We start from the raw sequence: 43,171 nt of genomic DNA on the forward strand, positions 1-43,171 counted from the left end.
GCACGCTCTTCACCACCACGTCGCGCTTCGTCGCGCTCTACGCGAGCGCACCCGGCGTGCTCCCGCTCGACAAGGCGGAGCGCATCGTGGACACGCTGGAGCGCACGCTCAACGAGAGCAACCTCGCCATCTTCACGGACATCGGCGGCTCGGGGCGCCTCTACTTGGACTGGCGCGCGGGGGCCGGCGTGGTGACGCCCGAGCGCGTGCTGACGGAGTTCACGCTGGTGGACGCGGTGCCCGCCCAGTCCCGTCAGGCGTATGACTACGCGCTCGCGCACGCCTTCGACACGCCGCGCCCGTTCGAGTTCGACACCCTCTTCCCCGGCATGCACTGGAAGAGCCTGCTGGTGGCGGCCTTCGCGCTGTACGAAGAGGCCCGCCTGGCGCCCACGCCGGCCGCGCGCGACGCGCTGATCGCCATGGGCAACAACTACATCGCCTGGCGCGAGCAGCACGACATGGCCCAGCCTGTCTTCTCCCCCGCCGTCCAGCGGCCGGACGAGGTGTCGCGCGTCGAGCTGCTGCGCGCCATCACCCCGCTGCTGTCCACGGACTTCGGGACGATGACGTGGACGTACGCGGACTTCGCCTACAGCCAGCCGGACCGCGACGGCAACCCGCTCACCTCGCCGCCCACTGAGTACAACTGGGCCCACTTCTGGGACCGCTGGACAGGCATTCTCTTCGCGTTTGACGCGGCCTATCTTCAGCCCACGGCGCTCTGGGTCATGCCTGAACCCCTGGTGGACCCCACGGCGGCAGCGAACGGAGGCTGAGCGCGCATGGGCGAGTCGGGGCGGCCTGGGGGGGGCCGGAAACGGGGACGCGGGAACCGGCGCCGTGAGCCTCCTGACACACCAGGAGGCCCTGCGAGCGCCGGGTCGGACGGCTTGACGCCTCCGGATGGCCGGGAGACCCTTCCAGCCCCCATGAGACTTGCTCCGTCCTCCGAGCCCGTTCGTCCCTTGGAGCCGCACCCCGCCGTCACCACCACCGAGTTGCCTGCTCACGCCGCCGACGAGGTCAGCCTGTCCGATGAGGCCCGGTTGTGTGTGCTGCGGGAGATGATGGGCGAGGCCTTCTTCACGCTCGACGCCCACGGCCGCGTCCGCGAGCTGAACGCGCGCGCCGCTGCCCTGCTGGGTATGCCGGCCGAGCAGGTGCGCGGCCAGGAGCCCTGGCTTGCCCAGCCCGGGCTTTCGGGCACGGTGCTGCACGAGCGGCTGATGACGGCGTTGACCGCACGCGAGGGCGGCCGCTTCCTGGCCGAGCTGCCGTCGCGGACCTGGCTGGAGGTGACGGTCCGCGTGGTGGGTGAGGAGACGTGGGTGCTGGCCGCGGACATCACCCAGCGCCAGCACGCGGAGAATGAAGTGGCGCGCACCGAGGAGCGCTTCCGCCAGTTGGGCGAGCGCTTCCAGGTGGCGCTCGACTCCGCGCAGATGGCCGTGTGGGAAACGAACCTCGTCACCGGCCAGGTGTTCCGCTCCGAGGCCCATGACCGGCTCTACGGCTACGCCCAGCCGCAGGCGGAGTGGACACACGAGAAGTTCCTCGCCTCCATCCACCCGGACGACCGCGCGGAGGTGGAGGCCCAGGTGTCCTCCCTCTTCACCCGGCACGTGGACGCCTACACGTCCACCTTCCGCACCCGCTGGCCGGACGGGAGCTGGCATTGGCTCACCAGCCGGGCGTCGGTGATTCGCGATGCCTCCGGCAACGTCGCGGTGGTGCGAGGGGCCATCCTGGACATCACCGCGTTGAAGGAGACGGAGGCCGCGCTGCAGCAGGCGGTGCGCACGCGGGATGACTTCCTCTCCATGGCCAGCCACGAGCTGCGCACACCGCTGACGTCCCTGCGCCTCCAGTTGCAGCTGCTGCGGCGCCTGGGCGACTCCGCGCCTGGCGCGACGCTCGGCTCGGACAAGGTCGCGGGGAAGCTGGACAACACGGAGCGCCAGCTGCGCAGGCTGGGCGCGCTGGTGGACAACCTGCTGGACGTCAGCCGCATCCAGACGGGGAAGCTGGACTTCCAGTTCTCGGACGGGGACCTGGCCGGCGTGGTGTCGGACGTCGTCTCCCGCTTCACCGAGGAGGCGCGGCTGGCGGGCGTGCTCCTGGACTCGCAGGTGGACGCGCCGGCCCCGTGCCGCTTCGACCGGCTGCGCATGGAGCAGGTGGTGAGCAACCTGCTCACCAACGCCTTCCGCTACGGCGCGGGCAAGCCGGTGAGGGTGTCGCTGACGCACGCACCGGACACGACGCGGCTGGTGGTGCGGGACAGCGGACCGGGCATCCCCGCCGCGGACAGGGACCGCGTCTTCGAGCGCTTCACCCAGGGCGACAACGCCCAGCGGCGCGGGGGCCTGGGGCTGGGGCTCCACATCGTCCGGCAAATCATCGAGGCGCACGGCGGGCGCGTCCACGTGGAGGAGGCGCCCGGAGGCGGCGCCGCCTTCGTGGTGGACTTGCCACGGTAGGGCAGGTGCGGCATCCACTCATGGACACATGTGGGGCGCCGCCCACGCGGTGACACCCGGCCCTTCCTCCGATTTCTTACACCCTGACGCCTTTCGTGAAGGACCTGGCGCCATCAGTGAATCGGCGTTCGCCGGACACGTGCATCATGTCTCCCCGGTTCGGCGTGCAGCGGGTGTGGGTTCGTTGCCCGTCATGTCCGTTCCGTCAGGAGGCGCCCCGATGTGGATTGAGAGCATCATCATGCCGCGCGAGGACGACTCGGAACCCTACGTCCCCGCGCCACGGAGGGACCGGCGCAGCGGGCTCGCGGCGGCGTTGGAGGAGAGCCACAAGCTGCGCGACACGGTGCAGCGCTTCGTGAGCACCCACGACTTGTCGGACGGCGTGAGGTGGCTCAGCGAGCCCGGCCTCCTGCCCGTCATCACCATCCACTGCACGGACTTCGCGCTGGCGAAGCTGCGCGAAGCCGCGGACTTCGTGGTGGGCAGCGCGGCGCCCATCGACGTCTACCCCGCGCTGGTCGGCACGCAGGGACAGGTGGCCCCCGAGGCCCTGCTCACCTCGGCCATGCCTCACCTGCAGCGGCGCATGTAGGGCCGCTTCACGGCGTGGGGATGCGCCGGTAGCGCGCCGCGCAGAGCTGGTAGACGGCGTAGGCCACCAGCCCCAACGCCACCAGGCCCAGCAGCCAGGGGCCGAAGGGCTGACGCGCCAACGTGCCCAGCGCCTCGCCCAGGCCGCCCGCTTCTCCCGGGTCCGCGCTCAGCGCCGCCTGGATGAAGAACGAACCCACCAGCAGGAACACCACGCCGCGGGCCGCGACCCCGGCCTTGCAGATGCGCTCCACCTCGGTCCGCCGGCGCGCCGCCAATCCGGACAGGGACAGCTTCTCCAGCATGCGCCCCTTCCAGGCCCGGTGGAGCTGGTACCCGGCGAACCCCATCACCCCCAGCCCCACCAGGACGACCAGGACCTGGCCAAAGGGCTGGGACATCAACCTGGCGGTGAGCCCCTGATTGCCGCCGCCACCACCGCCCCCCTGGCCGCGCAGGAGGTTGAAGGCCGTGAGCGCCAGGCTAGCGTGAATCACGCCGCTGCCCGCCATGCCCACGCGCGCCGCGAGGCCCTTTCCGGAGCGGCCCTTGTCTTCCAAATCCCAGGCGGCCTGGGCGAAGCGCCACAGCGCGAAGGCCACCAGCCCCACCCCCAGCAGCACCAGCAGCACCGAGCCGAAGGGCTGGCGCGCCACCTCCTCCACGGCGCCATGGGTGTCCGTCGCCTGGCCTCCTTCACCCGCGGCCAGCATCAACGCCAGCACCCCAATCACCGCGTAGACGGCCCCGCGCGCGGCGTAGCCCACGCGGGCCGCCCACTCCACGCCGCTCCGGCTCGCGTCCTGCCCCGCCCGGGCCGCCCGCTGGAGGTCGGGCCGGCGCCATGTCCCCGTCGCCATGTGTCCTCGTTCCTTTCCGGTGCTCCTGCCACATCCGAGGGGGAACGATGCACATGGACGCGGCGGCCCCCAACGGGTGCTCGCTCGGCTGCCCGCTCAGGACGCTGGGGTGGCTTGTCTCGTCAACCGAAGCGCGCCTGGAACGCACGCAGATTGGGCCCGTCCCCGCCGCGCTCGTAGACGGCGAAGACGACCTGGTCGAAGGCGCCTGGGAGTGAAGCCAGCCCCAGGGCGAAGGCCTCCGCGACCTCCACCGGGTTGTTGCGGAACACGCCGCATCCCCAGGCGCCGAGCACCAGCGCGCGGTGCCCCTGGCTCGCGGCGACACGGAGCACCTTCAGGGCCCGCGCCTCGAGCACCTTCCGGATGCGTCCCCCCAGGTCCCGGTCACGCGACAACGCCACGCCCGCGTTGGGTGCGGGCGCCGTGAGGATGGACACCTGGAAGGGCTGCTCCAGCAACGTCAGGCCCTCATCCCGGAAGAACGGCACGTCCGGCGAATAGATGAGGTGGTCCGTGTAGAGGGGCGAGCGGTCCGCGCGGTTGACGTCGTAGTAATCGCGCTGCGTGAGCAGGCACGGGTACAGCGCCGAGCAGCGCGCCAGGTCCTCTTCCTGCGCCTTCGCACCGCCCAGGAAGCCACCTCCGGGGTTCTTCGCCGACGCGAAGTTGAGCGCGGCCACATGGGACACGCCCGCCTCCGCCAACCGGCGCGCGGCGGCGCCCGTCTTCTCCGAGGTGACTTCGATTCGAGGCGCCAGCGGCGTGGCCGCCATGGGGAACGACAGCCGTGAGAAGTCACCCGGCCGGTACAGCTCCGTGCCGGAGACCGCGCGCTCCACCGCCTCCCTCAAGTCGACACGCCGCCCCGAGGGAGCCAGGTACTGGCTCCGCTCGAGGATATCCACCGTCTCCTGTCCAATACCCTTCAACGACATGTGCCGCGTCCAGTCTGTTCGCGCTCGCGCGGAAGTGCGTGAGTCTTAGTGTTAAAAACACACGAACAAACCCCGGGCCACCTGACAGGCGCCCCGCTCCGGCGTGGCTCAGTCGCAGCCGACGCGCTGTGTGCTCACCACGACGTTGTCAATCCACGTCTCGGAGCCGGACGCGCCCAGCGGGTGGACGAAGCCGTAGCCCACGGAGAAGTTGTTGAAGGCGCGCATGCCGATGTTGGTGAAGTCATGCGCCAGCGTGCCGTCCACGTAGACGCGGGTGTTGCCATGCGTGCTCGACGTGCTGTCGCGGCGGACCTCCCACTCCAGGCACACCCAGCGCCCCGCCTCCATGCCCAACTGGACGGGCTCGGGCTGGCGGTTCCAGCCCTGCCCTTCGCGGAAGGACCAGTCATCCAGCGCGAAGCCGCTGTCCTGCATCACCTGGAGCTCGAAGCCGCCGAAGTCCGCGTCGAAGTTGGACAGGACGAAGAAGGTCCCCATCTGCCCGAACACCCCTGGCAGCGAGCGCATGTAGACGTGCGCGCGCACGAAGAGCCGGGTCTCGAATGCAGGGATGCGCTGCTGCCACTGCGCGATGGCCTTGCCGGCCTGCTGCCGCTCGTCGTGTCCATCCTCGGTGACGACGTGCAGCGCGCCCGGGCCGTTGCGCGTCCGCGTGCTGTCCACCTGGATGGTGGCGTTCTCCGCGCTGGCCGTCCATCCGCTGGTGTCGTTGCCGCTGTCGAACAGCTCGCAGAGCAGCGCGTTGGCAGGACAGGTGCCGGGCTCGGTGCTGGGGCCCGGGTTGTCGTCGCCCGCGTCCGTGCCGGAGTCCGCTCCCGCGTGGGTGCCCGCATCGGTGCCCGCGTCATTGCCAGGAGGGTTGTCGTCACCATCGCCCGAGCACGCCGGCAGCACACCCAGGGACAGGACCGCGAGAGGGAGCAGGAGAGACGGCTTGAGACGCATAGGTGCAGGTATCCGGACAGGCCCGCGGGGCCGGGCATGCGCTGAGGGGACGAAGTCGGACGGGCTCCCCGGACCGGTGCCGACCTTCGCGAATCCCTATCACCCGCAGTGCCTGCGGGTCACCTGGGCAGGGCGGACCCAGGGGGCGGGCCCGACCTGCATCCGAATTCATGGCGAACGGCGTCGGAGTCGTGCAGGAATCCGCGCCATGAAACTCTTCTACTCTCCCGGTGCCTGCTCGCTGTCGCCCCACATCATCCTCCGCGAGGGCGGCTTCTCCTTCACCACCGAGAAGGTGGACATCCGCGCCAAGAAGACGGCGGCGGGCGAGGACTTCGTCACCATCAACCCCAAGGGCTACGTCCCGGCGCTCCAGTTGGATGACGGCAGCCTGCTGACGGAGGGCCCCGCCATCGTCCAGTTCCTCGCCGACCAGGTCCCCGACAAGAAGCTGGCCCCGGCCAACGGCACGCTGGAGCGCTACCGCCTCCAGGAGATGCTCAACTTCATCTCCACCGAGATTCACAAGGGCTTCAGTCCCCTCTTCAACCCGGCGTTCCCGGATGAAGGCAAGCGGCTGACGCGCGAGCGGCTCGCGCTGCGCCTGGGCGTGCTGGAGGCGGTGGTGGCGAAGCAGCCGTACCTGCTGGGCGACCAGTTCACCGTGGCGGACGCGTACCTCTTCACGACGCTCAACTGGGTCGGGCACACGAAGGTGGACCTGGAGCCCTTCCCCGCGCTGCGCGCCTATCACGCCCGCGTGGCGGACCGGCCCGCCGTGCAGGAGGCTTTGAAGGCGGAAGGCCTCGCGAAGTGACGGCGGCTTTCGTCAAGCTGCTCGTCACGGACAGCGCGCGCTCGGTGGCCTTCTATGAGGCGCTGGGCTTCGAGCGCGTGAGCGCCGAGCCCCCCTTCGTCCACCTCCGGTGGGCGGAGGCCCTGGACGTCTACCTGGTCACGCCGCCGCCGCAGTTGAAGCTGGAAGGGCGGCGCGGAACGGGCGTGCTCGTCGGCCTCCGCGCCGAGGCGCCTCACAGCGTGGACGAGGTGCTCCTGCGGGCCCAGGCCCAGGGCGCCGCCGTGGAGGGCCCCACGGTGCAGCCCTGGTTCACCCGGGAGCTCATCGTCACCGACCCGGATGGCTACCGGCTGAACTTCATCGAGCCGGCGTAGTCAGGCTTCACCACGGGACAGGGCGAGCGGCCTCCACCCGAGGCCGCCCGCCCAGCGAGGCGGCTTGGGCGGGGCGGTTGGCGTGCTCCACACAGGGGGGCTCGCACGCGGTACGGTGCGGGCCGCCCGCATCATGGAAACCCGCGTCGCCGCCCTCTTCGCCCACGTCCGCGAGCACGCCGAGAACCGCCCAGGCATCTACCGGATGCTGGGGCCTTCGGATGAAGTGCTCTACGTGGGCAAGTCCGTACGGGTGCGCACGCGGCTCCTGTCGTACTTCCGCGCGGAGGCGCACGAGAAGGCGGCGGAGATCATCGCCCACGCGCACCGCGTCGTCTGGGAGTACACGCCCAGCGAGTTCGCTGCGCTGCTGCTCGAGTTCCGCCTCATCAAGTCCCAGCGCCCCCTCTACAACGTGGAGCACAAGCGGGACCGGGGCCACTGCTTCATCCACCTGACGCGCGAGCCCGTCCCCCGGCTGCGCGTGGTGGGCCAGGCCAACGGCGAGCGCGGCGACTACTACGGGCCGTTCCACGGTCGGAGCGCGGTGTCCGACGTGGTGCGCGCGGTGAATGACTTGCTGGAGCTGCGGGACTGCGCGGCGGACACGCCCATGCGCCTGGCGGACCAGGGCCAGCTCTTCCCGTTGAAGCAGGAGCCGCTGTGCATGCGGGGGCAGCTCTCACGCTGCCTGGCGCCCTGTGCGGGCGGCTGTACGCATGCGGAGTACGACGCGCGCGTCGCCCAGGCCCGCGATTTCCTCGAAGGCACGTCCGACACGCCGCTGAGGCTGCTGCGCGAGCGCATGGCGCTGGCGGCCCGCAGGCTCCAGTTCGAATACGCCGCGGAGCTGAGGGACAGGGCGGAGCGGCTGGAGCTGATGCGCGGCTGGGTGGTGGAGCTGAGCCAGATGCTCAAGCGCCTCTCCTTCGTCTACACGGTGCTTGGCCACGGCGGTGAGGACCGCGTCTACGTGGTGCGCCGGGGCAGCGTGCGCGCGGAGCTGCCCGCGCCCGTCACGATTGAGCAACACCAGGCGCTGGAGGCCCAGGCCCGTGAAATCCTCGAGCGGCCCGAGCCGGAGACGCTGGGCTTCCGCGCGCATGAAGCGCAGGAGGTGATGCTCATCGCCCGCTGGTTCCGCCTGCACCCGGAGGAGTTGAACGAAGGGCACTGCCAGTCGGCAGGGCCATATTCTTCAACACGGGCCTCTCGATGAATGTCGCGGGGCCTTCGTGCTTAAGCCGCTGAATCCCAAGGGGTTCTGGCTCGCGGTGCTGAAGAGGGCGCTCTCAGCTCTCTACCCCGCTGAGCGAGAGGCCTCCTCTTCTCCGCCGCCAACTGGGCTCTCTGGACCGCTCTTTCACCCGTTTTGGGGAGAGAGAGGCCGAGAGTGGTTAACGGTTTTGGTAACCAACAGGGGCAGCCGACTCTGACAATCCCTGGCTTTCGATGTCGCACCTTCCAGGGTTACGTCATTTCCCTCTTTCGGAATGCCCAATGAGCCACCTGTTAGCCGAGAGAGCGAAAGGGGCTCGCCGCTACTTGGTATTCGCGATTTCGTCGCGCGACGCAGACTCTCCGAGACGACTCTCCGAAGCTCTTGGCCAGGTCCTCGACGCGGCCCTCTGCCCCGCCTCTCTGCTCTTGCCGCGCACCGTGGTGGCTCCGGCTAGCCAGGGAAGGGCGGCCCGCGGATACGCCCGCGTTCGCCCGCTCCTGTGCTGAGTCACCTAGAGGCGCCCGCGCAGCAGTCCGCCGCGACTGCCCCACGACGGGCCTGCTGATCCGCTGAGGCGGGGCTGCACTGCCGCTCGCGAGGAGCTGCGCGTGAACGAGTCTGCCGTAGTCCGGTTGCCCGGCCCCCATGGATGGCCGGACAGCGAGGTCCTCGCACACCTGCACGTCACCGCCACCCGGGAAGCTGTCTGGACAGCCCCCCCGCACTGGCACGGAGAGGCGGCACAGCACCTCGACCTCGTGCCAGGGTGGGCACGTCCGGCGCTACTCCTCCGCTGGCGGAGGCGGCGCTGTCGGTGCGTCCGGAGGCGGTGGGCGTGCGGGTGGCGAAGACTCTCCTGGAGGTGATGAAGGACGCGGGGCACCCGCCGCCGGCAGTGGACTTCGGGCTGGCCATGCTGGCGCAGGCGCTGGGACTGCCACCGGGCGCGGGGGCCACGCTGTTCGCGATGGGGAGCGCGGCGGGCTGGGTGGAACACGTGCTGGAGCAGCGCGAGCAGGGACACCTGCTGCGTCCGCACGCCCGCTACGTTGAGCCCGCTCCCACTCCGAGGGGCACCGTCTCTGAATGAGCCCGCAGCGCGATGAATGCTCACCGGTAGGGATGACCCCATGAATGTTGGCGCCATCCCTACCAGGGAGTTTGCTTGCTATGGGTCGACGGTGAAGGGAACGACGACCAAGTTGTTCTCCTCATTCGTCTCGGGGAGCGAGCCGTTTCTATCCACCGACAGGATGAGGTTGTAGACACCGGGCGTCAGCGTCGCCGGTAGCGTGACGGTCCTGGTGAGGGAATAGCTCGCCCCCGGCTCCAGAGCCGTCCTGCGTGACTCGTTCGCGAGCGACGTATCCCCCGTGCAGCAGGTCTCATCCTTGGAGAGGTAGACGTAATCCGACCAGCTCGGATGCGCAACAACATCCACTGAGCCATTGCTCACGCTCCAGGCCAGACTGATGGAGGAGCCCGCCCGTGCCGAGGGCGGAGCCGACAATTCCCCTGGAACGAGGTCCGCAGCGCGAAGACTGATGGGCAGCGCCGTCCATGTGTTGTTCTCCTCATTCGGCTCGTGAAGCACACCGTTGCGGTCTACTCGAAGGAGGAGGAAGTAGTTCCCAGCAGGCACGCTCGGCAGGACCGCGGACTCCGTGATGGTATAACTCGCCCCAGGCGCCAGCGCGCTCGTGCGAACCTCGCTCATCACCGACGTATCCCCGCTGTCATATCTCTCGTCCGTAGAGAGGTAGACGTAGTCGTACCAGTTCGGGTACGCGACCTCCGTGCCCGCATTGGTGACCGTCCACGTAAAGGACACGGACTCCTGAGCCTCGGCCACCGAGGGTCCACTGAACGCGGTGGCCGCCAGATCTGGGTTCGTCACGGTGATGGGCAGCGCGGTCCAAGTGTTGTTCGTCTCTTCCGATTCGTAGAGGGCACCGTAATGGTCGACCCGGAGGAGCAGAAAGTAGTTCCCTGCAGGAACGTTTGGCAGTGTCGCGGTATTGGCGACGGTGTAGCTCGCTCCCGGTGCCAGCCCACCCGAGTGCTGCCAGCTCGTCACGTTGACGTCTCCACCACCGAACGTCTGGTCAGTGGAGAGGTAGACGAAGTCGGACCAGGACCGATACGCGTTGGCCGTGCCCGCATTCGTGACCGTCCAACTGATGGGCGCCCGCTGCTGGACCGCAGCCTCCGACGGTCCGCTGAACGCGGTGATGGCCAGGTCAGGATTCGTCACGGTGATGGGCAGCGCGGCCCACCCATTGTTCCCGTCGTCCCTCTCCACCACGACGGAGGTGCTGTCGACGCGCAGGAGCAAGAAGTAATCGCCAGCAGGCACTCCTGGCAGATCTACCGACTTCGTGACGGTATAGCTGCCCCCCGGCGCGAGCAGCGTACTCCGTGACGCATCCAGCACCAGCGCGTCGTTGCTGCTGGGGTAGATGTCGCGCGACAGATATATGGCGTCGCGCCATGATGGCGTGGCATCCACCGAGCCCTGGTTCGTGACGGTCCAGGACAAGGAAACCGTCTGCCGTGTCGCCGCTGCGGCAGGCCCGATGAAGGCAATGGGAGCCAAGTCTGCGGCTATCATCGAAGCCGGGGGCCGCACACAAACCACGCGCTGGTACTTCGTCGTCTCGTCATACGAATGGCCACCATCGCCCAGGTAGATGCTCTGAACGAGGGTGCCAGATGTGCTGTAGGCAGACGCGCTCCAGAAGTACTCCGCTGTCTCGAAATCGAAGTACTTCTTCGCCAGGGCACTGCCGCTCACGCGGTGGATTTCCGTCACGGTAGGCAGGCGCCAGTCACTGAATCCCCCCTCCACCAGCGAGTGACAGTGGTTATCTAGCGAGGCGTCCGAGACGCCCGGGACAATTCCACCGGCGTAGTCATTCGTGCGTGCTCCATCGTCCGCGTCCGGCTGCGCATTGCCTGCCAACTCGGCGCCCCACACTGCGTCGTGCCACGTCTTCACCGGTACCGAAGGCCGGCTCCACACGAGCCCCCCAGCGCGCGTATCCATGCAGCCTCCGCATCCCGTCACGAAGAGCTGCTCGCCATCGGCAGGCACTCGACACGCATGCTCCGCAGGTGGAGGCCCGCTCCTCACGCAGACCACTCGGTGGGACTCGGTCGCCTTGATGCCATAGTGCCCCCCTCCCAAGAGATGGATCAGTACAGCGTAAGAGGCGCTCCAGTTCGTTGAGGTCCAGGCATACTCTGAGACAGCGTGGGGAAAGTAGGTCCCGGCCATGGAGGCACTCGTCACCCTAGCCAGTTCCTTATCCGAGGGCAGACGCCAATCGCTGAAGCCGCCCTGCGTCAACTCATGGCAATAGGCTGCGGCCGACGCGTCCGGCCCCGCCGAGATAGGATAACCCCCCGAGTAGTCATTGACCCGGCCGTAGTCGTGCGCATCCGGAACGGCGCTGCCCGGAACGCTCGAGTCCCAGACGGCATCGTGCCAGTTGCTGTGAAATGGGATGACGGCGAAGACCAACCCGCTGGCGATGTCCTCGCAGCCTCCGTTCGCTGTCCGCATCAGCGGCGCATCCGAGCCGTACACCGGCCGGCAACCATAGCTCCACGAAGGAGCCGGCTCCGGGATGGTGGGCAGGTCAATAACAATCTCCGCGTTCATCAGCGGCAGCTCCAGCTTGCCCGACCCCGGCTCCACCAGTGGCGCTGTGGGGGTCGGATTTCCAGGCGCATAGACCTTCACGTCCCGGTTTGTCAGCACGTACGAGCGCGACTGCGGCGACATGCCCGGCGAGGCGTACAGGTTCAGCGTAACACCCCACAGCCGCAACACGCGCAACGAGACTGCGTTCCCCTCGTAGTGGTTCGTCCTGAGGCGAAATGACTGAAGGTCAGTGAGCCCCCCATGACTCAGCGTCGAGGTGAGCGGAACAGTGACATTCGTCCAGTCCTCACCGGTCAGCGTCACCCAGTGATAGCCCAGCTTGTGGACATTGCCCTCCGCGTCGAGCCCCTCCACGTCCACACGGATGCGTCCATGTTTGTACGCGGTAACGGAGGCATCCATTGCAAACTGGACGCTCTCCACGGAGCGCCGCACAGGCTGGCCGGAGCCCTCGGCCACAACCACCTGGGTGGTTGTCTCCCCCACCAGCCCAGACGTGTTGGTGATTCGCGCCGTCACCGTGTAGGTGCCGGCAGCCTCGAACGTATGCATCCACGCGTGAGTGGACGGCTCAGACACGCCATAGACGCGGCCCTCCACAAGACCATCACCCCAGTCGAGCTGCACGGCATAGGTGCCGTCAGCATTGTAGTTCGCGCTCGGGTCATACACCGAGGGCACAAGCGTCACGCTGGCCCCCGAGGTGCTCACCGCCACACTGAGCGACGCTGCAGCACAGATGGCCGCCCCACCCACCCAGCCAGCGGGACAATTGGGCTCGGTCTCCCCCTGGAGGGGAGCCGCGAGCAGCAAATACTCACCCGGGTAGGCTTGGCGGAGCATGTCTACACCGAATTCTCCCACGCAACTCTCCAGCACGGCTTCTGGATCCGAAACGTTGGCCAGATAGGCTGTCTTCTCCGGCTCCGTCCAGTGGCGCGACGCGATGGCGTTCCACCGGGACTGGACGTTCGGGATGCCCGAGAGCACGCGCTGGATGGCGAGCGTAGTGAGCCCGCGCAGGTAGCGGGCCTCGGGAACGTTGTCGCTCTCATGGTAGGCGTCGTTCAGCGGGTAGCCCGGTGGAAACTCGTCCGGCTTCGAGAAGGGGGCTCCCGTGAGGATGACCTCCCGGTGCGGACAGGTTCCGACAAAGCCGACGTAGTCCACGAAGTCCCCCGGCTGCTGCCGGATGAGCGCATCCGCACCTTCCTCAATGGCGGCGGCCAGCATCACTCCGAACTGATTGAAGCGCCAGTCGCCGGAGCCTGACCGCTCAACCACAGGGCTGGAGCACTGGGGGAGGTAGTCACAGAAGCAGCCCGAGCCCTCTTCAGGTTCGAGGCACGGTCCATAGGACTCCGCAGAGGTGTAGTAGGGATTCCCCTCGCAGTTGATGGGCGCTTCTGAGTTGAAGGCGCTGTGACAGGACGTATCTGTGGCTGGTTCGTACTTGCAGCATTTGAGCGTCGCTCCCCCCAGGCACAGTTCGCCATATGGAATTCCGATATCCAACGAAAGCATATCACTCATCTGCCAATCCAACACCATGCAGAGACCACTCCAGACCATATCCTTTGCCGAACAGCCAGGCTTGTTGAAGCCCTGGCTCGCGCACCGGTTGTAGTCTTTGACGTAGTCACTCAAGTCCTTCGCCTTACCCACCCAGTCGCGGATACGCGATAGGGATGCCAGACCACTCCGCTCCAGGCTCACAGGATGGGGCTTGAGCTGCGAGGAGGAGTCGCGAGCGTGAGATGCGGACTCAGGGGCCTCGGGAACAGGGGTGTCCGTCGTCGGCAGACAACCGGACACCCAAAGGAGGACTGCAAGGAGGAAGTTCGTCCGGCAGAGCCGTTGCCTGGAAATGACCATGATTGCCTTTGAGTCCTCACTTCGAACCAAATTCAAGACACAAGCAATATGGCACATCAAACCACACCCAAACATCAATTACCACCCAGGAGATGCTGATGGCGACCTCCTTTAGATCCGGTCTCGAAATTGCTCGAGGCAACCCGTTGAAATCTGATCAGTTTTCTGCCGGAGCTCGACACTCCGCAACAGATGAGATCGAACCCAGAGCTTGGACCTGACGGACGCTCGCCCCCTCTGGAACGGCATTCTGTCGGTGCTGCGCACCGGGGCGCAATGGAGCGAGCTGGCCAGGAAGTATCCGCCCTACCAGACGTGCCACCGGTGGTTTCAAAGCTGGGTGAAGGACGGCACCTTCCGCAAGGTGCTGCGAGAGCTGGCCAGCGACCTGAAGGAGCGCGGCGGCTTCGACCTGGAAGATGGCTTCGCGGACGCGTCCTTCTTGGGCACGAAAAAAGGGGGCCCTGCGTCGGAAAGACGAAGCGCGGGAAGGAGACCAAGGTCGTGGCAGCTATCGACAGCACTGGTCTTCCTCTCTCTATTGGCATCGCAAGCGCTTCGCCCCACGAGGTCAAAGTCATCGAGGCCGCGTTCGACGAAGGACTCCTTGATGAACTCCCAGAGCGGCCCATCGGAGGCAATGCCTACGACAGCGACAAACTCGATGAGCGGCTCGGGGACGAGCGCGGCGTGAAGCTGATTGCTCCACACCGCTGTTGGCGGTCATCGCGGAGCGCGGGATTCTGGTCATCGGTAGGCGCGCGTACCGAGTCGAGGCAAAGCAAGACTGGGCTTGCCCCGATTTGGCACTCCCGCACTTTGTGTGACGCGTGGCACAGGGCGGATTCACGAAAGGTGCTGTTCAGGTGCGCGGACTCCGAGGGAGCGAGCCTGTCGTCGTCAAAGACGGTAGAGAGTCCGGCTTGAAATCCGGGCTTCCCAGGGAGATTGGCGCCAATGGCGCCCTGCTGCGTCTGACTGCTCTTCCGAGTGAGATCACACAAAGTGATGGAGAGCCGCCAAATCGGGGCAAGCCCAAGGAGCGTTAGCCGCGAATGAGCGCCACCCGGGCCCCACCCACTCCCGTCGGTGGGGGCCAGGCCCGCTCACATCCCTGGGACGGTTACTCGGAACGCCCTCAGAGTCATCTCCAGGTCCCCTCGCGCCGCATCGTCAGGAGGGAGGGCACTTTCGGGCCGGGTCATGAAGGATTCCACGCCCTCCAGGACGGCACGGCACAGCTCGAGGGACTCCACCTCGCCCAACGACACCGTGCCGCACTGGATGGCGATGTGGCCCTTCTTTCCCTGCTTGAAGCTCAGGCTGAACGACGAGTCAGCCCCCACGAAGAGGTGCTCCTTCGCGCCGCCTGCCACCAGCGCCTGGAGCCCCTCGAGCAGCCCCACGAACGAAATGGCGAGCATCATGGACTGGTCCGGGGACCTGCCCTTGGAGGTGCAGGTCCCCGTATTGCTCGTGAAAGTCATGTGCCCCAGGTCGAAGCCCGAGCGGTCGGTGGCCTGCGCATCGTGCCATTCACACTCCAGTCGGAACATGTCAGGTGCCTCAAGGGGGTGGCCGGCGGGGTGCCGGCGGAAGTGGGGACATCGTCGCAGCCAAAGTGCCTGATGGGGCGCAGAACGCTTGGAGTTGCCCCCATCAAATCGGACTGCGCAGGGGGTGAGAGTTGACAGCACGGAGCTCGCGAGGTGCCTTCATCTTCAGCCCGCGGTGCGGGTGGCAACGGTTGTCGTCGTCGAACCAGACGGGTAGTTGGGCGAGGACATGTGCGGCCGAGCCCAGTTCGTTGACGTAGACGTAGTCGCGTTTGAAGGTCTTCACGAAAGACTCGGCCATGCCGTTGCGCTGGGGCGAGGAGGCGGGCGTGGTGCACACCCGCAACGCCTACACCAGTCGAGTCAGCTCCTCGACCTGACGCTCGAGCTCCGCGATGCCCACATCCTTGGGGTCGACCTCGGCCACGACAGGCCGTGTCCCATGTCCCACGCAGCGTCAACGAGCGACAAGCCTCCCGTCGGCTGATGGCCTGCTCCTGCTTCAACTGCCCCCTGAGCGCTTACTTACGGAGCCCCCAAATCCTTTCTCAATCCTTGTCCACTGGGGCCTTCGCCGCGACTGGCCGGATGCTGAACGGCACGTCGACGTAGGAGTCGATGGTGTTCAGCACCCGGGCCATGAGCGTCGGCCGCTCTCCCCGAGCCATGGCCAGCCGCATCTGGGCCTGATGCCAGGCCGTGACGTAGCGGAGCTTTGGCGGGGTGAGGTGGATTCCCCGACGCATCGAGCCCTTCAGGAGCCTCCACGTGAGCCGCTGTCCCGGCCCCCAAGGCAGCCTGTACGCCTCGCGCCAGCGCTCCGGCAGGAGGCCGGCGGTGAGCACCTCATCGAACTGTCCCTGGGTGAACGGCGAATTGAAGAGCAGGCCCGCCAGCTCAAGCGCCGTGTCCCCCACGCGCAGCCGCTCCCCCACCAGCTCTCCGTTGTACCACTCGTAGAAGTCCTCGAGCGTGGGCGGCACCTGCTCCGGCGGGATTCCGAAGCACGCCGCGGCGCGCAGCGTCTCCTGATAGTAGCGGCGCTTCTCCTCGACGCTGAGCGGCCGCACGAAGGTGTCGAAGATCAGCATGGCGGTGTCGATGAGGGTGGCGTGCACCCAACGCAGCAGCGATGGGTCGTTCGCGCGATAGGTGCCGGAGCCCCGCGGGCCGGGGTCGTCCGGAAGTGCGCCGTAGACGCGGCTGTGCACGCTGTGGATCCGCTTCGCGGCACCCGTCGCTTCCGAGAGGCCACCAAACGTGAGCTGGTACATCGCCGTATAGGTGCGTCGTGCGCGGCCGAGCAGGTCATTCCGGAAGTTGCTGTTCTGGGAGATACCGTAGGCCACTGCCGGATGGGCGAGCTGCAGCAGGATGGCGCGCAGTCCGCCGAGGAGGACCACCGGCTCGCGATAGAGCACCCAGGTCACGCTGTCGGGGCCGTAAACGCCCTCGACCTCGCCTGGCGCGTGCTCTCGCATGTAGTCAAGACACCTGCGGAAACGCTCGCGGTCCTGGTTGAGCTGCTGCGCCACTTCCGGCGGAGGCGGCCACCGCCTCGGGTTCGTATGCGTATTCATGAGTCTATCCCCATCATGCTGGTCACACTCTTGGATGCATGCGCCACGACGGCTCGCTCGTATGGGCAAAGGGTCTTGCCGATGGTGGAGTGAGTCTCTCGTGGCGTTTCAGCCTCTGGCCTCCGTGCAGAGCCTCTCGCTTGACCTGGAGATACGCGGAGAGACGCTGATGGCGAAGCTTGAGTCAGCAGATGCCAGACCCCGGGTGTTGCCGCAAGCCCCCCCGGTCGTGCTCCACCATCACCCGTTTCGCTCCAAGAGCGGGAGGGCCGAGTGATGCACACGGACGTGGTGACACAGCACGCGGTGGTGATTGCGGGAGGGGGCCCGACCGGGCTGATGCTGGCGGCGGAGCTGGCGTTGGCGCAGGTGGACGTGGCCATCGTCGAGCGGCGCGCCAGTCAGGAACTCCTCGGCTCGCGCTCGCGCGGCCTGCACGCGCGCAGCCTGGAGGTGCTCGCTCAGCGAGGGGTCGTCGAGCGCTTCGTCTCGCAAGGGCAAGCGGTCCAGAACGTCGCGTTCGGGCAGGCGCCTCTGGACCTCAGCGACTTCCCGACGCGTCACAACCATGGGCTCGCGCTCTCGCAGGAGCGCTTCGAGCGCATCCTGGCGGAGTGGGTGGGCGAGCTGGCGGTGCCCATCTACCGTGGGTGCAAGGTGACGGGCTTCGCGCAGGACGACACCGGCGTCGACGTCGCGCTGTCCGACGGCCGTGCGCTCCGGGGGAAGTACCTCGTCGGGTGCGACGGGGGTCGCAGCCTCATCCGCAAGGCGGCTGGCATCGAGTTCCCGGGGTGGGACGCGTCCATCAGCTACCTCATCGCCGAGGTCGAGCTGACCGGAGCACCCACGTTCGGCATCCGCCGGGACGAGAAGGGCACCTACGCCATGGGCCCGCTGGAGGGCGGGCGCGTGGGCGTCGTGCTGAGAGAGGAGCGGGTCGGCACGGGCGACGCGCCGACCCTGGAGGGGCTGCGCGAGGGGCTCGTCGCGCTCTACGGGACGGACTACGGCCTGCGCGGCGCCACGTCCCTCTCGCGGTTCACCGACATGACGCGGCAGGCGGCGTCCTACCGCGAGCGGCGGGTGCTCCTGGCCGGCGACGCGGCCCACGTGCACTCGCCGATGGGCGGACAGGGGCTCAACCTTGGCGTGCAGGACGCCGTGAACCTGGGATGGAAGCTGGCCCAGGTCGTGCGCGGCGTCTCGCCGGAGGACCTGCTCGACACGTACCAGGCCGAGCGGCACCCCGTCGCGGCCCGTGCGCTGCGCAAGACGATGGCGCAGACCGCGCTGAGCCGCGGTGACGCGCGGATGGACGCCGTGCGCGAGACGCTGGCGGAGCTGCTGCGGATGGACGGGCCACGCAAGCAGTACGCGGCGATGATGTCGGGGCTGGACGTCCACTACGACCTGGGCAATGGACACCCGCTGCTCGGGCGCCGCGTGCCGGACCTCGACCTGGTCACCGCCGACGGCCCGCGGCGCGTGTTCCACCTGTTGCACGACGCGCGGCCCGTGCTGCTCAACCTGGGCGAGCCCGGCACGCTCGACGTCACGCCCTGGGCGGACCGGGTTCGGCGGGTCGCTGCTCGCTACACGGGGGAGTGGGAGCTCCCGGTGCTCGGCGCGGTCACCGCGCCCGTTGCGGTGCTGATTCGACCGGACGGACACGTCGCGTGGGTCGGAGAGGGCACGGACCAGGGGCTGCGTGAAGCGCTGACCCGGTGGTTCGGTCCGCCGCGTGCGACGTAGCGCGTTGCGCCTGCCACTGCGGGCAAGCGATTCCCTGCTGCCACCACGGTGGCAACAGGGTGGCAAAGGCTCGGCGCGGCGTGGTTCATGGATGTCATCCCGAAGCCGTATGCGCTCGTGTTCGGAGTCATCGTGGATTGCCCTGATGGCCGCGCAACTGCTGGCAGCGCCAGAATGTCTTGAGCAGGATTGACACTCGAATACCCTGCCGTTCTTATTCAAGGATGCTCGTCATCCGACACGCGCAGCTGGAGGCCCTTGACGCACCAGCCCAAGAGCACTTCATCGAGGAACTCCTCAGCGCCCTCCCCGAGGTCTTCCCCGGGGATGCGCGGGTCCTTGAGCGTCAACCGATGCGCGCGCTCATCACGGATGGCATTGCCCGCGCGGGCCGCCTCGGGCTCACGGGAGGCGGTGAGGTCTCCCGCTACGTCTTCCTGCTGCACGAGCTGGGCCCCGGCTTCGAGGACGCGGCCAGGACGCGTTGGATGGGCCGCCTCCTGCGCGACCCCGACCTCCCGCCCTCCGTGCGGATGGATGCTGTCTATGCGCGGCTGGAGGCCTCCTCCGGCAAGGGCAAGGGGCTCCCGTGAACTTCGAGGCCGCCAAACGTGTGGCGCAGCAGGCCGCGAAGCGGTTCCTGGGGCAGGCGGTCATGCCCTGCCCCTTCATGAACACGGGGCTGCTGCTCATCGTGTACCGGGAGGATGACGGCGAGGGCATCCAGGGCGCGGCCGGAGCCATCTCAGGGATTGGGCGGATGTACACGGAGGAGCGGGTCGGCAAGAAAAAGCCGCCCCGCTACCGCCGCTCCGACGTCCGCATCGACCGGCAGGAGCGCACCGACGCGGATGGAATCGCCCGCTTCCTGCCCTGCAACCCAGGGGAGTACAACGTCACCGCCGTCGATCTGCCGGACCCGGAGGGTATCTTCGGGAAGCCCGCGGAGGAGCACCTGCGGGTCCCCGCGCAGACGTGCCCGGTGCTCGTGATTCCCGTGCCCGTCCTGGCCAGGCCCGAGGTCCTGCTGCGCCTCAAGCACGATGACGCCGGGGTGCCCGGCGTGCGCGTCCAGCTCGGCGACCTGGAGTTCGAGCAGCCCACCGACGGTGACGGACGCGCCCGGTGGCAGGGCGAGCCGCTGGAGCCCAACGCCTACGCCCTCACGCTCACCTTCGGCGACGACGCGCCACACCGGCTCTTCGACCCCGCGAAGCAGCTCCTGGATGCGGCCACCGTCGACCTCCCGCGCGGCGCGCACTGCTTCACCTTCTACGTGGAGCGGCTCTCGTGGCTCACGTTCGACGTGGTGCATGACGTGCCGGGCGCCGACCCCCAGCGGCTCGACCAGGCCCGGCTCACCGTCCAATGGCCAGAGGGCGCGGACCCGAAGTCCTTCGAGACCGCGGGCGAGCCCATGAAGATAGACGACATCCCCCAGGCCAGCGGCCCCGCGACGCGGTGCGAGGTGGTCTCACTCGAGCTCCCGGACGACGGCGAGCCCGAGGTGTACGAGTTCGTGGAAATGACCACGGCGTGAGGTGAGGCGGTCATGAGCAAGGTCTTCGATGCACGCGCCCCCAAGCATGAGCTCCCGCTCGGAAAGAAGACGCTCGGCGCGCTTCTCGACGAGCATGACCTCACGGGAAAGCTCGATGAGGTCGCCCTCTACAACTGGGGCACCCGCGTCCCCGCGGAGATCAACCGCGCGCTCGTCGAGCTCGTGGGGTGCGCCAAGGTGGACGCCGACCCGCTCCAGTCCGAGCTTGACCCGGACCTCGGCACGACGAAGGTCATCTACAAGCCCGTGCCGTGGCAGCCCGCGCCCGCGCTGGAGCTGGAGAAGGCGCACACCATCAAGGTCAAGCGCAGGCGCCCCGTCCCCGCCGTCTCCATCACCCAGCTCACCCGCTGGTTCAAGCCCGGCACGGACACCTGTGAGGTCGAGTATCAGCTCGAGGGCGTGTCGGCCCGCGCGAGCAAGGTCGACTTCGAGGTCCACGCGACGCGGTACTACGACGTCCGCCGCTCCGAGCCCGTGGTGCTGACCCAGCCGAAGGAGTGGGTGGAGGTGCCCTGCGATACCCTGGACGAGCCGGGCACCACGCACCTCTTCCAGCGGCGGAGCTTCCAGGTGGTCGTGGACAAGCGCCCGCCCGCCGACGCCCAGCAGGCCCCTGACTGGCAGGGGAAGAGCGAAGCGACGAAGGGCGTCCTGCGGAAGGCGGGCGTGTCCGACGTCTACGTCGGCCCGGGCCCGGCCCCGTACAACGTGCTCGTCCGCTACTACCAGGACGACGCGGACGACAAGGCGCGGCTCCTCATCGAGCCGTGGAGCCCGCGCTGGAAGCACGAACCCACCGCGCCGCTCGACGACGCCTCCCTCATCGTCAAGTGGACGCTCGATGGCGACAACGACAAGCTCGTCCGCGGGCAGCTCAGCATCTGGGACAAGGACGACCAGCGCGTCTTCTTCGCGCCGCTCTCCGAGGACACGCTCCGGACACAGCGGCAGTACGACCTGCTGAACGACCCGCGCAAGCGGTGGGACCGGTCCGAAGTCGACCGCGCCAGGATGCCCTACCGCGTGCAGCTCCAAGCGCACAGCGGAGAGGACGAGGAGCTGGGGCTGGCCGTCGCGGTGATGCCCACGCTGGTGCGCGCGTTCAACTACCAGCAGGTGCAGTTCGTCGCGTTCAACGTCAAGCCGGGCACCCAGGCGGGCGCGTACCTCGGGGATGTCGACGACGACACCGACATCACCACGCGCTGCGACGCCATGAAGGAGGCCATCCAGCTCGCCGCGCCGAACGTCGACCCCTCGGAGGACGTCCTCAAGGTCTTCATGGCGCCCGAGTTCTATTTCCGCGGACAGAAGGGCGGCTACCCCGTCGACAAGCTCTCATCCATCGTCCACACGATGCGAGAGGAGACGGACAAGGTCGACTACGCCGACTGGCTCTTCGTCTTCGGCACCGCCATCGGATACCTGCCGCACGGCGAGCCGGGCGGCCCGCGGCTCGCCCACAAGGACCCCGTGAAGCACGCGGTGACAATCTCCGAAGTCGACGAGACGGGCGCCGACACCGTGCTCACCGTCACCGGCGCGGCGACGAAGCCAGACCCGGCGTGGGAGGTCGAGCAGGGCCTCGTCACGGCGGCCATCCAGGCCGTCGTGGATGACGGGCTCAACCAATACAAGCTCACGCTCCAAGGCAAGCCCGCCCTGATTCCGGCGCCGGCGGTGCTCGCCCAGCCCCGGGTGTGGATTGAGTCGAGCGACCCGACACCTCCCAAGACGAAGCTGGTCGTCGCCTCCAGGGTCTGCGATTGGATTCAGAACAACGTCGCCCCCACGGCGCGCTGGAGCATCACGGACGCGGCGGGCACCGATGACGACATCGAGACCTGCACACAGCTCGCGCCGGGGCGATACGAGCTCACGCTCGCGGGCAACAAGCTGTTCGTCGCGGGCAAGGCGGAGCTCCTCGAGCCGCAGGCCACGGAGGTGTTCAACGTGGCCCTCATGCAGAAGGGCTGGCCGGCGCCCCACGTCGGTGAACGCGGGCTGAAGAGCGCCCTGGTCGACAAGGAGAACATCTCCTGGATCGACTTCCTCGGGCCGAACTTCGCCAACGCCAACTTCAACACCGTGGACGGGAGCGGCCGACTCATCCAGGTTCACAACGACCCCAACCGCCTTGCCCTGCCTACGAGCGGCTCCCGGGACACGCTGGGGGCCAGACCCAACGTGAACACGGAGGTCACCGCCTCCGGGCTCGGAGGGGGCTCCGTGGTGACCATCGACGGCATCACCTTCGGCATCGAGGTGTGCCTCGACCACAACATAAGCAGGCTCCACGACTTCTACACGAACCGCGCGGTGAAAGACGAGCCGAAGGTCCAGGTCCACCTCATCCCCTCGTGGGGCAGCTCCATTGGCGGCGGCGCGGTGTGCGCCCCCGCTCCCAATGGCCCCGTCCTCAACGTCGACGGCGCGAGGTGTGACTCGACGGCGCGCATCCACGATGGACAGCTCTACTGCGATGACCATCCCGACAATCAATCCGGTGTCGCGGGATACTGTCAGCGGGCCACCGAGACACGGTGGTGCGGGACCTGCGGCGCGACCCGGTCGGCGACGGGCGCCTGCTCACGGTGCGCGAATCCGGTGACGACCTATCACAAGTGCGCGCACCCGAAGCTCCAGCTCCACTGGGTGTGCCAGGCCTGCTCGGGCGCGAGCCCCTGTTTGACCCACCCCTTGGCGCCAGCCGTTCCCAGGCCGGTGGTCGTCTGCGCGAACACCGCCTGCAACCAGCTCCACTGGGGCGCTCCGGCGGCCCCCGGGTGCGGCACCTGTGGTGGAGCGCCGACCGCGGCCCAGCACGTCTCCGTGTGCGGCATCTGCGGAGCGCTCGCTCCGTGCATCAATCACGCGGGCCCCTACCCCCTCTGGCTCCGGAGCACGTGCGCCCTGGGGCATGCACCGTCGTGGACCCCCGTCCCCCTGGTGAACCTCGCGTGCGGCTGCGGCTGGAACCAGCCGCCCGCGCTCTGCGAACACATGTACGCCATGCCAGGGCCCTGTCCGCAGCACCCCACGCTCGCCCCTCAACCCTGGCGCTGCCTGGAGCCCTTCGCGCCCATCGGCGCGCTCATCACCGTCGCGAGCGGCCCCACGCCCGTCCCCCTCAGCGAAAACGTCAACTACTTCGAGGAGAAGGGGCACGTGGTCGTCTACAACGCCACCCCAATCCCCCCGGTGGACTTCGTGCCCTGAGCGACCGCCCACCGGCGCCAGGCTACGGCGCGGGCATCCAGGTCAGCCCCAGGTTCCTGGCGCTGCCCGCGTTCACGTCCTGGATATCTCCGCCGTCAGCCAGATTGGCGCTCCGGAGCGCGGTCCCCAGCCAATCCGCCCAATACAGCCGCCCGGCCGAGACATCGATGGCAATCCCATGCACGGTGGTCTGGTTGGCCACCAGGGGGGTGACGCTGGAGCCGTCCAGGTTGGCGACATAGATGCTGTTGCCGCGGGTCGAGTAGTACAGCTTCCCCCCGCTCGAATCGACCGCCAGGCCCACGCCCAATCCGCCCAGGTTTGAAGCGACGGTCTCCAGGTTGGTGCCATCCAGGTTGAAGCGCACGAGCCGGGTGTTGTTGTAGGTAATGACATATGCCTTGTCGTTCGGGACATCGAACGCGATGGCAGACGGGCTGTCGATGCCTCCGACGATCTGCGTGGGATTGCTGCCATCCAGCTCGGCGCGCATGACCCGGCTTCCGTTGAAGTCGGACCAGTACAGCTTGCGGTTCGTCGAATCGACCGCCAGCCCGCTGGGGTAGCCTCCGTTCGCCACGACATCGACCGGGTTCGCCCCATCACTGTCCGCTCGAACGATTGCGCTGTCGCGCGTGTAGAAGAGGGTCCGGGTGACCGGGTCGGTTGCGACGGAAGAGGCCCCGCTGATGCCCGTCGCGAGCTCAATGGCATTCGTGCCGTTCACGTCAACCCTCCACAGCGAACCGGAGGCAGTCATCCAGTAGAGGCTCGCCAGGCGGGTGACGTCGACCGTGAAGGCGATGGAGGTGGTGTCGGCGCCATCACTCACCGAGAGGGTGATGGTGGTGGAGCCGCTGGCGCTGGCGGCGGGGACAACGGAGAGGGTGCGGCTGGAGCCGGAGCCCCCGAGGACGAGGTTGCTGGGGTCGTTGGGCACCAGCTCCGTGTTGGAGGACGTGGCGGTGACCGTGAGGCCGTCAGCGGCGGTCTCCACGTCGCCCACGGTGAAGGCCAGGTCGCCCGTCGAGCTGCCCGCGGGGATGCGCTGGTCGGCCACCGCGGAGAGCGTGGGCGCGTCATTCACTGGGGTGATGGTGAGGATCACCGTGGCCTGGGCGCTTTGGCCCTGGCCGTCAGTGGCGCGGAAGATGAGCGCATCTTCGCCATGGTAGTCGGCGCCGGGGGTGTAGGTGAGGACGCCATTGGCGCTGACCTCACTCAACGTTCCATGGTCCGGCGCATCGACGATGGTGAAGGTGAGCGCCCCGTTGCCGCTGGCCGACAGGCTCACCTCGAGGGGCGTGTCTTCCACCGTCTCAAGGGTGACGTCGCGGGCCACCGGCGGCGAGGCGGGCGGCGGGTCGCTGTCGCCACAAGCGCCGAGGGTGCTGGCGGCCAGCCCCATCACCAAACCGGCGCGCAATGCGGCGGCGGGCGCGATGAGCCATCTTGAGAGTCGATTTGACATGAACGTTCCTCGTGGGAGCCCGACATGGGCGCTGTCAACATGGTGTGCTGGGTTGTGGGGTCAACTTTTCGTGCGAAGTGGCGCTGGGGCCATGCCAGGCGTTGCTGAGCACGGTGGCTGCTTCGGCAATGTCAGCTCGACGGCTGACGGGAACGGCGCCCTCCTGTCCTCCCTCAACCCCAGACGTCACGCTGCCTGTCCTGACACAGCGCCCCAACGCCCTCCGCACGGCATCGGCGGAGAGACAGCGTCGGTCCTCTTGACAGAGAGGCCATCTCTTGTCGCCGACTTGACGACGAAGTTTCAGGCCCAGGTCGTAGCGTGCCGCCGGATTCTGTGACGCGCTCGCGGCACATCCGCCATCGCGACTGCGGCTATATGCCCCTTCACCAACGACCGGAGCCGGGCATGCCACCCCGCTGACCCCACCGCCCGTCATCAATACTGGCGGGCTCACGAGAGGGATTGTCCGCGGCAGGTAATTCATTGAATGTCGACCACCCCATGCCGGCACTCGTCGACGGAGGCCCCGCCGCCTGGCGCGAGGCCAACCGGCAGCTGCTGGCCCAGTGGTGCTTCGAGGAAATGCGCCAAGCCAACCCGCATGGCGAGGGGAAGCCGCGCGTCGACCTGGGCAGCGGCACCTCGTACGTGTTCGCCGCGCGGCCGGGCGCCTTCGGCTGGATGAAGGTGGACCCCGCCTCCATCACCCGCAGCGCCACGGGCATGCTGGGCAACAGCATCGCCGACCGCGCCTGTGCCACGCGCTGCACCCCAACGCCACCCTGCCAACCCGCTCGCCCACGGCTGACGCGCACGGCCCTCCTCCGTGCCCGACTGGGCGGGGGAGCCCCTCCTCGGGGCGGACGGCCTCAGAAGTCCGCCGTCACCTTGAAGGTCAGCGCCCGGCCGGGGCGCTGGACGCCGAAGAAGTCGTAGGCGCGGGCGTTGGTGAGGTTGAACACCTCCAGCGTCCCGCCCAGCGCGGGCGAGCCCTCCCGCTGGTAGGACAGCGCCACCGAGTGGATGAGCTGCGCGTCCACGTCCTGCTTGTACTCCCGCAGGCCCTGGCTCTCCCAGCCCCGGTAGAAGCCGTGCACGTAGCGCGAGGTGAAGCTGAGCGCCGCGGCGTCGCTGGCCTGCAGGAGCGCGCGGCGCTGCAAGCGGGCGGAGGCGTTGGCGAAGAGCCAGGGGCGGTTGGGGATGCGGTCGCCCTTGAAGGCCTCGAAGGCCCCGCCGCCGCCCGCGTTGCGGAAGTCCTGCCAGGTGGCGTTGGCGTCCAGCGCCAGCCAGTCACCGGGGCTGGTCCACCCGGCGGCGGCCTCCACGCCCACCGAGCGCGCCGCGTACACGTTCTGGTAGCTCAAGGAGGCGTCGTTGCCCAGGAGCACGATGAGCTGGTCGGCGAAGCGGGCGAAGCCGCCCACGCTCCCGCGGAAGCGCCCGGCCCCGGTGCGCCAGTCATCCAGGGAGAGCTCCAGGTTGGCGTTGTGGCTCAGCTCGGGCCGCAGCCCCAGGTTCGACAGCACCAGCACGCCGTCTCCGAACAGCTCATCCGGGCCGGGCAGGCGCGTTGCGAACTCATACGACGCCTTCGCCAGCAGCCCGTACGGGAGGAACAGGCGCAGGCTGTCGCCCACGCCCAGCCGCTCGTTGGCCTGGTCATTGCGCCGGAAGACGCTGCCCGGGAGCACCTCCTCCGAGTTCGAGCGCATGACGTAGCCCTTCACGAAGGCCACGTTCTTGAGCCGGCCGTCGCTCACCGCCAGCTCGTGCTCCAGCCCGCCCACCAGCGTGAGCAGGTCCCGCTGCGCGCTGAGTGGGTCCCTCTGGTCCGTGCCCACCTTGAGCCGGTCCTGCCCCTGCCGCGTCACGAAGGTGGGCGACAGCGAGAGGCGGAAGCGCTGGGCCTGGGACACCTCGTAGTCCGCGTGAATGCGGGCCAGCACGCTGTGCTGCCAGAGCACCTGGTCCGCGGGGGTGAGGCCCAGCTCGCCCGGCTGACGCCGCTCCACGCCCGGGTCGCCGTACCAGTCGTAGACGACCTGCGCCAGGTCCCGGAAGTTCGTGTCGCGCCGGCTGTAGCCGCCCACCGCGTCCAGGCGCAGCTTGCCACCCAGCAGCCCGCCCTGGGCCCACGTCGCCAGGGCCCCGTGGCTCGACTCGCCGCTGCGGGCCTCGCCGTAGGGCACCGTCATCACGACGTTGTGCTGCAATTCCTTGCGGGAGCGCGTGCCGAACACGCGGAGGCTGAGCCGCTCCGCGTAGGGCTGCTGGGCCACGCCGACCTCCAGGCCGGCGCCCCCCGCGACGAAGCCGTCATGGAAGCGGGGCACGCGCACGTCCCGCAGCCGCCCGCGTTCGTCGGCCACCTGCACGTCCACGGTGTAGTCGTTCCGCGCCAGGTCGCCGAAGGCGTGCCCCTTCACGAAGAGCCCGCTGGCGCCTAGCGTGTACTGCCCCGACACGGCGCCCCGGTACGTCCCGAAGGAGCCAGCCTGCAGGGAGACGGAGGTCCCGCTGGGCTCATCCCCATCCGACGACACCAGGTTGACCGCGCCGCCCAGCGCATCCGCGCCGAAGCGCACCGGCACCACGCCCCGGTAGACCTCCACGCGCTTCAGGAGGTTGACGGGCACGTTGGCGAGCCCCAGCCCAAAGCCCGCCAGGTCCAGCGGCACGCCGTCCAGGAAGAAGCGGACCTGCTCGCCAGAGAAGCCATTGAGCGAGAAGCGACTCGCGGAGCCCAGGCCGCCGTTGCGCTGCACGCTGACGCCGCTGTTGCGGCTGAGCACCTCGCCCAGGTCCGCCGTCTGCTGGCGGGCCTGCTTGAGCTCCACCACCCGGACGGCCTCGGCCGACAGGAGGCGCTCCTCGCCCTTGCTGAGCTGCCGGCCCGTCACCTCGATGGTCGTCTCCAGGCTGACGCTCTCGCCGAGCACCGCGTCCACCTCGGTGCGCTGCCCCGCGGCCACCTGGACGCGGTAGGCCTGCGGCTCGCAGCCTGGGACATAGGCGTGCAGCTCGTAGACACCCGGCCCAAGCCCCGTCACCTGGAAGCGACGCCGCGCGTCCACGCGAGGCGTCCGGGTGCCTCCGTCTGGCGCCAGCAACAGCACCTCGGCCTGCGCCAGGTCACCGCCCTCGCACGCGGACACCTGCCCCCCGATGTCCCCCGTCACCGGCCGCGCCTCCGCCGCGGGCGCTGGCGCGGCCTCCCGCGCCGCGGCCGGCGCCGCCACGCTCAGGGCCAGCATGCCCAGGGCACGCCACCCCGAATGACGGCGAAGGAGGAGCCACGCACGAGCGGGGGCGTCGACGGGGAGAGACATGAGGCCCTGCATGAGTCGAGTGAGAGGTGAGGCGCGCGACGGGGGCGAGGACATTCACCTGCCCTCGTGCGCCGGTATCGACAGCGGCAGCCGGGCATCCCGAGGGTCGCGCGGAGCGATGCGCCCGATGGCCCAGGCCGACACCAGGAACAGCGCGCCCAGCACGGCCAGCGCCACGTCCGCGCAGAACACATAGGGCGAGCCGGCCGGGTCGAACACGTGCCGCGCGTTGAGCCAGGCGTCCAGCCAAGGCAGCAGGACCAGGATGCCGCCAGAGACGGCCAGCAACTGCTGCGCCCAGCCCCGCGCGCGCGGGTACACGAGCGCCCCCAGCACGCAGGCGCACCAGCTCCCGAAGAAGATGCCGTGCTCCCACTGCACCCGGCGCGGCAGCGCGTCCGGCAGCAACTGGTTGGCCAGGAAGATTGCGGCGAGCGAGAGCGCGGCGCCACCGCAGCCCCCGGCCGTGACGCGCGCCAGGAGGACGTCCACGCGGCGCATGCTCCGCGCGCGCCGCTCCAGCCACACCAGGTTGCCCGTCACGACACACAGCGCGCTGAAGATGCCCAGCAGCGCATAGGCCAGCCGCAGGCCCATGCCCGCGTAGAGCCCGGAGTGGAGCACGTAAGCCGCCTCGAGCAGCCGGGCCGTGGCCCCGGGCCCGCCAGCGTCGCGAACGTGCAGCAGCTCGCCCTGGCGGGACACGCGCACGGTCGTGAACTCGTGGAGCCCCTGGCGGGCGTGTCCACGCACGTCGACATAGGCCGACGCGTCCCCCACGTTGCGCATGGAGAAGCGGTAGTGGCTCACCTCCGGCAGCGCCGCGCGGGCCTGGGCCAGCACCGTGGCCACCTGGGGCGCCTCGGCGCGCTGCCCGGCGGCCTTGCCACCCCGGGGATAGCCGAGCGTCGCCAGCCCCGCCTCCAGGTTGCCGTCGAAGGCCGTTCGCACCACCACCGGCTGGAGCACCGCGGCGTTGATGCAGATGATGGCCGCCGTCCAGGCCATGACCGCCTGGAAGGGCAGGCCGATGCTGCCGAGCACCTTGTGCAGGTCGCCCCACATCGTGCGCAGCGCCTCGTGGGGGCGGAAGCGCACCAGCTCCCTGCGGAAGCGGCCCACCTGAAGGACCAGCCCCGTGCCCACCACCAGCAGCAGCACGAGGGCCACCAGACCCGAAATCAACATGCCGCCCGGCAGCGGGTAGAGGAAGTGCGCCAGGAACAGGAAGTAGCCCAGGTCACTGCGCTCCGGCGCATGCTCCCCCGAGCCCGGGTTGAGCCACACGGCGCTCCGCGCGCCGCCCTGCTCCCGCCACTCCAGCCGGAGCCATGGCGAGTGGGGCGCGGGCAGGTCCACATCCAGGTGGGCGGCCCCGCCCCTGGCCACATGCGCGTCCAGCCACGCCTGGAGCGTGGCCAGCGTCCGCGCCTCGTCGGCGGCCACGGGCGCCCTCAAGCGCGGCTCCTGCCAGGGCATCAGCTCGTGGCGGAACAGGGACACCGCCCCGAGCAGGAACATGCCCACCAGCAGCACGGAGGCCACGGCGCCCGCCCACGCATGCGCCTCCCAGAGGAGGCGATATGTCTCGGACTTGAGCCTCATGAAAATGACCTCCAGAGGACGAGCAGCGCCGCCGCGCTCGTCACCCCGATGCCCGCCCACGCGCGGGCCTCCGTCCGCGACAGGAGCGCGGCGCAGGGCGCGACCGCCATCAACGGGATGACGGCGATGCAGGCCACGAGGTAGCGAACGTCCGACGAGGCGGGCACGACCGCGGGCAGCGCCAGGGAGACGAGCAGCGCCGCCAGCGGCGCGCCAAGCACGGCCGCCAGCAGCCAGGTCACCCCAGGGCGACGGCGCGCCCCCGCGCTCACGAAGCCCGCTCCAAGTAGTACGCCTTCGTGTCGCTCACGAAGAGCACCGCCCGGGCGCCCATCGCGCGGACCCCCAGGTTCTGGAACGAAAGGCTCGCCCCTGGCACCAGCGCGCCGTCACGCACCTCATAGCGAGTAATGGTGGGCGACTCGCCCGCGCCAATGGCGAAGAAGCCCACGCCCCTGGCGGCGTACAGTCGGGGACGGCCCGGCACCTCCAGCGAGCGCGCGTAGTCCAGCGTGCGCGCCTCCGCCAGGGACTCCACCAGGCTGAAGTAGTTCACCCGGTTGCCGTTCGTCTCCACGGCGGAGTGGACCAGGTACAGCGTCCCCTCCTCCGGCGTCTCCTCTGGCGCGGGCGGCGCGTCATCAGCACAGGCGCCCAGGACGAGCGCGGCGCTGGCCACCAGCCCCCGGAAGAAGCTGCCCTTGGTCGACCTCAGTACTCCGCCACGCATCGTGTCCTCTCCCCACGCAGGCCCCGTCAGCCAGCGCGCCGTCCGGATTTCCGCCATCCAGCTATGATATGAAATTGACATTCACTCTCAAAATCATAATGACCAGAGGGAGTGGCCCGCACCCCGACAGGACTCAAGACACTGAGCGCACGGCCCATGGCGCACCACGCCTCCGCGGTCCTTCGAGGCCGTGGGCGTTTGGCGCTCCTGCATCAGGGCCCCGAGGAGCGGATGGGCAGGTGACCTCGCGAGCCGCGCGGTGATGACGCGGTCGGGTCCACGGCGGCGTGCACTCCCCGCCACGTCGTGACACACACTCGGAGTTCTCGCCTTCTCACGTCCTTGGAATGGGGCGCAACTTCCGGCGCCACGCCCCGACAATGGAGGCAAGCCTCCCCGATCCTCAACTCGGCTCCCCCTCCCGAGGTCCTCCATGGTCCAGGTCACCCGTCCTTCCAGCCTCACGCCCACCACGCGGACGCGGGCCACACCAGAGGCGCCTGTCCAGACCAAGGCCGCGCGGGGCGTCAACGCCGTGGTGGAGGGTGACAGCTTCACGTCGAGCGCCCTGGCGGAGCGGCAGCGGCCGAACGCGCTGGCGCAGGTCAACGCCCTGCGCCTCCCCATCCCCTGGCCGGGGAAGGGCGAGGCGGACAAGATTGGCTGGATTCAGAAGGCGTATCCGCCCGCCAAGGACTCCACCGCGGAGTTCATGAAGCTCAACCAGGCCGTGCGCGCGGGCAAGAACGTGATGCCCGCCGAGGCCAAGGACTGCGTGTTCCTAGCGGTGGGCGGCCTGCTGTCCGAAGCGGCGCCCAAGCAGCTCTACTTCGACCGGAACCTGGACGCGCTGGAGGCCCAGGGCCTCCAGGTCGGCCGCGTCCCCGTGGACACGGACATGGGCGTGGAGCACAACGCGGCCCTCGTCCGGCAGGCGGTGCTCGAGGCCGCCAAGGACGGCAAGCAGGTGGTGCTCATTGGCCACAGCAAGGGCGGCCTGGACTCCGCGGCGGCCCTGTCCATGTACCCGGAGCTCCAGGAGCACGTGCGCGCCCTGGTCACCCTCCAGTCGCCGTACGGCGGTTCGCCCATGGCCCAGGACCTGTTGGACAACCCGCTCGTGCGCTACGGCGTGGGCGGCGCCATCGAGGCGATGGGCGGCAGCATCCAGGCCGGAGAGGACCTGACCTACGACTCGCGTAAGGCGTTCCTGGCCAGGCACCCGATGCCCCCGGGCATCCCCACCGTGTGCATGGCCTCCACCACCGCGAACCCCACGTCGCCGCTGTTCCCCGCCGAGCAGTACATGCACCAGCGCTACGACGTGAAGTCCGACGGCCTGGTGCTCCCGCAGGACGCGTTCATCCCCGGCTCCAAGTCCGTGACGCTGTCCGGCCTGGATCACCTGGACTCCACCGGCACGACGCTGAACCCGTTCAAGCCCTACCAGCCCGAGGACCTGACCCTCTCCCTGGTCGCGATGGCGCTGAACATGCCCAAGGGCGGCTGAGCGGCGGCCATGAGGGCCTGGGCCACACTCACGCCGTCGAACCAAGCCTCATGAGGACCTCGGCAACGCCGTCCGAGTGATGCGGACCCTCGCTGCGCATGGCGTGGAAGCCACACTTCTCGAGGACGCGGAGCGACGCGAGGTTGTGGAGCGCGACCCACGCATGAAGCGGCCGTGCGGGCTCGAGCACCAGGAACTCCGAGAGGGCCTGGGTGGCGATGCCCTTGCCCCAATGCTCGCGGCCCAACCAATAGCCAACGAAGCGCCTGGCATCCTCTCCCCAACTGCCGATGTTCCCAACGACGACGCGCCCCATGACGATGGTGCGGGTGACGTTTTCAGGGCGGAGCACCTTGGTGCGCCAGTGGGTCATGAACGCATCGCGCTCCCGCGAGGAAAATGCGGCCATGCGCAGCGCCTCCGGGTCGCGCTGGTGCTCAAAGAAGGTGGGGAGGTCTTCATCTGTGACGTCGCGGAGGAACATTTCGAAAAGGCTCCTTCCAGTCCGCGCCGCGAGGGAGGTCGCGAAGCGAATGGCGAAGGGGTTCTAGCTTCATGCGGGCATGACGAAGCGCGGGAAGCTTGTACGCAGGGCATGGACAAGCACCAACGCCCTGCTCCAGTGTGCGCGGCACCAACGCTCCGGACGCGGGGAACAAGGCATGAAGACGAAGCTCGCCGCGGTGACACTGGTTGCATCCCTGCTCACGTCGTCCGCCGCGTGGGCCGCGGTGACGGTGCGCTACCACAACCGCGACTCGCGCGACCACACGTGGTCCGTGGTGTGCAGCGGCGTGAAGACGTCGGTGACGTTCGGCAAGAGCCAGACGGCCTCCGTCACCATCCAGGGCTCCGGGCCCTGCGCCGTGAAGACGGACACGGGCACCGTGGTCCTCAAGGGCGGCGAAGACCTGGAAATCAAGGGCGGGCGCATCCAGGTGAAGTGAGCCCTCACCTGCCAGACAGCCATCATTTAGGCTAAATCCGGACCATTTTAACCTACTCCGGAACAAAATAAGCCCAGCCTGGATTGAATCTAGCCCCAGCTCGCCCCATACTGCATTGCGTCAGTCTTCCAGGTGGAGGCGCAATGAAGAAGTGGTTGGCGATGGCCCTTCTGGTGGGTGTGGGTGTGGCGGGCTTGCTGGTCGAACCGGCGGCGCAGTTGAAGCACGGGGGCCCCATCAACACGGCGGACACGGCGTGGATCCTCACGGCCACCGCGCTGGTGCTGCTGATGACGCCGGGCCTGTCCTTCTTCTACGGCGGCATGGTGCGGCTGAAGAACGTGGTGTCCACGCTGCTGCAGAGCTTCATCGCCATGGCGGTCATCAGCCTGCTCTGGGTGGTGGTGGGCTTCAGCCTGTGCTTCGGCGACAGCTTCCATGGGCTCATCGGCGACCCGCGGACCTTCTTCATGTTCAGCGGCGTGGGCGGTGAGACGCACCCGGACCTGGCGCCCACCATCCCCTTGATGCTGTTCGCGCTGTTCCAGCTCAAGTTCGCCATCATCACCCCGGCGCTCATCACCGGCGCGTTCGCGGAGCGCGTGCGCTTCAAGGCGTACGTGCTCTTCATGGTGCTCTTCACGCTCGTCATCTACGCGCCGCTGGCGCACTGGACGTGGCACCCGGAGGGCTTCCTCCGGCAGTGGGGCGTGCTCGACTTCGCGGGCGGCACGGTGGTGCACATGTCCGCGGGCTTCGCGGCGCTGGCCGGCGCGCTGGTGCTGGGCCGCCGCAAGGTGCACGTGGAGAACACGGCGCACACGCCCGCCAACGTCCCCTTCGTCATGCTGGGCACGGGCATGCTGTGGTTCGGCTGGTTCGGCTTCAACGCGGGCTCGGCGCTGTCGGCCTCGTCGCTGGCCACGCTGGCCTTCGCCACCACCAACACGGCGTCCGCGGCGGCGATGCTGGGGTGGATTGCCTTCGACTGGCTGCGGGGCCGCAAGCCCAGCGCCATGGGCGCGTGCATCGGCGCGGTGGTGGGCCTGGTGGCGGTGACGCCCGCGGCCGGCTTCATCACCGTGGGGCAGAGCCTCGTCGTGGGCCTCGTCGCCAGCTTCGTGAGCAACGCGGCGGTGCACTTCAAGAACCGCACCTCCGTCGACGACACGCTGGACGTCTTCCCCTGCCACGGCCTGGGCGGCGTGGTGGGCATGGTGCTCACGGGCGTGCTGGCCAAGGACGTGGGCCTCATCCACGGCGAGACGCGCACCTTCATGATGCACATGCTGGCGCTGGTGCTGGTGTCGGTGTTCTCCTTCGCCGGCTCGTTCCTGCTCTACAAAGTGGTGGACCGCATCGTCCCGCTGCGCGTCACCCGTGAGCACGAGGAAGAAGGCCTGGACCTGAGCCAGCACGGAGAGACGGTGGGCGAGTCCATCATCGCCCCCGTGCCGCAGCCCGCGCTCACCGCGACGACGGCGGTCGCCACCGGGCCGGCGCCGGACGCCTCCCGCGTGCCGCAGCCCGCCTGAGCCTCACCCAGGGCCCGTGTCTCGCGTGCCGCCGCTCGGAGCCCCGGGCGGCGGGCGCGTCTTCCGGTCTGGCGGTCCTGGCCTCCAGCATCCGCTCGCCTCCTTGGCAGGCTGCTGGTGAGGCGCCCCGTCCCGTCGCATGCCACGACCCGCCTGGGTGTGCCGCGACATCAGGAGAGTTGCCTCAGGGGGGGGTGGGAGGATGGAATGGGCGAAGTTTCCCCGGAATGCCCTGCCTGAGAGTCCCAGCCCCATGACCCAACCCGCTGATGGTGACCTCCGCATTGATGAGGTCCTGCGGAATACGTACAGGATTGTCTCCCTGCTGGGACGGGGAGGAATGGGCTCGGTGTACCTGGCCCAACACCTGCGGCTGCCCGGCAAGCAGGTGGCGGTCAAGGTGCTGCGTGGCGGCGACCACCTGACGCCCGAAATCTTCGCGCGCTTCCGCCGAGAGGCGGAGATTGCCTCGCGGCTGGGCCACCCCAACATCGTCGAGGTGCACGACTACGACACCCTGGAGAACGGCAACCCGTTCCTGGTGCTGGAGTACCTGCGCGGCGAGAGCCTCCAGGAGCGGCTGGAGCGCGGGCGCCTGCCCATGGAGGACGTGGTCTCCTTCACCCGGCAGATGGGCTCCGCGCTCCAGGCGGCGCACGGCGCTGGCGTCATCCACCGTGACTTGAAGCCGGCCAACGTGTTCCTGGTGCCCACCGACTCCGGCGGCGTGGTGGGCGAGCGCGTGAAGCTGCTCGACTTCGGCATCTCCAAGGTCCTCAGCTCCACGACGGTGCAGACGCAGGAGGCGACCATCATCGGGACGCCTCAGTACATGTCTCCCGAGCAGGCCCAGGGGAAGAACCGGGACATCGACGCGCGCACGGATGTGTTCTCGCTGGGGTGCATCGTCTACGAGATGATGGCCGGCAAGCCCGTGTTCGGCTCGGGCAGCCTCGCGCAGATGATCTTCCGCGTCGTCTATGAGCCGCCCGAGCCCCTGGCCCCGCTCTGTCCCGAGGCCACGCCGGAGGCCATCGCCGCGGTGATGCGCGCGCTCGCCAAGAGCGCGGATGAGCGCTACCCGGACGTCTCCTCCTTCATCGAGGACCTGACGGGCACGCCGCTGCACTCGCTGTCCACCGCGGTGGGAAACCAGCCCGCCCCGCGCCCCCAGGCCCCGGTGTCCGGAATCGCCCTGCCCTCCGCGGGCCCGGCCTCGCTGTCCGCCACCGCCCTGCCCGGGAGCCTCAAGGTGCTGCCGGACACGGGCCGCGAGGGCTTCGACTCCACGATGGCGCCCGGCACCGGCCAGCAGGGCTTCAGTCCGTCCGCCACGGGGCAGATGGGCGTGGCGCAGGCGCAGGGCGTCAATCCGTCCGCCACGGGGCAGATGGGCGTGGCGCAGCTGGCCGCCGCGTCGCGCATCGACCCGCCTGGCCTGGAGCCCACGCTCATCTCGAAGCAGGTCCCGGCCCTTCCCGTGCCGGAGCGTCCCGCCCAGCCGCACACGTCCGTGAGCGTCCCCGTGCCCATCCCGGGCGCCGCCGAGCCCCACGCCGCCGCGGCGCTGTTGTCCGCCCCGTCCACGCCGGCCTCGTCGCCCCCCGCGGCGAAGGGCCGCGGCGCCTTCATCGGCGCCACCGCGGCGGTCCTGCTGGCCTCCAGCGTGGGACTCGTCTGGTGGGTGAAGGGTGGCACCTCCGGCACGGGCTCGCCCACGACGCCCGTGGCGGACACCCGCGAGCCCCAGGGCGCGCGGCCGGCCAACGGCACCGAGCAGGCCAACGGCACCGAGCAGGCCAACGGCACCGAGCAGGCCAACGGCACCGAGCAGGCCAACGGCACCGAGCAGGCCAACGGCACACAGACTCCGCCGGACGCGGGCGCCCCGCAGCAGGTGGTCGTGGCCACCAACACCTCGCCCGACAAGCCGCCTTCGCGCCCGGTGACGCGCCCCGAGCCCAAGGAAGCGCTCCCCGAGCAGGTCCGCAAGCTGCTCAAGGACGGAGAGAGCGCGCTGGCCTCGGGTGACGCCAGCCGCGCCATCGCGCTGGCACGCAGCAGCCAGCGCGCGAAGCGCTCCATGGCGGCGTATTCGCTGCTCACCCGCGCCTACTGCCAGCAGAAGGACCTGGGCGGTGCGGTGAGCGAGTGGCCGAAGGTCGCGTCAGCGGAGCGTGCCAAGGTCAAGAAGTTCTGCCAGAAGCACGACATCGAGCTCTGAAACAGCGGGCCATCCAGGTAGGGGGGCTCTCATGCAACACGAGGTGATTCGCTTGAGAAACATGGTCGCAGTGATTGTCGCGGCAGTCGCGCTGGGGGCGTCGCAGGCCCTGGCCGCCGCGCCCGTGGAAGCTGGCAAGGTGTACTCTGGCACGGAGGGTGAAGAGGTGGCCGTGGTGCCGCTCACGCCCCGTTCCGACAAGAAGTTCATCCTGCGCGTGAAGGGCACGGGCTCGGAGTTCGACGGCCTGGTGTTCCCCTACGAGCAGAACGACTGGAGCACCCGCAGCACCGAGCAGTTCAACTACAGCACCCAGTGGCACGGCCGGAAGTACACGGCCCTGCACGTGCGGGACACGAAGTACGAGCTCTACGTGCCCGGCCGCCAGCGCTCCATCCGCCTGGCCTACGACGAGAAGAAGACCGCCGCGCTGAAGCCGGAGGAGGTCTACGCGCAGCACCAGAAGCAGATGAAGGACGGCACCCTGGCGAAGCTGATGGCCTTCGACCGCAAGGGCGAGGAGTCCGGCCACGACAAGGAATATGCCGCCACCCTCCAGGAGATGAACAACGCGTGTGGCACGTCCGTGGCCGCCCGCATCGACTGGAGCAGCGTCAACGAGGACCTGCTCAAGGAGCTGAGCATCGCCAGCTACTGTGGCACGCCGCTGACCAGCCTCAAGGAGCTGTGCACCGCGTCCGCCATCGCGAAGCAGACCGTCCAGGAGAAGGTGAAGCAGGTGAGCTGCCGCTTCGGCTCCGCGCTGGAGCCCAAGCTCGAAGCGGACCGCGTCATCTGGACGACGACCCGGGACGCCAGCAACCAGGACAAGTTCGCCACCAAGTTCTTCAAGCAGCACCTGTAGCCGGAGCCTTCACGATGCGATTCCAGCGTTTCGCCTTCGCGGCGATGTCGTTCGCGTGTACGGCCGCCATGGCGGCCGAGCCCATCAAGCCCCCCTGGGGCAAGGAGTCGAACCTCGGCGAGAAGATGATGTTGGAGGCCACGTCGGTGTGCACCGACGGCAAGGGCCACTACGTCGCGCTCACGCCCGACGACGAGGACACCAACGCCGTCCTCTACTACGGCGATGAGAAGCAGTTCGTCCAGGTGCCCCACCCCGGCCCCTACACGTCGCCCACGTCCTTCCTGGACCCGCGCTTCTTCAACAAGGGGGCGAACCCCAACTTCCGCGGCATTGACTGGCGGGTGATGTCGAGCGTGGAGATAGACCGCAAGGAGCGCACCTGCGCCCTGGCGTGCGGGGAGAAGAAGATTCCCCTCACCATGCTGGACGGAGAGCCGGCCGCGGAGCTGCTGCGCAAGGCCACCTTCCAGCCCAACCCGCAGAAGTTCGTGCCCTATGCGCTGCTGCGCGACACCAAGGGCGTCTACTACTTCGTGGACCGTGGCTTCCACGAGGCCCAGAAGAAGAGCTACCGCGTCTTCATCGGGCCTCGTGGCAACCTGAAGGCCCAGAAGATGACCAACGTCATCTCCGACTCCGAAGGCGAGATCTTCTCCACCAAGCGCGGTGACCTCCGCCTGCTGCTCGACAAGGCGAAGCCCGCCTTGTGGATTGAAAACACCAAGCGCCGCCTGGAGCTGCGCCAGGTGCCCGTGGATGAGAACCTGCCGCTCATCTACAACGAGCTCGGTGTGTACGAAGGCGCCCGCCTGGGCACGCCCTGCGACGACCAGTAGCCGTCCGTCAACACCAGGGCCGGGAGCCGGCGTCCCACGGACGTCCTCCCGGCCCTTCGTGTCTCCAGCGTCAGCGGCTCACGACTTCGACGCAGCGGGCCAGACACCGTCCGGCCAACGCGCCGCGTCTCGTTGGACGTCCAAGGACGTTCATCCGTCCACGCGGTGACATGCGCGTCGGCGGGGGGACGCTGGGACGGAAGTGGAAACGTGGCATGTTGCGCTCGCCATGGCCGTCAGCGTCTTCGACCTCTTCAAGATTGGAATCGGACCCTCCAGCTCGCACACCGTCGGGCCCATGCGAGCGGCGCGCACGTTCGCCCGGAAGCTGGCGGACACAGGCGTCTTGGAGCGGCTCACCCGGCTCAAGGTGGAGCTGTTCGGCTCGCTGGGCGCGACGGGCAAGGGCCACGGCAGCGACAAGGCCGTGGTGCTGGGCCTGATGGGCGAGACGCCGGAGGCCGTGGACGTCGAGGCCGTGCCCGCCATGATTTCCCGCTGGCGCGCGGAGGGCCGCGTGACGCTGCTCGGCCAGCGCGAGGTGACGTTCCGTGACGGCGAGCACCTGGTCATGCACCGCCGCCGCTCGCTGCCCTTCCACCCCAACGGCATGCGCTTCACCGCCTGCGGCGAAGACGGAGCGGAGCTGGCGTCGGCCATCTACTACTCCGTGGGCGGCGGCTTCATCGTCGACGAGTCCGCCGCCGCGGCGGGCAAGGACCCGCTGAGCAAGGACGCCACGCCGCAGCCCTTCCCCTTCCAGTCCGCCGCCGCGCTGCTGGCCCACTGCGAACGCGAGCGCATGAGCTTCAGCTCGCTCATGCTCGCCAACGAGAAGACCTGGCGCGACGAGGCGGAGATTCGCGCCGGGCTGCTGCGCATCTGGGACGTGATGCAGGCCTGCGTGCGCCGCGGCTGCACCAGCGGCGGCATCCTCCCCGGTGGCCTCAAGGTGGAGCGCCGCGCCGCGGGCATGTACCAGAAGCTCATCAGTCGCCCCGAGGCCGGCCTCACCAACCCGCTCACCGTGCTGGACTGGGTGAACCTCTACGCCCTGGCCGTCAACGAGGAGAACGCGGCGGGAGGCCGCGTCGTCACCGCGCCCACCAACGGCGCCGCCGGCATCATCCCCGCCGTCCTGCACTACTACTGGCGCTTCGTGCCCGGCGCGAACGAGGACGGCGTGGTGCGCTTCCTGCTCACCGCCGGCGCCATTGGCGTGCTGTACAAGGAGAACGCCTCCATCAGCGGCGCGGAGGTGGGCTGCCAGGGTGAGGTCGGCAGCGCCTGCTCCATGGCCGCGGGCGCGCTCACGGAGGTCTTGGGCGGCACCCCGCTCCAGGTGGAGAACGCGGCGGAGATCGCCATGGAGCACAACCTGGGCCTCACCTGCGACCCCATTGGCGGGCTGGTGCAGGTGCCCTGCATCGAGCGCAACGCCATGGCCTCCGTGAAGGCCATCAACGCCACGCGCATGGCCCTCTCTGGCGACGGGCGGCACTTCGTCAGCCTGGACAAGGTCATCCGGACGATGCGCGACACCGGCCGCGACATGAAGGACAAGTACAAGGAGACGTCGCGAGGAGGGCTGGCCGCCAACGTGCTGGAGGTGACGAACCTGAGCGTGGGCCTCCCAGAGTGCTGAGCCGCCAGCCATCTCCGTCGGAGTCGCTACGCTGTGCGTGGGTTGCGCGGAGCGCCGGACACGCTTTAAGACGCGCGCCAGGAACGCGGCCATCCCAGGCCGCTTCGTGAGGACCCACGCCCCATGCTCAAGAAGATTCTCGCCGGCCTCGCCGCCGTCATCCTGCTGTTCGTCGGCGTCGTCGTCACCCGTCCCGACACGTTCACCTATCAGCGCACCGCGGTGCTCCCCGTGTCCGCGGACATCGCCTTCGCGCTGGTGAATGACTTCCACCGCTGGACCGATTGGTCCCCCTGGGACGGCCTGGACCCCCAGCAGCAGCGCACCTACTCCGGCCCGGAGTCAGGCACCGGCGCGGGCTACGCCTGGGTGGGCAACGACCAGGTCGGTGAGGGCCGGATGACCATCACCGACAGCAAGACCAACGAGCAGGTCACCATCAAGCTGGAGTTCATCAAGCCCTTCGAGTCCACCAACACCACCACCTTCACATTCAGCGCCGCCGAGGGCGGCACCCAGGTCGTCTGGGCCATGTCCGGCGAGAACAACTTCGTGAGCAAGGCCATGTCCCTGTTCATGGACATGGACGCCATGATTGGGAAGGACTTCGAGAAGGGCCTGGCGACCCTGAAGGACGTCGCCGTGGCCGACGCGAAGAAGCACGCGGAGTCCGTGGCCGCGCCCGCCGTGCCGTGATGCCCGCCTGACGCCGCGAGGTCCGAGCGCGCGGTGGTGGACACTGCCACGCGCGCGAGTGCCGACTCGCCGACGTCCCCCAAAGCCTCGTGGCCCGGGGAGGACGCCACCAGCGTAGACGGCGCCTTCACCTCTCTCGTTGGCGACAGGCCTCCATGAAACTGCGCAAGCCCTCGGCGAAGAGCCGGCCCACCACGCTCAAGAGCGAAAGCCTCGAACCCCACCGCATGCACGCGGAGGGGAAGGTCCTCACCACGGACCAGGGCATTCCCATCTCGGACACGGACAACTCACTGAAGGCCGGCATCCGCGGCCCCACGCTCCTGGAGGACTTCCACTTCCGGGAGAAGGTGATGCGCTTCGACCACGAGCGCATCCCGGAGCGCGCTGTCCACGCGCGCGGCGCGGGCGCCCACGGCTACTTCCAAGTCTATAAGTCGCTGGAGAAGGTCACCCAGGCCCGCTTCCTCACCGACCCGTCGCTGCGCACGCCAGTGTTCGTGCGCTTCTCCACCGTGGGCGGCTCGCGTGGCTCGGCGGACACCGTGCGTGACGTGCGCGGCTTCGCCACCAAGTTCTATACGGAGGAAGGCAACTTCGACCTGGTGGGCAACAACATGCCCGTCTTCTTCATCCAGGACGGCATCAAGTTCCCGGACTTCGTCCACGCCGTCAAACCCGAGCCGCACAACGAAATCCCCCAGGCGTCCTCCGCGCACGACTCGCTCTGGGACTTCGTCTCGCTCGTCCCCGAGACGACGCACATGGTGATGTGGCTGATGTCGGACCGCGCCATTCCGCGCAGCTTCCGGATGATGGAGGGCTTCGGCGTCCACACCTTCCGGCTGGTCAACGCGGCCGGCAAGGCGAACCTCGTCAAGTTCCACTGGAAGCCGCTGCTGGGCAACCACGCGCTCGTGTGGGACGAGGCCCAGAAGCTGTCCGGCAAGGACCCGGACTTCCACCGCCGCGACCTCTGGGAGTCCATTGAGCGCGGCGACTTCCCCGAGTACGAGCTGGGGCTGCAAATCATCCCCGAAGGCGACGAGCTCAAGTACGGCTTCGATTTGCTGGACGCCACCAAGCTGCTCCCCGAGGAGCTGGTGCCGGTCCAGCGCGTGGGCAAGCTGACGCTCAACCGCAACCCGGACAACTTCTTCGCGGAGACGGAGCAGGTCGCCTTCTGCGTGGCCAACATCGTCCCCGGCATCGACTTCACCAATGACCCGCTGATGCAGGCGCGGCTCTTCTCGTACCTGGACACGCAGCTCACGCGGCTGGGCGGCCCCAACTTCGCGGAGCTGCCCATCAACAAGCCGGTGTGCCCCGTCACCAACCACCAGCAGGACGGCTTCGGGCGGCAGACGATTCCCACGTCCCGCGCCAACTACCACCCCAACTCCCTGGGCGGCGGCTGCCCGGTGCTGGCCAACCCCGCCAAGGCCTTCCGCCACTTCCAGGAGCGCGTGGAGGGCCACAAGATTCGCGCGCGCAGCGGCAGCTTCAGCGACCACTTCAGCCAGGCCACCCTCTTCTACAAGAGCCTGTCGAAGCCGGAGCAGGAGCACCTGGTGGCCGCGCTCGAGTTCGAGGTTGGCAAGGTGGAGCGCGTGGAGATTCGCGAGCGCGTGGTGAACCAGATTCTGGTGAACGTGGACCCGGAGCTGGCCGTGCGCGTGGCGCGCGCCGCGGGCGTCACGCCGCCCAAACCCACCAGGCCCCCCAAGCCGCCCAAGGCCACGGGCCAGAAGGCGGCGCCCTCCGTGGAGACGTCCCCGGCGCTGAGCATGGAGCGCTCGCCACATGACTCCATCCGCACGCGCAAGATCGCGGCGCTGGTGTCGGACGGGTTCTCCGGCAAGGAGCTGGACGGCGTGCGAAAGGCGCTGGAGGAGCGGGGCGCCAAGCTGGAGGTGGTGGGCCCCACGCTGAGCCCGGTGACGAGCCAGGAGGGCCGGGAGGAGCGGCCCCTGCGGACCTTCTCCACCGCGTCCTCGGTGATGTACGACGCCGTCTACGTGCCCGCCGGCGAGCGGAGCGTCGCGGCCCTGCGGCGCGCGCCGCTGGCGGTGGACTTCGTGCGTGAGGCCTACGTGCACTGCAAGGCGCTGGCGCTCTCCGCGGACGCCAACACCCTTTTGGACGCCGCGGGCGTGCGCGACCTGGAGGCGCCGCCGAGCAAGGGCCTGGACGCCACGCGAGGCGTCGTCCGCAGCGCGAAGGCGGAGACGAAGGGCTTCGGCCAGCTCTTCGCCGAGTCCATCGCCCGCCGCCACTGGGAGCGTGAGGCCCCGCCCCCGGCGTAGCTCAGCCGCCC

The 43,171-nt window shown here is 68.7% G+C and carries 33 protein-coding genes and 3 pseudogenes; 22 read left to right on the forward strand and 14 right to left on the reverse strand.

What is annotated here, in order from left to right; genetic code table 11:
* From HV824_RS18280 to HV824_RS18290, 3 genes and pseudogenes are all read left to right on the forward strand, one after another.
* A pseudogene (locus HV824_RS18280) lies at positions 1-779 on the forward strand (hypothetical protein); the annotation flags it as partial.
* Positions 780-785: 6 nt separating this feature from the next.
* Positions 786-2,483 (forward strand): PAS domain-containing sensor histidine kinase, encoded by a 1,698-nt coding sequence (locus HV824_RS18285; RefSeq protein ID WP_176421076.1) that lies wholly within the window; start codon positions 786-788, stop codon positions 2,481-2,483.
* Positions 2,484-2,703: 220 nt separating this feature from the next.
* Positions 2,704-3,078, forward strand: a complete 375-nt coding sequence (locus HV824_RS18290) for a hypothetical protein (protein ID WP_176421075.1) — start codon at positions 2,704-2,706, stop codon at positions 3,076-3,078.
* A gap of 7 nt (positions 3,079-3,085) precedes the next feature.
* Here HV824_RS18290 and HV824_RS18295 read toward each other — a convergent pair whose 3' ends face one another.
* The 3 genes from HV824_RS18295 to HV824_RS18305 all read right to left on the reverse strand — a co-directional run bounded on the left by HV824_RS18295 (position 3,086) and on the right by HV824_RS18305 (position 5,844).
* Positions 3,086-3,937, reverse strand: coding sequence for a DUF1206 domain-containing protein (locus HV824_RS18295; RefSeq protein WP_176423880.1), 852 nt, complete (start codon positions 3,935-3,937; stop codon positions 3,086-3,088).
* 122 nt (positions 3,938-4,059) lie between these two features.
* The gene (locus HV824_RS18300; protein WP_176423881.1) at positions 4,060-4,875 is read right to left on the reverse strand and encodes a TIGR02452 family protein; all 816 of its coding nucleotides are present in this window, start codon (positions 4,873-4,875) and stop codon (positions 4,060-4,062) included.
* Positions 4,876-4,983: 108 nt separating this feature from the next.
* Positions 4,984-5,844, reverse strand: a complete 861-nt coding sequence (locus HV824_RS18305) for a hypothetical protein (RefSeq protein WP_176423882.1) — start codon at positions 5,842-5,844, stop codon at positions 4,984-4,986.
* A gap of 208 nt (positions 5,845-6,052) precedes the next feature.
* On the opposite strand from HV824_RS18305, the gene gstA reads away from it, so the two are divergent.
* From gstA to HV824_RS37970, 4 genes and pseudogenes are all read left to right on the forward strand, one after another.
* Positions 6,053-6,661 carry a glutathione transferase GstA gene (gene gstA / locus HV824_RS18310; RefSeq protein WP_176423883.1) on the forward strand — a complete coding sequence of 203 codons (609 nt, stop codon included), beginning with the start codon at positions 6,053-6,055 and terminating at the stop codon, positions 6,659-6,661.
* Positions 6,658-7,017, forward strand: a complete 360-nt coding sequence (locus tag HV824_RS18315; protein WP_176423884.1) for a VOC family protein — start codon at positions 6,658-6,660, stop codon at positions 7,015-7,017. The genes gstA and HV824_RS18315 overlap by 4 nt, the downstream gene beginning before the upstream one ends.
* A 133-nt stretch (positions 7,018-7,150) precedes the next feature.
* On the forward strand, positions 7,151-8,236 hold the full coding sequence (locus HV824_RS18320; protein ID WP_176423885.1) for a GIY-YIG nuclease family protein: 1,086 nt from the start codon (positions 7,151-7,153) through the stop codon (positions 8,234-8,236).
* Between the two features lie 787 nt (positions 8,237-9,023).
* Positions 9,024-9,329 (forward strand): annotated as a pseudogene (locus tag HV824_RS37970) (citrate/2-methylcitrate synthase); the annotation flags it as partial.
* A gap of 78 nt (positions 9,330-9,407) precedes the next feature.
* Here the strand turns inward: HV824_RS37970 and HV824_RS18330 are convergent.
* Entirely contained in the window at positions 9,408-13,553 is a 4,146-nt protein-coding gene (locus HV824_RS18330) for a CARDB domain-containing protein (protein ID WP_176423887.1), read from the reverse strand.
* Positions 13,554-13,992: 439 nt separating this feature from the next.
* Here HV824_RS18330 and HV824_RS38225 point away from each other — a divergent pair, with 439 nt between their 5' ends.
* Entirely contained in the window at positions 13,993-14,475 is a 483-nt protein-coding gene (locus HV824_RS38225) for a transposase (RefSeq protein ID WP_176423888.1), read from the forward strand.
* Positions 14,476-14,887: 412 nt separating this feature from the next.
* On the opposite strand, the gene HV824_RS18340 is transcribed toward HV824_RS38225, so the two are convergent.
* The 3 genes and pseudogenes from HV824_RS18340 to HV824_RS18350 form a co-directional block, all read right to left on the reverse strand.
* On the reverse strand, positions 14,888-15,337 hold the full coding sequence (locus HV824_RS18340) for a hypothetical protein (protein ID WP_176420461.1): 450 nt from the start codon (positions 15,335-15,337) through the stop codon (positions 14,888-14,890).
* Positions 15,338-15,440: 103 nt separating this feature from the next.
* Positions 15,441-15,674: pseudogene (locus tag HV824_RS18345) on the reverse strand (integrase core domain-containing protein); the annotation flags it as partial.
* A gap of 211 nt (positions 15,675-15,885) precedes the next feature.
* Positions 15,886-16,917, reverse strand: a complete 1,032-nt coding sequence (locus HV824_RS18350) for an oxygenase MpaB family protein (RefSeq protein WP_176423889.1) — start codon at positions 16,915-16,917, stop codon at positions 15,886-15,888.
* Positions 16,918-17,193: 276 nt separating this feature from the next.
* On the opposite strand from HV824_RS18350, the gene HV824_RS18355 reads away from it, so the two are divergent.
* Positions 17,194-18,672, forward strand: a complete 1,479-nt coding sequence (locus HV824_RS18355) for an FAD-dependent monooxygenase (protein WP_176423901.1) — start codon at positions 17,194-17,196, stop codon at positions 18,670-18,672.
* 218 nt (positions 18,673-18,890) lie between these two features.
* Here the strand turns inward: HV824_RS18355 and HV824_RS37440 are convergent, their stop codons facing one another.
* Positions 18,891-19,022 carry a hypothetical protein gene (locus HV824_RS37440; protein WP_255208140.1) on the reverse strand — a complete coding sequence of 44 codons (132 nt, stop codon included), beginning with the start codon at positions 19,020-19,022 and terminating at the stop codon, positions 18,891-18,893.
* Positions 19,023-19,025: 3 nt separating this feature from the next.
* On the opposite strand from HV824_RS37440, the gene HV824_RS18360 reads away from it, so the two are divergent.
* Genes HV824_RS18360 through HV824_RS18370 form a run of 3 tightly spaced genes read left to right on the forward strand, consistent with a single transcriptional unit; the run spans position 19,026 to position 23,455 of the window.
* Positions 19,026-19,265: a hypothetical protein gene (locus HV824_RS18360; protein WP_176423890.1), complete on the forward strand. Its 240-nt coding sequence runs from the start codon at positions 19,026-19,028 to the stop codon at positions 19,263-19,265.
* Positions 19,262-20,212 (forward strand): hypothetical protein, encoded by a 951-nt coding sequence (locus tag HV824_RS18365; RefSeq protein WP_176420458.1) that lies wholly within the window; start codon positions 19,262-19,264, stop codon positions 20,210-20,212. The genes HV824_RS18360 and HV824_RS18365 overlap by 4 nt, the downstream gene beginning before the upstream one ends.
* Positions 20,213-20,224: 12 nt before the next feature.
* On the forward strand, positions 20,225-23,455 hold the full coding sequence (locus tag HV824_RS18370; RefSeq protein WP_176423891.1) for a hypothetical protein: 3,231 nt from the start codon (positions 20,225-20,227) through the stop codon (positions 23,453-23,455).
* Between the two features lie 22 nt (positions 23,456-23,477).
* Here HV824_RS18370 and HV824_RS18375 read toward each other — a convergent pair whose 3' ends face one another.
* Positions 23,478-24,926, reverse strand: coding sequence for an Ig-like domain-containing protein (locus HV824_RS18375; protein ID WP_176423892.1), 1,449 nt, complete (start codon positions 24,924-24,926; stop codon positions 23,478-23,480).
* 504 nt (positions 24,927-25,430) lie between these two features.
* On the opposite strand from HV824_RS18375, the gene HV824_RS18380 reads away from it, so the two are divergent.
* Positions 25,431-25,865: a hypothetical protein gene (locus tag HV824_RS18380; protein WP_176420455.1), complete on the forward strand. Its 435-nt coding sequence runs from the start codon at positions 25,431-25,433 to the stop codon at positions 25,863-25,865.
* Here the strand turns inward: HV824_RS18380 and mxcH are convergent.
* From mxcH to HV824_RS18400, 4 genes are read right to left on the reverse strand one after another with little or no spacing between them, the layout of a single operon-like run.
* Entirely contained in the window at positions 25,799-28,258 is a 2,460-nt protein-coding gene (mxcH, locus tag HV824_RS18385; RefSeq protein ID WP_255208141.1) for a TonB-dependent siderophore myxochelin receptor MxcH, read from the reverse strand. The genes HV824_RS18380 and mxcH overlap by 67 nt on opposite strands.
* Positions 28,259-28,312: 54 nt before the next feature.
* Positions 28,313-29,863 (reverse strand): PepSY domain-containing protein, encoded by a 1,551-nt coding sequence (locus HV824_RS18390; RefSeq protein WP_176423893.1) that lies wholly within the window; start codon positions 29,861-29,863, stop codon positions 28,313-28,315.
* Positions 29,860-30,135, reverse strand: coding sequence for a hypothetical protein (locus tag HV824_RS18395; protein ID WP_368738074.1), 276 nt, complete (start codon positions 30,133-30,135; stop codon positions 29,860-29,862). Before HV824_RS18395 ends, HV824_RS18390 begins: the two co-directional genes overlap by 4 nt.
* Positions 30,132-30,593: a hypothetical protein gene (locus tag HV824_RS18400; protein ID WP_255208142.1), complete on the reverse strand. Its 462-nt coding sequence runs from the start codon at positions 30,591-30,593 to the stop codon at positions 30,132-30,134. The genes HV824_RS18395 and HV824_RS18400 overlap by 4 nt, the downstream gene beginning before the upstream one ends.
* A gap of 433 nt (positions 30,594-31,026) precedes the next feature.
* On the opposite strand from HV824_RS18400, the gene HV824_RS18405 reads away from it, so the two are divergent.
* The gene (locus HV824_RS18405; protein ID WP_176420453.1) at positions 31,027-32,103 is read left to right on the forward strand and encodes a triacylglycerol lipase; all 1,077 of its coding nucleotides are present in this window, start codon (positions 31,027-31,029) and stop codon (positions 32,101-32,103) included.
* Positions 32,104-32,131: 28 nt separating this feature from the next.
* On the opposite strand, the gene HV824_RS18410 is transcribed toward HV824_RS18405, so the two are convergent.
* A complete protein-coding gene (locus tag HV824_RS18410) occupies positions 32,132-32,587 on the reverse strand; it encodes a GNAT family N-acetyltransferase (RefSeq protein WP_176423894.1) in 456 nt (151 codons plus the stop codon).
* Positions 32,588-32,765: 178 nt separating this feature from the next.
* Here HV824_RS18410 and HV824_RS18415 point away from each other — a divergent pair, with 178 nt between their 5' ends.
* The 8 genes from HV824_RS18415 to HV824_RS18450 all read left to right on the forward strand — a co-directional run bounded on the left by HV824_RS18415 (position 32,766) and on the right by HV824_RS18450 (position 43,160).
* Complete coding sequence (locus HV824_RS18415; RefSeq protein WP_176423895.1) at positions 32,766-33,050, forward strand: hypothetical protein; 285 nt, start codon at positions 32,766-32,768, stop codon at positions 33,048-33,050.
* A gap of 143 nt (positions 33,051-33,193) precedes the next feature.
* Positions 33,194-34,585 carry an ammonium transporter gene (locus HV824_RS18420; protein ID WP_176423896.1) on the forward strand — a complete coding sequence of 464 codons (1,392 nt, stop codon included), beginning with the start codon at positions 33,194-33,196 and terminating at the stop codon, positions 34,583-34,585.
* 253 nt (positions 34,586-34,838) lie between these two features.
* On the forward strand, positions 34,839-36,809 hold the full coding sequence (locus HV824_RS18425) for a serine/threonine-protein kinase (protein WP_176423897.1): 1,971 nt from the start codon (positions 34,839-34,841) through the stop codon (positions 36,807-36,809).
* 61 nt (positions 36,810-36,870) lie between these two features.
* Positions 36,871-37,674, forward strand: coding sequence for a hypothetical protein (locus HV824_RS18430; RefSeq protein WP_255208143.1), 804 nt, complete (start codon positions 36,871-36,873; stop codon positions 37,672-37,674).
* Positions 37,675-37,688: 14 nt separating this feature from the next.
* On the forward strand, positions 37,689-38,513 hold the full coding sequence (locus tag HV824_RS18435) for a hypothetical protein (protein ID WP_176420447.1): 825 nt from the start codon (positions 37,689-37,691) through the stop codon (positions 38,511-38,513).
* A gap of 229 nt (positions 38,514-38,742) precedes the next feature.
* Positions 38,743-40,158, forward strand: a complete 1,416-nt coding sequence (locus HV824_RS18440) for an L-serine ammonia-lyase (protein WP_176420446.1) — start codon at positions 38,743-38,745, stop codon at positions 40,156-40,158.
* Between the two features lie 123 nt (positions 40,159-40,281).
* Positions 40,282-40,854 carry an SRPBCC family protein gene (locus tag HV824_RS18445; RefSeq protein WP_176423899.1) on the forward strand — a complete coding sequence of 191 codons (573 nt, stop codon included), beginning with the start codon at positions 40,282-40,284 and terminating at the stop codon, positions 40,852-40,854.
* Positions 40,855-41,009: 155 nt separating this feature from the next.
* Positions 41,010-43,160 (forward strand): catalase, encoded by a 2,151-nt coding sequence (locus tag HV824_RS18450; RefSeq protein WP_176423900.1) that lies wholly within the window; start codon positions 41,010-41,012, stop codon positions 43,158-43,160.
* Positions 43,161-43,171: the final 11 nt, after the last annotated feature.

The organism is Myxococcus sp. AM009 (assembly GCF_013372605.1).
Classification (GTDB): Bacteria; Myxococcota; Myxococcia; order Myxococcales; family Myxococcaceae; genus Myxococcus; species Myxococcus vastator.

What these genes read in the sequence shown, in the direction of transcription:
- HV824_RS18285 (WP_176421076.1), top strand. Translation starts at nt 786, where the DNA reads ATGGGCGAGTCGGGGCGGCCTGGGGGGGGCCGGAAACGGGGACGCGGG.
- HV824_RS18290 (WP_176421075.1), top strand. Translation starts at nt 2,704, where the DNA reads ATGTGGATTGAGAGCATCATCATGCCGCGCGAGGACGACTCGGAACCC.
- HV824_RS18295 (WP_176423880.1), bottom strand. Translation starts at nt 3,937, where the DNA reads ATGGCGACGGGGACATGGCGCCGGCCCGACCTCCAGCGGGCGGCCCGG.
- HV824_RS18300 (WP_176423881.1), bottom strand. Translation starts at nt 4,875, where the DNA reads ATGTCGTTGAAGGGTATTGGACAGGAGACGGTGGATATCCTCGAGCGG.
- HV824_RS18305 (WP_176423882.1), bottom strand. Translation starts at nt 5,844, where the DNA reads ATGCGTCTCAAGCCGTCTCTCCTGCTCCCTCTCGCGGTCCTGTCCCTG.
- gstA (WP_176423883.1), top strand. Translation starts at nt 6,053, where the DNA reads ATGAAACTCTTCTACTCTCCCGGTGCCTGCTCGCTGTCGCCCCACATC.
- HV824_RS18320 (WP_176423885.1), top strand. Translation starts at nt 7,151, where the DNA reads ATGGAAACCCGCGTCGCCGCCCTCTTCGCCCACGTCCGCGAGCACGCC.
- HV824_RS18340 (WP_176420461.1), bottom strand. Translation starts at nt 15,337, where the DNA reads ATGTTCCGACTGGAGTGTGAATGGCACGATGCGCAGGCCACCGACCGC.
- HV824_RS18350 (WP_176423889.1), bottom strand. Translation starts at nt 16,917, where the DNA reads ATGAATACGCATACGAACCCGAGGCGGTGGCCGCCTCCGCCGGAAGTG.
- HV824_RS18355 (WP_176423901.1), top strand. Translation starts at nt 17,194, where the DNA reads ATGCACACGGACGTGGTGACACAGCACGCGGTGGTGATTGCGGGAGGG.
- HV824_RS18360 (WP_176423890.1), top strand. Translation starts at nt 19,026, where the DNA reads ATGCGCGCGCTCATCACGGATGGCATTGCCCGCGCGGGCCGCCTCGGG.
- HV824_RS18370 (WP_176423891.1), top strand. Translation starts at nt 20,225, where the DNA reads ATGAGCAAGGTCTTCGATGCACGCGCCCCCAAGCATGAGCTCCCGCTC.
- HV824_RS18375 (WP_176423892.1), bottom strand. Translation starts at nt 24,926, where the DNA reads ATGTCAAATCGACTCTCAAGATGGCTCATCGCGCCCGCCGCCGCATTG.
- HV824_RS18380 (WP_176420455.1), top strand. Translation starts at nt 25,431, where the DNA reads ATGCCGGCACTCGTCGACGGAGGCCCCGCCGCCTGGCGCGAGGCCAAC.
- mxcH (WP_255208141.1), bottom strand. Translation starts at nt 28,258, where the DNA reads ATGTCTCTCCCCGTCGACGCCCCCGCTCGTGCGTGGCTCCTCCTTCGC.
- HV824_RS18390 (WP_176423893.1), bottom strand. Translation starts at nt 29,863, where the DNA reads ATGAGGCTCAAGTCCGAGACATATCGCCTCCTCTGGGAGGCGCATGCG.
- HV824_RS18400 (WP_255208142.1), bottom strand. Translation starts at nt 30,593, where the DNA reads ATGCGTGGCGGAGTACTGAGGTCGACCAAGGGCAGCTTCTTCCGGGGG.
- HV824_RS18405 (WP_176420453.1), top strand. Translation starts at nt 31,027, where the DNA reads ATGGTCCAGGTCACCCGTCCTTCCAGCCTCACGCCCACCACGCGGACG.
- HV824_RS18410 (WP_176423894.1), bottom strand. Translation starts at nt 32,587, where the DNA reads ATGTTCCTCCGCGACGTCACAGATGAAGACCTCCCCACCTTCTTTGAG.
- HV824_RS18415 (WP_176423895.1), top strand. Translation starts at nt 32,766, where the DNA reads ATGAAGACGAAGCTCGCCGCGGTGACACTGGTTGCATCCCTGCTCACG.
- HV824_RS18420 (WP_176423896.1), top strand. Translation starts at nt 33,194, where the DNA reads ATGAAGAAGTGGTTGGCGATGGCCCTTCTGGTGGGTGTGGGTGTGGCG.
- HV824_RS18425 (WP_176423897.1), top strand. Translation starts at nt 34,839, where the DNA reads ATGACCCAACCCGCTGATGGTGACCTCCGCATTGATGAGGTCCTGCGG.
- HV824_RS18430 (WP_255208143.1), top strand. Translation starts at nt 36,871, where the DNA reads ATGGTCGCAGTGATTGTCGCGGCAGTCGCGCTGGGGGCGTCGCAGGCC.
- HV824_RS18435 (WP_176420447.1), top strand. Translation starts at nt 37,689, where the DNA reads ATGCGATTCCAGCGTTTCGCCTTCGCGGCGATGTCGTTCGCGTGTACG.
- HV824_RS18440 (WP_176420446.1), top strand. Translation starts at nt 38,743, where the DNA reads ATGGCCGTCAGCGTCTTCGACCTCTTCAAGATTGGAATCGGACCCTCC.
- HV824_RS18445 (WP_176423899.1), top strand. Translation starts at nt 40,282, where the DNA reads ATGCTCAAGAAGATTCTCGCCGGCCTCGCCGCCGTCATCCTGCTGTTC.
- HV824_RS18450 (WP_176423900.1), top strand. Translation starts at nt 41,010, where the DNA reads ATGAAACTGCGCAAGCCCTCGGCGAAGAGCCGGCCCACCACGCTCAAG.